Here is a 55,507-nt window from a genome sequence, read left to right as displayed (position 1 = left end):
CGAAAGAATGTCCATGGGGCGAGTCGAATTCCTCTAACTGATCGCCGCGGTGCCGTCCGATCGCCCTCGAGCGGACCACACCTCGCGCGGCTACATGCCCAGACCGGCGAGCAGCGAATCCACGTCCGACTGACCGCTGACCGAAGGACCGTTGTCGACGCCGGGCACTGCCGGGCCGAATCCACGCGACATGCCGTCGTTCACGGCAGGGGCCACGGCCTGGGTGCCGGTGCGAGACAGGCGCACCAGATCCACCAGCGCCGCTTCCAGCTCCGAGACCAGCTTCATCACGCCGCGGATGATCTGGCCCGAGAGATCCTGATAGCCCTGCGCCATCAGCACCTCGGTGAGATTGTTGCGCACCTTGTCCATGTCGCCGCGCGATGCGTCCAGGAACACATCGAGCTGCTTGATCATGGAACGAAACTCGTCGACTTGAATCTGGCGAGCGCGGAATTTGGTCCACGGTGCGGCGATATCGGCAGCGGCGCGCGACGTGCGTTCGGCGAGCGGGCCGCACTGCTCGACCAGATCCATGGTCTTGTGCGCCGCCTCGTCGGTCATCTTCAACACATGCTCCAGACGCGCGCGCGCATCCGGGACTTCTTTCTCGGCCAGATCCACCAGCCGCGAGTCGACACTGAACCGCTCCAACGCCGACTGCAGGTCACCGGTCAGTTTGCGCAACTCGGTGAACAGGGTGCGTTCGCGCCGGTGCACGAGCATGTCGAGCTCGGAGAGGAACAGTCGCTCATCGCCGGCGGCGAGCGCACCGGCAAGGGATGCAACGCTCGAACCGTACTCTGTGCGCAGCGCTTCTATACCTGAAGTCATGATGGTCAGCCCGTGGTTCGCAATCTGGCGTGCTCGCAGCGTCAGGCCGCGCGCTGTTCCAGGATCTTGTCGATTTTTTCTTTGAGCGTGACTGCGGTGAACGGCTTGATGACATAGCCGTTCACTCCGGCCTGCGCCGCTTCGATGATCTGCTCGCGCTTGGCTTCGGCGGTCAGCATCAGCACCGGCAACTTGGCCAGCTTGGCGTCGCCGCGCACGGCCTTGAGCAGGTCCAGTCCGGGCATGCCCGGCATGTTCCAGTCGGTGATCAGGAAATCGATGCCGCCGGCCTGCAGGATGGGCAGCGCGGTCTGGCCGTCGTCGGCCTCGGTCACGTTGGCGTAGCCGAGATCGTTCAACAGGTTCTTGATGATGCGACGCATGGTCGAGAAATCGTCGACCACCAGGAACTTCATATCTTTGCTCACTTCAGCCTCTCCGTTAGTCCAAGCCCGCTTCAGATCCGGCTGTCGACGCGGTCACGCCAATCCGCCAGTCGAGCCTTCAAACGCACCAGTGCCTGTCCATGCAGCTGGCAAACCCGAGATTCCGTCACCTTCAGCACTGCGCCGATCTCTTTCAGATTCAGCTCGTCGTCGTAGTACATCGACATCACCAGCCGCTCGCGCTCCGGCAGCTCCTTGATGGCGCTGGCCAGCGCCGCGCGGAAGCCTTGCTCGGTGGCGTCGACAAACGGATCGGCACCCTCGTCTTCCACCCGACCCAGCAACGATTCCTCATCGCCGCTGGAATCATCCAGACTCGTCACTCGACAGCTCGCCGCGTCCTGCGCGATGCGGTGATACTCATCCAGCGACACGCCCATCTTGTCGGCGATCTCGCTGTCGCGGGCTTCGCGGCCAAACTCCGCTTCGATCTCGCGAACCGCCGCGGCCGCCGCACGCGCCTTGCGATGAACCGAGCGCGGTGCCCAGTCGAGCTTGCGAAGCGCATCGAGCATCGCGCCACGAATGCGGATGCCCGCGTATGTTTCGAAACTCGCGCCGCGATCCGCCGTGTAGTTGGATGCGGCTTCCAGCAGGCCGAGCATCCCGGCCTGGATCAAATCGGAAACTTCCACCGAGGCCGGCAGTCGTCCCGCCAGGTGATAAGCGATCCGCTTGACCAGCTCGGCGTGACGGACGACCAGCGCGTCGGTCTTGGGCGCGGTGGCCGCTTCCTGATAGGCACGCACGCCGCTCATCGCACCACCTCCAGGCGAACCTGGGGACGGCGGATCAAGCGCTCCACGAAAAACTCGAGGTTGCCGCGCGGACCCTCCGGTACAGGCCACTTATCGGCCTTGAGCGCCAATTTCTTGAATGCGCGGGACGCCGGGCTGGCCGGGAACGCGGTCACGACGGGACGCTGTTCACGAATTGCCCGGCGCAGGTACGGGTCTTCAGGGATTTCCCCAACGTATTCCAGGGTGACATCCAGGAAGCGGCTGGTGACTTTGTGCAGCTTTTCGAACAGTCCGGCACCCTCGCCGGGCGCGCGGGCCATATTCGCGACCACTTGGAACTTGTTGACGCCGTGATTGCGGCTCAGCACCTTGGCCAGCGCGTAGGCGTCGGTCATGGAAGCAGGCTCGTCGCACACCACCAGCAGCACGTGCTGAGCCGCTTGTGTGAACTGCACCACGCTATGCGCGATGCCGGCGGACGTATCCACGATCAGCGTGTCGACCCGAGTGCTCAGGGCGCTGAACGCCTGCACCAGGCTCAGGTGACCCGCCGCCGACAAGTTGGCCAGCTCTGCAACCCCGGAGGCACCCGGCACCACCTGAATGCCGTGCGGCGATTCCAGAATGATTTCCTCCAGCGTGCGCTCGCCGTTGAGCACGTGCGCCATGGTGTAACGCGGCGACAGGCCGAGGAACACGTCGACATTGGCGAGGCCCAGATCGCCATCGAGCAGCATGACGCGGCGGCCCGTGCTCGACAGCGACGTGGCGAGATTCACCGCCACGCTGGTCTTGCCGACGCCACCTTTGCCGCCGGTGACTGCAATCACCTGCACCGGCCCGGGATTGGCGGCGCGTTGCAGTCCGATCGATTGAATTGATTCCATGGGATTCGAATTGTTGTGACTGATGACGGGTGGGTTATTCATGCGATGGCGTGCGCCACGGTGCCGAAGCGGCGCCGTAACAGGTCCTCATCCGGTGAGGCGCCCGACTTGCGAGACAACTCGACGGCACGTGCGATCAGCTGATGCGCGCGTGCCGGCGCCAGATCTTCCGGAACTCGCTGCCCTTCGCTGACATAGGTCACCGGCAGGCGCGCGCGGATCACGGTGGAGATCGCGCCGCCCAGGCTGGTCGCTTCGTCCAGCTTGGTCAGCACGCAAGTTGCAGGCTTGGCGGCACCGAAGCGCGTGACAGCTTCCTCGATCGCACCGGCCTGCGCGGACGCAGACAGGACGAGCGCCGTTTCCATGCGCTCGCTGGCGTCGGCGAGCAACGTGAGCTCTTGTTCGAGACGCGGATCGCGCGGGCTCAGCCCGGCGGTGTCGATCAACACCAGGCGTTTGTCTCGCAGCTGTTCGAGCACATCCGCAAGCTCGGCGGCGCCGTCGATCGCATAAGCCGGCACACCGAGCAGGCGGCCGAATGTTTGAATCTGTTCCTGCGCACCGATGCGGACGGAGTCGGTGGAGATCAACGCGATATCGCGCGGGCCATGAGACAGCACCCAGCGGGCAGCGAGCTTCGCGATCAACGTGGTCTTGCCCACGCCGGTAGCGCCAACCAGTGCGAGAACACCGCCGTCCATCCAACGCTCGCCCGTCGTTTCTATTTGTCTCGACAGCAGCGCCAGCGCGAGACGATTCGCTTCCTCCAGCTCGAGGCGGGTCGGCATCTGCGCCACGATGTCGGTCGCGAGATCCTGCGCGAGGCCCAGCTGCGTGAGCTGCTTGAGAAGCTCTGTCTGGATCGGAGAGCGTCGGGAGAGATCGTTCCAAGCCAGCGTCGCCAGCTGCGTTTCCAACATACGGCGCAGCGTGCGCAATTCCTCGTTCACATCGCTGTTCGCATCGATCAGATCGAGCCCCGACAGATCCACGTTACGCTCCGGCTCCGCCTCAACGGCATAACCGCGATCGGCGCGCACAGGCTCACTTTCCCCAGCATATCGACTGCGCGCGCTGGCAGACGCGAACTGCTGCGTCAACTCGGCACGTTCGCTCGTGTATTCGCGTGTGGTCTGGCTGCGATCTCTGTCGCCTGCGTTTCGCGCTGGCGCGCGCCCACCAAACAATGCTGGATCGTGCTGAGCCTGAGCTGGCGCGGTGACTTCCCTGCTCGGCCGGTCGGCGCCGTAGGTATCGACGGGTCCGCTCTGGGCCGATGCGCCAAAAGAACCGTTGCGGCCGATACCAGCCGCCAGCTGCTCGGTCGCGGCATCTTCACCGTCATAGTCGACGGCCGCGACGACTTCAACGCCGCCCGGCACGCGCCGGCTCGACAAGATCACCGCGTCAGGACCCTGCGCGTCGCGCACCTGGCGTAACGCAGTCCGCATGTCGGCCGCACGATAATGTTTGATCTTCATATCTAGTGACTACTCTCGACCGCTCGCGTCATCGCCCGACGGCGGTGACCAAGCGCACCTTGCGGTTGTCAGGAATCTCGTTCCACGCCAGCACATGCATGCTCGGCACGATCGAGCGCATGAAGCGCGCGAGTGTCTGGCGCAGCTGCGGCGGCACCAGCAGCACGGCCGGCTCGCCGGTCAGCTCCTGGCGCTGCGCGGCTTCAGCAAGCCGACGCTGCATGCGTTCTGCCAGCCCCGGCTCCAGTCCGGGCGTGGCCGCATTGCTGCCCGACAGCGAGTTGCTCAACAGCTGCTCCAACTCGGGCTCGAGCGTGATGACGGGCAATTCGGTCGACATGCCCGCGATGTCCTGGACGATCTGCCGGCCGAGTGCGACACGCACGTGCGCCTGCAACTGCACCGGGTCCTGCGTGCGAACCGCATGTTCGGCAAGCGTCTCGACGATCGTGCGCATGTTTCGAATCGGCACGCGTTCGGCGAGCAGGCCCTGCAGCGTGCGCACTACCGTGCCGAGCGGCAGCAACCGCGGCGTCAAATCCTCGACCAGCTTCGGCGCCGTCTTGGCAAGCGTGTTCAACAGGTGCTGCACTTCTTCATGGCCCAGCAGCTCGTGAGCGTGCGTCTGAATGACGTTGCTGAGATGTGTGGCGATCACAGTGCTGGCATCGACCACGGTGTATCCAAGCGTCTGCGCGTGATCGCGCATCGATGGCTCGATCCACACTGCCTCCATGCCGAATGCCGGATCGCGCGTCTCGATACCGGTCAGCCGCCCGAACACCTTGCCCGGGTTGATCGCCAGCTCGCGCTCGGGATAGATCACGCCATCGCCCACCGGCACGCCGGCCAGATTGATGCGATATGAATTCGGTGCGAGGTCCAGGTTGTCACGGATATGAACCGTCTGGACCAGGAATCCCAGATCCTGAGTGAGCTTGCGCCGCACGCCACGAATGCGTGCGAGCAAGTCGCCGCCCTGCGCCTTGTCGACGAGCGGCACCAGCCGATAACCGACCTCGAGGCCGATGATGTCCACCGGCTGCACATCATCCCAGGTCAGTTCACGAGATTCAGACGCTGGCGGCGGCGTCGCGGCAGCGGCAGCAGCGGCTTCCAACTCTTCCTGCGACGGCTGCTGCTGTGAACGTTTGTGAAGCATCCACGCAGCGCCACCGCAGATCGCGGCCATCATCAGGAACGGCAGGTTCGGCATGCCGGGAATCAGACCCATCACGGCAAGCACGCTCGCGGCGATCGTCAGTGCGCGCGGCTGGCCGAACAACTGCCTCGACAGCTCGCCGCCCATGTCCTGAGCGCTGGACACGCGAGTCACGATGATGGCGACCGCGGTCGACAGCAGCAGCGCCGGAATCTGCGCGACCAGGCCGTCGCCGATGGCTAGCAATGTATATGTGCGCGCCGCGTCGCTGAACGACATGTCGTGGGCCATCGTGCCGATGCCCAGGCCGCCCAACAGATTGATGACCAGGATCAGGATGCCGGCCGTGGCGTCGCCGCGGACGAACTTGCTGGCACCATCCATCGAGCCGTAGAAGTCGGCTTCCTGGCGGACTTCCGCCCGACGTGCCCTCGCATCTTCCTGCGTGATCAAGCCGGCGTTGAGGTCGGCGTCGATCGCCATCTGCTTGCCGGGCATGGCGTCCAAGGTGAAACGCGCCGTCACTTCCGAGATACGGCCCGAGCCCTTGGTCACCACGATGAAGTTGATGATGGTGAGAATCGCGAACACGATCACACCGACGGCGTAGTTGCCGCCGATCACGAACTCGCCGAACGAGGCGATCACCTTGCCGGCCGCGTGCCCGCCCGTGTGACCGTTGAGCAGCACCACACGAGTCGAGGCGACGTTCAACGCCAGCCGCAGCAAGGTGGCGAGCAGCAGGACCGTCGGAAAAATGGCGAACTCGAGCGGCCGCTGCACATAGAACACCACCATCACCACGATCAGCGACAGTGCGATGTTGAAGGTGAACAGCACGTCCAACGCGATCGGCGGCAACGGCAGGATCACCATCGCCAACGCCGCCAGCATTCCCACCGGCACACCAATGCCGGAGCGCATCAGCGCTTTCAGGTCGAGCTTGGCAGCGGTCGCGGTGGCCATCATCGTTGTTCGGTGCGAAATCGATCTAGTTGTATCGTCAAGGAAGCGGCGTCATGCCGTTGGCGTCGGTATTCCGGCGCACGCCCTATAGGGTGCAACTCCCGGACCACGACCGATGCACCGCGGCGGGCGTTGGTCACAGTTTGGCAAGCTGCCGTTGAGGCGAAGGCTTAGAGCGCCGATAGCCGGCGTCGCCGGCCAGAGGGAGTGTGAACTGGGTCACGCGATGGGAACTGGTAGGTCGTGCCGCGCGCGGGGATTGCGCGCGCGATGAGCGGCGGAGGATATGTTACTGATGCGCCACGACATTCCATAACACGAAAATATTTCGGAGATCCGTCACAGTCTGCGAGGGAAATTCACTGCGGTTGTCGCTTTATTGAATAGGAACGGCAACTCCGCCAGGACGGCAGAGCTGCGGTCCCAAGGAAGCGCGAGCCGTGCAGGGATCGCACGAGACGTCGAGAGTCGACAGGGAGTCGATGATCGGCGTGCTGCTGCCAGGAGATGTGCAGGCTCGCTAACCTTCCTGACCGAAGCGCAATTCGATCTCGCCGCGGATCGTGAACGACAGTCCGCGGCGAGAGGCGTTAGAGATTCGGCGATCGTGGTTATTCCTCGACCGTGACATCCGGCCGCGGCGGCGGCTGGAAGCCGGAGCGCTTGGCCACGCGCAGCTGAAAGACATAAGTGAGAACCTGAGCCACGGCCTGGTACACCGTCGAGGGAATCTCTCCGCCGATATCCACGTTCCGATACAACACGCGGGCCAGCGGCGGCGCCTCGAAGATCGGCACATTGTTCTCCGTCGCGATCTCACGAATGCGCGCGGCGACCAGATCGACGCCCTTGGCCACTACGATCGGCGCGCGCATGCGCTTCTCGTCGTAGCGCAGCGCGACCGCGAAGTGGGTCGGGTTGGTGACGACCACGTCGGCCTTCGGCACGTCCTGCATCATGCGCTGGCGTGCCATTTGCTGTTGCAGCTGGCGGATGCGCCCCTTCACTTCCGGCGAGCCTTCCGCTTCCTTGTGCTCCTCGCGGATTTCCTGACGGCTCATCTTCAACTGCTTGGCGTGCGAGTACAGCTGATAGGGCACATCGATGCCCGCGATGATCAGCAGGCCGGCAGTGATGGCGATCAATGCCTTGCCGCTCAATGTAACGGTATGCGCGATGGCCTGATCCAACGGCTCCTGCCCCAGATTGAGCAAGGTCGAGGCGTCTTTCCACAGCACCAGCACCGCGACCAGCGCGACCACCCCGAACTTCGCCAGCGCCTTGATCAGCTCCACCAGCGCACGCATCGAGAACAAGCGCTTCACGCCTTCGAGCGGATTCAACCGCTTGAACTGCGGCGCCAGGGCTTCGGTGCTGAACGCCCAGCCACCCAGCACCAGCGGCGCAAGCACGGCGGCCAGACAGATGATGCCCAGCACAGGCGCGCAGATCTTCAAGCCTTCGACCGCGGCACTGGCCAGCGCCGGTGCCATCCGAGACACATCGAGCGCTTGCTCGCGGCTGAAGGTGAAGCTCCGCTGCATCAGCAGGTAGAGCTTGCCGGCGAGATGGTCGCCCATCATGTACAAGGCTGTCGCCGCCGACATGGTCACCGCGGCCGCGCTCAAGTCCTTCGATCGGGGTATCTGACCCTTGCGCCTCGCTTCCTCGAGGCGCTTGGGAGTTGCGCTTTCTGTTTTTTCCTGGGCGTCGTTGTTCTCCGCCATGGCGGCTCACTCCCGTGCAGTGACTAGGGCGTGATGGCGAGCAGCGTGCGGATGACTCCGAACGCCGCTTCCAGGGATTGAACGAACGTGGCCAGGACGCCGGGCAGGGTCAGATACATGATCACCAGGCCGGCGAGCAGCGAGATCGGGAAACCGACCGCGAACAGATTCAACGTCGGAGCGGCACGGCTCATGACGCCGAACGCGAGATTCACCACCAGCAGCGCCGCCATGCCAGGCAGTGCGACGGCGAGCGCGCCAGCAAACAACTGGGTGCCCCACTCCACCAGGCGCCAGATCATCGCACCCTCGAGACCGGCCAGGCCCACCGGCAAGGTCGTGAAGCCTTGCACGAAAACCTCGAGCAACACCAAATGGCCATTGATGGCGAGAAACGTCAGCGTCACCAGGATCATGTAGAGCTGGCCGAGCACCGGCGTGCTCGCACCGCGCAATGGATCGACGTTGAAGGCAAAGCCCAGACCCATGGTGTTGGAGAGCAACTGCCCGCCCATCGCCAACGCATCGAAGATCAACTGCAACGCGAACGCCGTGGCGAAGCCGATGAGCAGCTGATGAATCGTCACGATGACGGAGGCGAAGGAAAACACTGCCACGTTGGCCGGCGCAGGCACGAGCGGCGCGACGATCAAGGTGATCGCCCCGGCCAGCAACAAGCGCACGCGCGCGGGCACGAAGCCGGCGCCAAAAATCGGCGCCATCATGAAGCAGGCGCCAATGCGCAGGAACGGCCACAGGTACTGCGCCAGCCAGGCTTCGAGCTGACCCGTGGTGATATTGAGCATCGAGGCGCGTCAACTAGCCGATCAAGCCTGGAATGCTCTCGAACAGCTCACGCGTGTATCCCACGATGAGCTTGAGCATCCACGGGCCGGCGATCACCAGCGTCGCCGCCATGCCCAGCAGCTTGGGAATGAACGACAGCGTCATTTCGTTGATCTGCGTGGCCGCCTGGAACACGCCGACCAGCAGACCGATCATCAATGCCGCCAGCAGCAGCGGCGCGGCCAGCAGCATGGTGATCTCCAGCGCGCGCTGGCCGATAGTCATTACGGTTTCGGGCGTCATGTGTAGAAGCTCGCTGCCAGCGTGCCCATGATCAGGCCCCAGCCATCGACCAGCACGAACAGCATCAGTTTGAAGGGCAACGAAATCAGCACCGGCGAGAGCATCATCATGCCCATCGACATGAGCACGCTGGCCACCACCAGGTCGATGATCACGAACGGAATGAAGATCAGGAAGCCGATCTGGAACGCCGACTTCAGCTCGCTGGTGGCAAACGCCGGCACCAGGATGCGCAGCGGCACGTCTTCGGGCTTGTCGTAGCCGTCTCCGCCGGAGATGCGCACGAAGGTCGCGATGTCGCCTTCTCGTGTCTGGTCGAGCATGAAGCGCTTCAACGGCTCGGCGCCGGTCGTCATGGCGGTGGTCGCGTCCATCGTGCCTTGCATGTACGGCTGCACCGCCTGAGTGTTGATCTGATCGACTACCGGGCCCATGACGAACAACGTCAAGAACAACGACAGTCCGATCAGCACCTGGTTCGGCGGCGCCTGGCCGGCGCCGAGCGCCTGGCGCAGGATGGCGAGCACGATGACGATGCGGGTGAACGACGTCATCATCAACACGATGCCCGGCAGCAGCGTCACTGCCGTCATCAGGATCAGGATCTGCAACGTCAGCGAATACTGCTGGCCACCGCCGGGTGCCGTGCTCACGGTCACCGCGGGAATGCCCTGAGCAAAAGAAATGAAAGGCACGAGCAGCAGCATGGCCGCGAACGCGCACCGCGCGAGCTTGTGGTCGCGCAGCTTGTGAAGAGCTCGCGTCACAGACCGAGGCTCCGCTTGAGAATCGACTTGAAATCGGTGGGATGCGGCGAGGTTGAGCCTTCGATGGCAGACGTGCTCATCGGATTCGGCGTTTGCGGCGCCACCGGTTCATCGAGCACATGCAGCGTGTTCACGCGACCGGGCGCCACGCCGAGCAACAGCTGTTGCTTGCCCACTTGCACGAGCACCACTCGCTCCTTGGTACCGACCGCGATATCTGTAACAACTTGCAGAGCGCCATTGCCGAAGCGGCCGAATCCACGTAGGCGACGCGTCAGCCACGCACCGGCGAAGACAATGCCGAGCACCAGCAACAGGGACAAAGTCACCTGAGTGAGGCTGCCTGCACCGACGGCGGCGGGAGCTTGCGAGGCTTCCGGTGCGGCGAACTTTTCCGCAGCGAACGCCATGGGAGCCGCGAGACACAACACCGCGATCCCGCCTGTCACGGCCAGGCCTCGAAGCGCCACGCCGCGGATGACGGACAGCATCAAATTGCGGGGCATGAGAACCTTGCCCTGACTCACTTCGATTCGACTCACTGCGACTCGACTCACTTGTCGGAGCTCACTTCAGCTTGCGGATGCGCTCGGACGGCGAGATCACGTCGGTGAGACGGATACCAAACTTTTCGTTCACCACGACCACTTCGCCGTGCGCCACCAGCGTGCCGTTGACGAACACATCGAGCGGTTCGCCGGCGGCGCGATCCAGCTCCACCACGGAGCCCTGATTGAGCTGCAGCAGGTTGCGGATCGGAATGCGCGTGCGACCCACTTCCATGGACAGCGTGACGGGCACGTCGAGGATCACGTCCAGGTTCACATCGGACGTGTTGAGGCTTGGGCCCGGATCGGCCGGTGCCGATGCGGCTTTCTCCCGCTGCTCGCGCTCCAGCAACTCGGCGAATTGCGCGGCCTGCGCCGCTTCCATCTGTTCTCTAGTCATGCTCATGGCATCAAACCTTCGCGTTCAGTAGGTCCAGCATCCGCGGACGAATACGGGAAATGCGTTCTTCGATCTGCACGGCCTGCTGGCCGTTGGAGACGCCGAAAGTGCCTTTGAAGATGGGCACGTCCTCGGCGAGGATGGTGGCGCGGCCGTTGAAGTCACAGGGCAGGATGTCGCCGGCCTTCATGTCCATCAGCTGGCGCATGGTGATCTTGGCGCGTCCCAACAGTGTGGTCAGCTCGACGTCGGCATCTTCGATCTCTTCCTTCAGCGCGCTCACCCAGCGCTCGTCGTGCTCGACGCGGTCGCTGGCCACGCCGGCATCGAGCAGCTCGCGCAGCGGCTCGATCATGGCGTACGGCATGGTGACGTGAACGTCGCCACCGCCGCCGTCCAGCTCCACGTGGAAGCTGGTGACCACGACGATTTCGGTCGGGCTGACGATGTTGGCGAAGTGCGGATTGATCTCGGAGTTGAGGTATTCGACATCGAGCCGCTGCACGTGCGACCACGCTTCCTTCAGGTCGGCGAAGATGTGTTTCAGCAGCATGTGGATGATGCGCTGCTCGGTCGCGGTGAATTCGCGGCCTTCGATCTTGGCGTAACGGCCGCTGCCGCCGAAGAAATTGTCCACCGTGGCGAACACCAGCTTGGGGTCGAGCACGACCAGGCCGGTGCCACGCAGCGGCAGGATACGCACGAGGTTGAGATTGGTCGGCACGTGCAACGAGTGCACGTACTCGCTGAACTTGAGCATCTTCACCGGAGCCACCGCCACTTCCGGCGTTCGGCGCAGCAGATTGAACAGACTGATGCGGAACAGTCGCGCGAACCGCTCGTTGATCATTTCGAGCGTGGGCATGCGCCCGCGCACGATGCGAACCTGGTTGGCGAAATCGTAGTTGCGCGCCTCGCCGGGCGCGGCGGGCGCTTCGGTCTTGACGGCGCCGCTGTCTACGCCGTGTAGCAGCGCATCGATTTCGTCTTGATTTAGAATGTCACTGCCGGACATACGCAGGTCTCTTTGGTTGGCGGCGCCCGGCTACTGCATCACGAAGCTGGTGAAGTACAGCTGTTCGACGTTCTCGGCCTTGCCGCCCTCGGCAGCGATCACGTCGGCAACTGCTTTCAGCGCTTCCTGGCGCAGCTGTTCCTTGCCCTCGCGCGAGCTCAACGTTTCGAACGTCTGCCCGCCGAGCAACATCAACAGATCATTGCGCAGCTTCGGATCGTGCTGCTTGAGCAGATCAGCGGTCGCCACGTCGCGAGTCATTACCTCGATGCTCACCTGCAGGAAGCGCATAGCGCCCTTGTTCTGGAAATTGACCACGAACGGCGGATCGAACTTGCTGTAGATGGCCGGCCGCTTGGCCGCCGGTGCGAGCTGGGCCTCTTCCTGCGCCGCGGCCTGCTTCCCGGCCAGGTAAAAAACGGCGGCGCCGCCGACAGCACTCGCCGCCAGCAGCGAACAGATCACGATCACCAGCATTTTCGATTTGGCAGGCGCCGCAGGGACGGCACCACCAGGAGCATCGGACATCGCGCATTCCTCGAACTGAACCTCGTCGCACTCGATCAAGAGCAAGCGACGTGCCACGCCCTGATGCGGATGCGCAAGTGGTTAATTCCAAAGAGAAATACGCCAAAATCGCAGTGTGAACTGCGACACATGGCCGGCGCGCGACAGAATCTTGGCGCGGGCAAATGTGACGCGCTCCACAAGCCCCGACGCGCGCGGATTCGCTTGCGTCAAAGGCTGGACGCGCAGTCGTTACCGTCGTTGCTCAGCCTTCGAGCGGATGTTTCGGCGTTTGCAACGTCAGTTGGTAGAAAACCAGGTCCAGCCAGCGACCGAACTTGAAAGCGCACTCGCGGATGGTCCCCGCGTACACGAACCCGAGCTTCTCATGCATGGCGATGCTGACGGTGTTCCCTGCGTCGATGCCGGCCACCATGACGTGCAGGTCCTGGGCGCGAGCCGCTTCGATCAGGCGCTCCATCAATGCGAGACCGAGCCCCTTGCCGCGATGATCCTGGTGAATGTAAACCGAATGCTCGACGGTGTATTTGTTCGCAGGCCGATCGCGGAACATGCCGTAGCTCGCGAAGCCCATCAGCATGCCCGCCTCGTCTACCACGCCGATGACGGGGTACCCCTTGGTTTCCTTGGCCTTGAACCAGGCGACCATGCTCTCGGGCGTGCGCTCCTCGTAGTCGTACAGGCCGGCCGACGTACGAATCTGTTCGTTGAAAATGTCGAGAATGGCTTTGCCATGCGCCTCGAGCGTGCATGTCACGAACTTCATCGACGATCTCCTCTGTTCCGTCACGCGCCGCGCGCGGCCATTCCATAGCCCAACCATGCAACCAGCAGGCCGATCACCACGCTGATCGCCACGTTCGCGAACGCCACGCCCGCGTCGCCGCGCTTGAGCAGCAACAGCGTTTCCAGGCCGAACGCCGAGAACGTGGTGAAGCCCCCGAGCAGTCCGGTGAACAGGAACAGTCGAGCCTCGGCCGAGAAGAACTCGTGTTTCACCGCCATGCCGGCCAGCAGCCCGGCAATGAAACAACCGGTCAGGTTGACCGCCAGCGTCCCGGCGGGGAAACGCCAGTTCGGGGTCTGATGCAACACCCAACCGGACAACTTGAAGCGAGCCACCGAACCGAGTGCACCGCCGAGGGCGACCAGAAGCAGCGATTGCAAAGTTCACCTCGTGAGATCCGAAGAGCAGGACTTGCTCATTGCACTACCCGGCCGCGATTCTATTCGTTTACGGGTGGCGGAGCATGACTCGCTGCATGGCCGAGGCGCTCGACGCAGATGACTTTGCGTATCGGTACGACTACACCAAGTACGTCAGCATCGGTTCTTTGACCTGATGGGGCTTCCGCCTGTCGGGAGCCGGCTCGTCCTCGCCCGGCATGCCGTCATCACGCCGCCGGATTGCCTCGATCAACGGTCTGAGCTTCGCAGGATCCAACTCCGCTGCCGCAAGTTGGGCCCAATCTGACATCGAGCGCGCGACTTCCGCGTGCATGGCCGCGTCATCGTCGTCCGAGTACAGCAATACATCAGACAAGCAATGAAGCACGCCGCGCAACTGCACCATCAGTGACCGAGCATTGCCGATCGCTTCTTCCAACGTGCGTGGCGGCACTATTGGTGGCAGACCTGTCGCGGGAAGCGCCGCTGCATCCGTTGAAGCAGTGCCGGTCTGTAGTTGAACGCGTCGTGAGCGTCGCAGCTTGGAAGTATCATCGTTCGTAGCCATTTCATCCTCCGATGTAGGGTGATGTGATGCATTGAACTCACTTGCTATTTGTCGCGTGCGTGCCGCTCGGAAAGTTGGGCGGAGGTTCCGAGGGGAGGTCGGGCGTGCCGTTGATCAAGCACGAATCCATCGTAGCGCGTCACGGCCTTGCTGTATATAACAACAGGCCGGACGTCGCATGTTCTTTTCTTTGCCTGGCGTTTGTGTTTCCGCGGGCATACGCGCGCGAACTGCGCGTGGGATTTCCCGCGGAACGTACGCGCGATCATTCAGCAGAAACGCAGCATGGGTTTGCTGCTGGCACTGCGGCCCTGGGTGTTCTCCATGTACGACGGCCTGCGCAGGAAGCGCTGAGCCGCTTACGTCTGCCGGCCGGTCACCGGCGGCTTCTCGATATCACCCTCGAACAGGCTGCGATAGACAAAGCCGGCCAGCGCCGCGCCGACAATGGGCATTACCCAGAACAACCACAGCTGACTCAGTGCCCAGTCGCCGACAAACACCGCCGGTCCGGTGCTGCGCGCCGGGTTCACTGAAGTGTTGGTCACCGGGATGCTGATGAGATGGATCAACGTGAGCGCCAGGCCGATCGCCAGGCCGGCGAAGCCGACCGGCGCACGCAGGTGCGTTGCGCCAAGGATGACGATCAAGAACATGAACGTCATGACGATCTCGCTCACCGCGCCGGACAGCATGGAATACTGGCCTGGCGAATGTTCACCGAAACCATTGGCGGCAAAACCGTCCGCGACACTGAAGCCCGGTGCGCCACTGGCAATGACGTAGAGAATGCCCGCACCAAGCACGCCGCCCACGACCTGCGCGATGATATAGGGCCCCACCTGCGCAGCCGGGAAACGCCCTCCGGCCCATAGGCCGACCGTTACGGCTGGATTGAAATGGGCGCCCGAGATCGGACCCAGCGCGTATGCGCCTGTCAGCACGGTAAGGCCGAAGGCAAGCGACACCCCCAGCAATCCGATGCCCACGTCGGGGAATGCCGCGGCCAATACCGCGCTACCGCATCCACCCAGCACCAGCCACAGCGTACCGATCAACTCCGCAGAAAGCTTCGCAAACATGAAACCTCCTAGGATCGTGGGGAGCCCTGATTCATCGCCTTTCCTGACGTCGCCCGCTGGCGGGGTGCGTCAATGATCGAAGCCAGGCCCGGCGGCGGCCGCGATTGATCAGATGTTCCTGGGTATTCGGCTCGTTGGTATTACTCGTCTCGCCGCCGCCAGCTTTGAAAACATCCCGAATGTAGTGAAATTCGGCGCAGTGCGCCACAGTAGTTGACGCTATGCCCCGCCCCGCAGGGCGGCACCGAAGTCGTCAGGCAGGCGTCAGCGGGCCTGCTCCATACTCCCCCCATAACAACGCTGGTCCGTTGCGGTATACGAATGAACCTGTTCCGCATGAACCTCTTCCCCGGGCGCCTCGTGGCTGTGGCAATAGTCACCGCTGGCCTGGGTTTTGGCGCCGCGGCCGGGGCCGAGACGCCGCGCGCCGAAGAGCTGGAGCAGCTACGGATCAACACCGCCTACATCATCGAGGCCGGCGAGTTCGAAATAGACATCGTGCCCTTCTACTTCGACTACGACGATGGCGAACACCTCGGTGTCGAAGCCGAGTTCGAATACGCGATCTCCGAGAGATTCATGGTGGAGATCGAAATTCCGTATCACCGGGTGAGTACCGATGACGGCCACCTGGACGGCACCGGCAACGTCGAAGTTGCCGGCAAGTGGCTGCTGACGGAGCAAGGCGGCTTCGCGATGGCCTTCAACCTGGGCGTGGAGCTGCCCGCCAGCGACGAGATACCGGGTGTCGCCGAGGATGCGTGGGGCGTCGAAGTAACGACGCCGATCAGCCTGCATTTCCCGGATCGGTATATGAGAGTGCACATCGAGCCGGGCGTGCAGTGGCAAGAGCACGAAGGCTTCGAGGAGCAGTTGCTGAACCTTGCGGTCGAACATCGCCCGGGGGGAGGAAACATCGCACTCCAGCTCGGCAGCAACATCGTGCGCGAGGAAGGCGAGGTGGAGGCGTACCTCGTCCCCTCCTTCGAAGTCTCCGCAACCACGGTGCCCTTCCAGTTCGGCATGGCCGTGGCTGCCGGCCTCACATCCGAGTCTGCGGACTGGGGATTGCTGCTCGATTTCGAGGTCGAGTTCTAGCGCGAGCTAAGCGTAGGTATCGAGCAGGCCGAGGCGAACCTGCGCCGCGGCCACGGTGGTCGAGCCTTCGTCGGAGGCAAAGCCGCCGGACGCGTTCCCACCCGAGGTCGATGCCTGATTCGACTGCTGGCGGGGCGGTTCTCGAGAAACATTGGCGTCCGCCAGCGACAAGCCTTGCGAAGCAAACATTTCACGCAAGCGCGGCAGCGCGTTCTCGATGGCGTTGCGAGTATCCACATGAGAAGCGCCGAACTGCACCGACGCCTTGTCGCCATCCACAGTGATCCGCACCTCCAGCGGGCCCAAATGCTCGGGCGACAGGCGCAATGATGCAGTGTGTCTACCCTGCTCCACCATCATGGTCATGCGTGAACCGATCTCATCGGCCCACTGCGCAGTGCCAACAGGAACGTGTACGGGACGCGAGTGCGCGGGCTCGGCCTGGCGCAACGGTGACGTGCTCTCGTTGGTCACTGGCACATGCGGAATTTCGAACTTGCCCTCGGCCGCGCCTTGCTCGGGCTGAATCAAATCGCTGAGCAACTGCGCTTGCGGGGCGACCGCGTCAGCTCGACTCTTTGCCACACCGGTCGCCACGTCGAGCAGCGCGGCGGTCTGTACCCCGGCCACCTCGGCTTTCACTTCGGCCGGCATCACAGGAAGAGACAGCGGCATCGCGCCAAGCAAGTCGGCGGATTCGGCGTCAGTGTCCGATTCTTCTGCATCTTGCAGCGTCGGCAAGGAAGGCGCCGTTTGCGCGCCGGTCACAGCGGGCGTGGGCACAGCGGTATTGGCGAGCTGGCCAAGCATCGACATGAAATCCACGGTGACACTGGCGGGCGCGGACGACGAAAGCGCTGCCGGCGCAGCGGCCGCGGGCGTGTTGGTGCTTGCTACTGCCATGGGAACACCTGCAAACGGAACACTGGAAGTCATGGTCTGGGAATTCGATTCAATCAGGGGCTCTGCCAATTTTGCGTTGCGCGCGCTCATCGCTTTCGCGCTGCTCGCGACGCTCGGTCACATGGCGCTCTTCGGCCTGCCAGCGCTCGACCACATGGCCCAACGCCTTGGAACGTTTCAGGGCCTCCTGCCACTTCTGACGCTCGATCTGATGGTCGTCGCGAGCGCGACTCACGAGCGCCTGCTGCTGCTTGATCGCCTCGGCGAGTTTCGCAAGGAATGCCTGGTAATCACGCAGTTCCGTCGCGCCGATACCGCGGCCGGCGCGTTGCGTGAAAGATTGCTCGTACTCGGCTTTGTAGCGTTCCAGCTCGCCGAGCTTCGCCTCGCCGTCCAACACTCGTTTCTCGAACGCGGCCACGCTCATCGCCAGGCGCTTCTGCGCCTCATCGACGATGTGCTGCACGGGTTCGAGACGCCTGGCGCGTTTCATCTAGCTCAACCGTCCCCGACCAGCGCCTGCAGGCTCGCCAGGCTGGCTTGATAGTCGACGGACTCGTGTACATCCTGCTGCAGGAACTTCTGCATGCTCGGCCAGGCCGCAATCGCTGCATCGATACGAGGATCGCTGCCTTTGTTGTAGGCACCGATGGCGATCAGATCGCGGTTCTGCTGATACGTCGACAAGGCTTGTTTGAACTGCCGTGCCATTGCCGAATGCTCTTGCGGCACGATTTCGTGCATCACGCGGCTGATGGAAGCCTCTACATCGATGGCCGGATAGTGGCCGGCTTCGGCATACCGTCGCGTCAACACGATATGGCCGTCGAGAATGGCGCGCGCCGAATCGGCGATGGGGTCCTGCTGATCGTCGCCTTCGCTGAGCACCGTGTAGAACGCGGTGATCGAGCCAGCCCCACTGTCGCCGTTGCCCGCGCGTTCGACCAGCTGCGGCAACTTTGCAAACACCGAGGGCGGATAACCTTTGGTGGCCGGTGCTTCACCGATTGCCAGGCCGATCTCACGTTGCGCCTGGGCGAAACGAGTCAGCGAGTCCATGATCAGCAGCACGTTCTTGCCCTGATCGCGGAAGTACTCGGCAATGGCAGTCGCGCGCCACGCGCCATGCAAGCGCATCAGCGGCGGATTGTCCGCAGGCGTCGCAACCACAATGGAGCGCGCGAGACCTTCCGGTCCGAGAATGCGCTCGACGAATTCTTTCACTTCGCGGCCGCGCTCGCCGATCAGACCGACCACGATGACATCGGCCGTTGTGTAACGGGCCATCATGCCCAAGAGCACGCTCTTACCCACGCCGCTGCCGGCGAACAAGCCAATGCGCTGACCGCGTCCGACCGTAAGCAAGGAATTGATGGCACGCACGCCGACGTCGAGCGGTTCCTCGATCGGCTTGCGCATCAGCGGATTGATCGGTGCGCCAATGAGCCGAATGCGATCGTCGCAATCGAGCGGCCCCAGGCCATCGAGCGCGTTACCGGCGCCGTCGATGATGCGCCCCATCAACTGCGGACCCACCGCCGCCGTACCGGCAGCAGTGCGCGGCACGACACGTGCGTTCGGCTTGAGCCCATGAATGTCGCCAGTCGGCATGAGATACAAACGGTCGCCGGCGAAACCCACGACTTCGGCTTCCACCTTGTGGCCGCCGCTGCCGAGCACATCGCAGCGATCGCCGATCGCCGCCTGGCATCCGGAGGCTTCGAGCGTCAGTCCGATCATGCGAGTCAGCACGCCTTCGACCGGCGGCGGTTCGAGACGCTCGACGACACGTGACGCGCGTTGCAGCTCTTTGGCCCAATACGCGCCGCGCTTGAGTTGCAGAACGGGCCCGCTCATGCCGGCTCCGTGCCCGATCCATCGACAGACAAATCGCCGGCAGGCTCCTCGCCACGAACGGCAGTGATGCGCTCATCGCCGAGCAATGCACTTATGACGCTGCCGATGCGCGTTTCCAAACGTGCGTCGATCTGCGCCGTCTCCGTGGTAACGCGGCAACCACCGCGGCCCATCACCGGATCTTCAGCGATGGTCCAAGCACGCTCGCCCGTGGGAGTCGCGAGTTTTTCGCGGACGACCGCAGCGTCTTCCGGATGCAAATGAACTCGCACGTCGCGAGCGGAGGCCGGCAACAGCGCCACGGTCTCGCGAATGATCGCGATTACTTGCGACGGATCGATGCGCAGCTCACGGCGCACCAGGTGACGGCCGATGGTCAACGCCAGCTGCAGCAGCTGATCTTCGACTTCGGGATCGAGCTCTTGCAGCGGCCGGGCCAGCGAGCCGATGATGGTGTCGAAGCGCTCGATGCGAGCTTGCAGCTGCTGCAGCTGCGGACGCATTTCGCGCTCGACGGCAGCCAGCCCTTGAGCACGGCCCTCGGCCAGACCCTTGGCATACGCTTCTTCGTAGGTGCGTTGCTCCAGGTCTTCCAGTTCCTGCACCGTCTTGCCGGCGCGGCGCCCCTGCACCGCGAGCCCGCTGATGCTCGGCAATTCGTAACGAGCCGGTGAGGTCATACGAACTGGTCACCCTTGCCGCCGAGCTGGACGGTGCCGGTTTCGGCCATCCTGCGCACCTGCGCCAGGATTTCCTTCTGCGCCGTTTCCACTTCGGACAAGCGCACCGGTCCGCGCGACTCCAGATCGTCCTTGAGCATTTCGGCGGCACGCTGCGACATGTTCTTGAAGATCTTGGCCTTGAGATCCTCGTCGGCGCCTTTCATGGCCAGCAGCAGCTTCTCGCTCGGGATGGCACGCAGCACTTCCTGCATGCCGCGATCGTCGATCTCGACCAGGTCGCCGAACACGAACATCAGATCCTGGATCTTGCTGCCGAGCGCATCGTCGACCTTGCGGATGTTCTCGATCAGCATGCTCTCCTGGCTGGAATCCAGGAAGTTCATGATCTGCGCCGCGGTCTTCACGCCGCCGATCACGGACGTCTTGAGCGCACCGGTCTTGCCGGCGAACTGTTTCTCGATCACCTCATCCAGCTCGTGCAACGCGGTCGGCTGAATGCCGTCGAGCGTGGCGATGCGCATGATGACGTCGGCGCGCAGCCATTCCGGAAACTGCTGCAGAATCTCCGCGGACTGATCGGAGTCCAGATACGCCAGCACGATGGAAATGATCTGCGGGTGTTCCTGGCGAATCAGCTCGGCGACGGCACGCGAGTCCATCCACTTCAGCGCTTCGAGGCCCTTGCTGGAGCGGCCGAACAGAATGCGGTCGATCACGCCGCCGGCCTTGTCCTCGCCGAGCGCGCCGATCAGCACCTTGCGCAGGTAATCGTCCACGCCGATACCCAGCGCGGTCTTTTCTTCCAGCTCGCTGGTAAAGCCCGCGAGCACGCCCTGCACTTCCTGACGCGAGATGTTCTGCAACTGCGTCATGGCGGCGCCGATACGCTGCACGTCCTTGGCGCCCATGTGCTTCATCACTTCGGTCGCCTCGGCCTCGCCGAGCGACAGCAGCAGAATGGCGGCACGCTCGGTGCCGCTGCGTTTGGTTTCCGCCTTATCCCTACTCATCGTCGCCAACCCAGGTCTTCACCAACTGCGCCACCCGCGCTGGATCCTGCGACACCAGCGCGCGAGCGGCCGCGATCTGTCCGTCATAGTCCATCGGTGCAGGCGACGAGCCATCGATTGCGGTCGCCATCGCAGCAGCCATCGGCGTGGCTTGCACCGGAGTCGGCACCGGCACCCTTTCGGGCTTCGGCGCCGTGCCGATCAAGCCGCGAATCAACGGACGCAGCACGGCCAGTACCAGCACCAGCAGCGCGATCAAACCGACCACCAGCTTCGCGATGTCACGCATCAGCGGCTGTTCCCACAACGGAATCTTGTCGATCACGATGTCTTCCGGCTTGGTCTGGCCATGGAACGAGGCATTCACCACGCTGACGCTGTCGCCACGTGCTTCGTTGTAACCGATGGCGTCCTTCACCAGCCGGGTCATGTTCTCGATCTGCTCGGGCGTGATCGGCGTTTCGCTCACGGTACCGTCTTCAGCGGTAGTGCGAATGTTGTCGACCAGCACAGCCACGGTGAGCCGCTTGAGCCGGCCCGCCGGCATCTTGGTGTAGGCCACCGTGCGATCGATCTCGTAGTTGCGAGTCGATTGCCTGGACGTGTTGTCCGGCGCGACCACTGCATTCGGGTTGGCAGCATTCGCAGCCAACTGGGCCGTTGCAGGATCGGCGGATGATCCCGGCGGCAACGCGGTACCCGGCTGCGGCGGCTGATTGGTCAGTGCGCCCGGCACGCCCAGCGGGCCCGAGCCATTGCGGCTGGTTTCTTCGGCAGTCTGCTCGCTGCGAACGATCTGGCTTTCGGGCCGGTACTGCTCGCGTGCTTCTTCAGTCGTGGACATTTCTACGTCGGCCACGACCTGGGCACGGACTCGATCGCTGCCCACGAGCGGAGCCAGCAGTTGTTGGACCCGCTGCGTGTAACGATCTTCCAACTCGCGCGCGATCTCCATTTGTTTCTCGCGCTCGGCCACTTCACTGCTGCCGTCCGGCGAGGACAGCAGGCGGCCCTGCTGATCGACGACCGTGACCTGCTGCGCTTCCAGCTCGGGAATGCTCGAGGCCACCAGGTTCACGATGGCCGTGACCTGCTCGGACTCGAGACGACGGCCGGGCTTCATCTGCAGGAACACGGACGCGCTCGGCTTGCGACGGTCGCGAACGAACGCCGATTGACGCGGCAACGCGAGGTGCACGCGTGCGCCTTCCACGGCCTGCAGATTGGTAATCGTGCGCGCCAGCTCTGTTTCGAGGGCGTGCTGATAACGAGCGCCTTCCATGAACTGGCTGACACCGAACCCCGGGTCCTTCGACATCACGGAGAATCCGCCATCGCCCTCGGGCAGGCCCTGCCCGGCAAGTTTCAGGCGAGCATCGTGCACGCGATCGGCGGGTACGGTGATGGTGCCGCTGCCTTCGAGACGATACGGAATGCCGTTGGTATCCAAAGCCTGTGCAATCTGCGCGGCGTCCTGCTGGCCGAGGTTGCCGTACAACAAGCTGTAGGTCGGCTCCTTGGACCACAGCACGATGCCCACGCCCACGGCCACCGCCGCCGCGATCCCGATCAACATCGCCAGCGGCCGCAAGCCGGGCGGAATGAGCGTCGGGGGCGGCTGTGAAGCAGACTCCTGCACAGCAGGCTGCTGCGCATTCGACGGCAACGGCAATGCTGTCGCTTCAGCGCTCATGACGAACCTCGAAGCGGTTAGCGGTCAGCGGTTGGCGGTTGGTCGGAATAAATCCGAGCGACGCCGCCGCGTGAGCGCGCTTCTGAAATCCGGCCTGCACATCACACCACATAAATACTAAACCTGCCCTCTTTCACTAACCGCTAACCGCCAACCGCTCAGATCGGCATGTTCATGATTTCCTGGTACGCGTTCACGAAGCGATTGCGCACTTCGGCGACGGCGCGAAAGGAAACACTGGCCTTCTGCATTTCCAGCATCACTTGCGGCAGCTCGACGCCGGGCACGCCCTGCTCGAACTTGGTTGCCAGATCCGCGGCGCGCGACTGCGCCTGGTTCACCGCATCCAGCCCTTGCTGCATGACATTGGCGAAGGACTGGGTCGGCGCCTGAACCGCGCTTGTTACGCCCGCCACCTGGGCGACATCGTTCTGCGGAGCACCGACACCCTTGATCTGCGACTGCATGGCGCGGATCTGGGACAGCACGGCGTCAATCTGTAATGAAGACATGAGTGCCTACCTCAAGCAGCCGGAACCACGAAGCCTGCTTCACGCAGGCGCTGCAACTTGTAACGCAGCGTACGTGGGCTGATGCCCAGGCGTTTCGCGGCGGCTTGACGATTGCCGCCATCCGAGCGCAGCGCATCCAGGATCAGATCACGCTCGGCGCTGGAGAGCGAATCGGAGAGCGCTCCGCGATCGCCTGCGTCCGCCGTGCTGTTCTTGCAAACGGCATCCGCGGCCATGGAACGCTGCGGCGAAGAAACAAACGCGTGCGCCGCCTGGCTCGCTGCGGCCAATGCCGCGGGCAGCGCCTCCAAACCTTCAATCTCCAGGTGCACGTGCTCCGGTTGAATCACGGCACCGTTGGCAAGAATCAACGCACGTTGCATGACGTTGTCGAGCTCGCGCACATTGCCGGGCCAGGGATACAGCAACAGCATGTGGGCGGCATCGGCGCTCAGCGCCGGAATGCGCTCACCGGCACGGCAACGCGCCGTCAGCAAACGCATCGCCAGCGGCAGCACGTCGTCACGACGTTCGCGCAACGGCAACGTCTGCAACGGAAACACGTTCAAGCGATAGTAGAGGTCTTCCCGAAACCGACCCGCCGCCACTTCGGCGCGCAGGTTGCGGTTCGTGGTCGCCAGCACGCGCACATCCAGCGAGATCGATGAACGGCCGCCGAGGCGCTCCACTTCACGTTCCTGCAGAACGCGCAACAGTTTCGCTTGCAGACTCAACGGCATCTCGGTCACTTCGTCCAGCAGCAGCGTGCCGCCCTGGGCCTGCTCGAACTTGCCCGCGTGACTGGTGTGCGCGCCGGTGAATGAACCCTTCTCGTAGCCGAACAGAATCGCTTCGAGCATGTTCTCGGGGATCGCCGCGCAGTTCACTGCCACGAAGGCGCGATTGGCGCGAGGCGAATGGCGATGAATGAAGCGCGCCAGCACTTCCTTGCCGGTGCCCGACTCGCCCGAAATCAGCACGGTGCAGTCGCTGCCGGCCACACGGCGCGCCAGGTCGGCCAGGCGGCGCGAGCTGTCCGCGATGGCGACCATGTCTTCCGAAGACGAGAGCAGCGAAGGCTGCTCGGCCATGGAGGCTTCAACGGCCTCCGGCTCGGGGCTCACGTCTTCGAATTCTGTTTGTGACACTGCGCTCATTCGTACGGATCTCTGTTTGCCGCTACAGAAGGAGCAAGTTCTGTTCCAGTGGCCCGGCCGGGGCAATTTGCCGCTGAATCCTGTGGAGCCGGTCACACCGGCAAGGCCTTGCCGCGGCAATCGCAACCACCCGGCACGGGGTTGCGCCGAGCGGCGCCTCATCGGTGCGATGAAGCGCGCGCCGCGCCCGTCAAAGTTCCGACGCGGCGGCCTCGTTGAGCATGTGGAACTTGCGCAGCTTTTCCACGAGCGTGGTACGGCGCAACTTGAGCAGGCGGGCCGCATGAGCGACGGTGCCGCCGGCGCGGTTCAACGCCTGTTGGATGAGATTGCGCTCGATGGTGAAAAGATGATCTCGCAGGTCGATGCCATCGGGCGGCAGTTGCACCACCGCCTCGCTCAGATCGCTTTGCGTGAGCATGGACACGACTTCCCGGTCCTCGTCCACGACCTCATCGGCATCCAGCTCCGACTCGACCGACTCTGCAGCCGACTGGGCGGGCATCGTCAGGTCGGCGCTCAGATCGAGCTCGGCCAGCAACTCGGCGGGGCGATACTTCAGCGGCAGGTCGGCCACGTCGACGGCGCGGTTCGGGCACAGGATGGACAGCCGCTCGATCAGATTGCCGAGCTCGCGCACGTTGCCGGGCCAGGGATAGTGGCTCAGCACTTTCAGCGCACGGGGAGTCAGCTCCACGCGACCGCGGCCTTCGACGACGTTGCGCTCGGAGAAGTCGCGCACCAGCATCGCCAGATCCTCGATGCGGGTTCGCAGCGCCGGCATTTCAATGGGAAACACGTTCAAACGATAGAACAGGTCCTCGCGGAACGTTCCCTTCGCGATGGATTCCTCGAGATTGCGGTGAGTGGCGGCGATGATTCGCACATTGCAGCGGATCGGCGTGTGATTGCCGACTCGCTCGAATACGCGTTCCTGCAGCACTCGGAGCAGTTTCACCTGCATCGGCAGGCTCATGTCGCCGATCTCGTCGAGGAACAGCGTGCCGCCTTCGGCGATCTCGAAGCGGCCCTTGCGAGCCGCGATGGCGCCGGTGAAGGAGCCTTTCTCGTGGCCAAACAGCTCGCTCTCCAGCAACTCCGCGGGAATGGCGCCGCAGTTGATGGCGACGAACGGGCGCTGCCGGCGGGGGCTGGCCTCGTGAACCGCCCGAGCCGCCAGCTCCTTACCGGTACCCGATTCGCCCAGGATCAGCACACTCGAGTCATGCGCGGCCACCTGGCGAATGAGCCGCGTCACATCGCGAATCGCGCTCGAGCTGCCGGTAGGCATGGCAACCTCGCCGACTTCGGCTTGTGCCGCCTGTGCAGGGATGCGCAATGCGGTGCCGAGCACCGCGGACTTGAGCGGAAATGTGAGCCGGCGCACACGCGGACCGACAGCGGCGATCAGCAGGTCCGCCACTGACGAGGATCCGTAAGCGACCACGGGGACATCGCTCAACTGCTCGCGCAAGGCGGCACCGAGTTCGTCCCAATCGCAGTCCGCCACGTCGCCCACCAGCAGTGCCGGAGGATTGCTTGGCGTTTGAATCATTGCGCGCATCAGCGCACAGTGATCGATCAGCAGCGGTTCGAGACTCAGTTCACGTAAAACTTCCGCGACTTTTTCTGCCCGCCCAGTGTCGCTGTCGTACACGACAGCTTGCTGGATGGTCAGGCTCCGGGCCTGGGTGTCGTTCAAATTCATTTTTTTATGCGCCGAGTTCTTATGTATGCCTGGGAGGCATTCTGTGCGCAGCAACGAAACGCTCTATCAGGCTATCCCTGAACGCCTCACGTGCGTGAACTGCTGCCAGAAATTTGGCGCGCTGCTCAGGGATCGGCTCAATGGATCAGGCTGTGGGCCACGAGAAAATGTGCGCTTGCGCCCACTTTTGTCGCGGCCTCGCACTGCTCGATTCGCGACGGACCTCTGGCGTGCGCAAACGCTGTGCGACTTGCATCACACTCAGCGAGCATCGGGCCCTTTGCGAACTCAACGGCAGCGGCCGCTCCTGGCGGCGATGGCAAGCTACTTCTTCGGCTGGCGTACGCCGGCGACCTGACGGCGGTGTTTGCGGAAGGCGAGCTTTTCCAGCAGGTCGGAGATGTTCTCGCCGGGCGGCACGAAGCGCACCTTGACTTTGCCGTCCGGACTCACGGAAACGATACGACCGAACAGCCGCAAGGGATCCGCGACGCAATCGCGCAGATAGATTTCGAACACGCCTTGGTTGCCCAACGGCGGATAGGGCGAGGACCCCTGGAACACGCCGCCCAATGCATTGAAGCGCACTGCTGCAGGCTTGGGTCGCGGACGGCTCGCAATCAGCAACGCGCCGACCATGTCGAGCAGCAGGTTCATCTTCATTTCCAGCCGCAGGATGTCGGCGGCGTGCGGCGCGTTCTCGTCCGGCTTTTCGATCTGGCCGTGCTCGTCGAGCGCGGACACCGCCTGCAACACGCGCAGGTTGCGATCGGCGAAGCTGCCGATCAACGCCGGATCGAGCGGCTCTGGCAGCGATCTCCACGCCACCGGCAACACGTCTTCGTAGGCGAGCTCTTCATACAGAATGACCGTGTCCAATCCTTCATACATGGCAGCTATCTGCTCTGTCGGAGCAGCTCCATCATGTTGTCCACCGCGGCTGCATCGGGCGTGTCCACCGCGGCTGCATCGGGCGTGTCCACCACGCCGCTGGCAGCCGTTCCTTGTGATTGACCGTTCGCGCTCGACAGCGGCATCAAATCGGGCGGCGCGATCTTGGCGAGCGCCGCATCGGATTCCGCCATCGCCTGCTGAAGCGCGCCGAGCCACTGACGGTCTTGCGGGGAGGCCGAGGCCGACAGGTTGTTCAACAGCTCGCGGCGCTCCTGCACCGTCTTCGGCACGTCCTGCCACTGGCCGGTCATAGCCTGCTGGACCAGCTTGTGCGTGGCTGCCAGGACGCCCTCGGCGATAGTGGAGCTCATCTGCCGCGACCCTCCGGAGCTATGGCGACCCAGGCGCCGCGGATTTCACGCAGCAACGCACCGACTTCATCCAGCAACTCCACATTGTTCTCGGTGGTGGCGAGCAGCAGGCGCCGGCACATGTAGTCGTACAGCTCGGCGAGGTTGGCGGCGATCTGTCCGCCATTGCGCAAATCGAGGCTGTTGCGCAACTCGCCGATGATGGACATGGCCCGATTGATGAGCCGAGCCTTCTCGGACGTTTCGCTACGCTGCATGCAGCCGCGGGCCATGGAGATGCGCTCCATCGCGCCGTCCAGCAGCATCAGGATGAGCCGATGCGGGTCTGAAGCCGCCACCCCACCATGAGCGGCGGCGCTCTGGTAAGCGGCGAGATTCGAAGATCTGGCGTAACCCTGCATGCTCAATGCTCCATCGATCCTTGGAGGGGGTAACGGCGCTCGCGCAGGTTACTTGAGTGCCCGAAACCACCGTGCCTGTCACCTTTCTAGTCGTTTGACCATTTCGGCAACGAATCGATCTGCTGGCCCAGGTACGCGGACGTCGCCGACAGGCTCGACAGCAGCGTATCCAGAGCCGTGAACTGCTTGAGGTAGGCCTGCCGCACCAGGTTCATGCGAACTTCGTTGTCGGCGGCCTTCTTTTCCAGGGCCCGCTTCTGGGCCTGCAGACTATCGGTGCGCGTATCGAGGGCGGCACCGTCGGCGAGACGATCGCCGATCTGGGTGTACAGCCGCGCGGCAACACCCGTTTCCTCCGTGCCGAACAAGCGGCTGACGGCATCGAAATGGTTGTCCAACGCCGCGCTCAGCTTGACCTCGTCCACTTTGAGCGTGCCGTTGGCCTGCGTAGTGATTCCGATATCGGCCAGCGTCTGCACGGCTCCGCCACCCGCTTCGCCCACGGGCGAGGACAACGTGCGACGGATCTCCGCGTCAATGCCGGTCAGCAACGAATCGCCGAGCATCGGTCCGCCCGTCTGGGTGGCGGCGTTATAGCTACCCAACGAGCTGATCACGCCGCGCAGCTGATTGTAGGCGGCGACGAACTGGTTGACCTTTTCCTTGGCAGCGGTCTTGTTGTACGTGACGTCGATGCTCACGGTCGTGCCAGGCTCCGCCTTCAGCAGATTGATCGACACGCCGTCGATCACGTTTTCCACGACGTTGGTCGGGCTGACCGTTTCGTAGCCGGCCACGCGCACGATGGCATCCTGGGCTGCGCGCAATTGCGTGTAGTTGGCCTGATTCTGGGCCGTGTACTCCAGCTGGCTCAAATCACCGCTCGCGGTCACTTGAATCGTGTTGGCCGAGCCGGTTTGGGTGGAGGTGAGCACCAGGTGCGCACCGTCAGCGGCATTGATGATGGTCGCAGTCACGCCCGGATTGTCGCTGGCCTGGTTGATGGCGTTGCGAACGTCGGCGAGCGTGTTGGCGGTGCTTTCGATATTCACACTGAAGCTGGTGGAGCCGAGCGAGATTGTGAGCTGGCCGTTACCGACCACGCTCGAGCTGCCGTCGACGAACGCCACCGAGGAGATTTGATGTGACGTCGCGAGTTGCTCCACCTCGATGTCGTAGCGTCCGGGCACGGCGGTGCTCGCCGCTGAGGCCGTAGCGATGGTGGCGTCTGTGCTGGCGGTGCTGCGGCCGCTGAAGACGGTCGTGGTTCGCAGGCCGGTCAATGCGGACTGGAACGACGACAGGGCACCGAGCAACGCGCTGGTCGCGGAAATCTGCGTCGTGATCTTGGTGTTCGCACGCGCCAGCTGAGCATCCAGCGGTGCGCGTTCGGCAGCCACCAGCTGGGACACCAGACTTTGTACGTCGATGGTGGAACCGCCTACGATGCCGGACGTCGCCATGTCACATTCCTTCTTCGTTACACGGTCTCGTCGACGAGACCGCCGGACGTCTTGCCGCCCAGATTGTGGGCCAGACGCAGCACTTCTTCGGAGGGGATCTGCCGGATGGTCTCACCGGTGTTCTTATCCTTGACGGTGACCACCGTGCGACCGCTGTCCTCATCGATCCTGAATTCCAGATACCGGTTCATGCTCTGCATGAACGTTTCCAGTTGCCGCGCCGCGTGCTGCACTTCTTCAGCGGACGGCCCGCGCGGGGCACTCGGCTGAACAATGGCAGCTGGAGCAGCCTGCGCGACTGTCTGGCCAGCCGCAGCAGTCTGGTTCGGAAACGACGGCGAGCGGAGAGGTCTTGCGACCTCCCCGCCCGCTTCGACCTGACTTGCGTCAAGCCTGCTCATCGAACATCACTCATTAGCCGCGCAGCAGCGAGAGCACGTTCTGCGGAGCCGAGTTCGCCTGCGCGACCATCGCCGTACCCGCCTGCTGCAGGATCTGGGCCTTGGTCATGGCAGCCGTTTCGGCGGCGAAGTCCGCGTCCTGAATTCGGCTGCGCGAAGCAGTCAAGTTCTCGGCCGTGGTCTGCAACGAAGCCACCACCGACTGGAAGCGGTTCTGAGTCGCACCCAGCGAAGCGCGCGCGCCGCTGATCTGGCTCAGCGCGGCGTCGATCGAGGCCAGCGCGTCACGCGCATTGCTGGCGGTCGTCACGTCGATCGCGGAGATAGCGGTGCCAGTCTGCGCAATTGCGTGAGCACCCGCCACGCCCGTGACAGCTGTGCCGCCGAAGGTGATCGACGTAACATCGTTCGGAGCAACGTAGTTGATATTGAACGTCGCGGTCGTGGTGGTCAAACCACCCAGGCCGTAGGAAGCCAGGGTAGCGTCCGTGGCGCCGCCGGCGGCGAAGTTGGCGATCGTAATGTTACGACCGTCAGCAGCCGTCAGCTCGAGGCCCGCACCCGTGTCCACCGCCGTCACGCCTGTGGCAGCCGACTGCGAGTTGATCGCAGCCACCGCGTTGGCGACGTTCGAAGCGGAGCTGGGCGAGCCGGCGATCGTGATCTGGATGCCGTTGATGGTCAGCGTCGAGTTACCAGTGCCCGTCACAGCGGCACCACCGACGGTACCCGTGGCAACCGTGGCGTTGACAGTGGCGGTCAAGCCCTGGATGCCTTCCGCGTTGATCGCATTGACCAGCACTTTCGCGTCGGTCGCGAGGCTCGCGCCGCCGGCAATGGCCACCGCACCCGAACCCGTGTCCACAGTGAAGGTGCCGGCAGCGCCGTTGGTCACCGTCTGGTTCTGCGCCGAGTAGCCGTTGAACGCACCGAGCGCGCTCGAACGGGCATTGGTGATCGCAGAGACCGTGATCTGGTCGGAAGCGGTCGCGTTGGCGCCGACCTGGAAGGTCTGGGCCTGGAACGAACCGTCGAGCAGCTTCACGCCGTTGAAGGCGGAAGCCTGGGCGACGCGGTCGATTTCCTCGGCGAGCTGCGCCACTTCGGCGTTCAACGCAGCGCGGTCGGAGGCGCTGTTGGACGCGTTGGCGGACTGCACCGCCAGCTCGCGCATACGCTGCAGGTTGTTGCCGATCTGGGCGAGGTCGCCTTCGGCCGTCTGCGCCAGAGAGATACCGTCGTTCGCGTTACGGGCAGCGACCGTGAGGCCGTTGATCTGCGAAGTCAGACGCTCGGAGATGGCGAGACCGGCGGCGTCGTCCTTGGCGCTGTTGATGCGCAGACCGGAAGACAGACGCTGCAGGGAGGTCGCCAGCTGGTTGGCGGATGTCGACAGGTTACGCTGAGCGTTCAGCGACATCACGTTCGTGTTGATGACAAGTGCCATGAAACTAACTCCTGGTGGATTACTTTGCCGGAAGACCCCTGTCTGCCGGCTTGCATCTCAGCACTTACGGCGTGATGTGCGCCGGACTGCTGTTCGAGTCATGTATCGGTGCGCCCGGAGGGAACTTAAGTGGGTGTTCCCAGATCGATGCGAACTGAGGACTCGGTCACGGACAGGTGCTTTACAGTCGCTCGATTTGGTTAAAAACCCCAGCGGGCGGCCCACCGTTTTGTGAACTAGCGCAAGTAGTTGAACAGCGACAGGTTGGAGATCTTGCTGTAGGACAGCTGCGCTGCCTGCAGGCCGACCAGTTGCTGATTGAGCCTGGTCATGGCATCGGCATAGTCCAGATCGCGCAGATCGGACAGCGTGCTCTTCAGATCGATATCCAATGCTTCTCGAGCGGAGTCGACCGAATCGATGGTGGCCAGCCGCACGCCCACTTGCGCACGGATGCCGAGGAAATGATCCGTGGCTTGATCCATCTGCTGCAGCGAGTTGCTCAACGTCGAGGTGAGCTTGGCGTTGGCCGCGGGGCTGCCGACCGGCAGGTTGAGCAGGTCGACCACTTCACCGATGGTTGCGAAGATGCTTTCACTGCGGCTGCGATTCACTGCGAACGTATCGCCCGTTTCCGGCGCACCCCTGATCGTCACGCTCACGCCATTGAATGTGATCGGGCTGCCCGATGTGTACGTACCGACCTGCAGCTCATTCGCGGGCATTGCGCCGTCGAGGATGCGGTAGTCGGTCGGACTCGTGAACTCGATGGTGTAGTCGTCCGGCACCCAGCTGGTCCGGTCCACCACCGAGCCCACGTCGATGGCGCCCGAACCGGTGTTGTTCATGTTTACTGCCGTCACGAACGTGCCATTGCCTTCGAGAATGTTCATGAACACTTCGAAGCCGTTGTGACTGTCGGCGACGCGCTGGCTCGAGGATATCTGCAACTGACGCGTGCCCTGATCGGCCACGTAGTTGACCGGCGTGCCGCTGCCGCCGGAGAACGGCTGCGTCTTGGTCGAGTAGCCCGAGAACAGGAATTCACCGTTGCCGTCCTGCCGGTTGGCGATGGCCTGCAGCTCTTCCAGGCGCGCCGCGAGCTCAGTGGCAATCGAGCGGCGGTCATTGTCGCTCAGCGTGGCGACGTTGCCAGCCTGCACCATCAGCTCGCGCACGCGGGTCATTACGTTGCTGGTATCTACGAACGCCTGCTCTTCGATGTTCAAGCGATTCTTCGCCAGGGTGCTGTTCTTGGCGAACTGCTCGGATTCGGACTGTGCGCGCTGCAGCTCCTGAATGTGCACATACGCGATGGGATCGTCGGACGGCGTTACCACCCGCAGCCCGAGTGCCACCTGGTTCTGCAGCTTCGCGAGCGCGCTCTGCTGCGTCATCATGGCGCTGATCGAGCCCATCGAAAAGCCGAGCGTGGAAATGCGCATGGTGGATTACCTGCGAGTGGCGTCGAGCACGGACTGGAAACAGGTGTCCGCGACTCGAATCATTTGCGAAATGGCCATGTACGCCTGCTGATAGCGCAGCAGGTTGGCGGCCTCCTCGTCGAGGTTCACGCCGGACACGGCTTGCATGGCGGACTGCGCTTCTTCGGCGACCACCTTCTGCGCATCGGCAGTCACTCGTGCCTGATTGGTCTTGACGCCGATGTCGCCGACGAACTGGCCGATGGCCTGCGACAGCGAGGTGGTTTGATTGTTCAATACCGGCTCGGTCATGAGGCCGGCGAGCAACAGCGCGTTGCGGTTGTCGCCCGTACCGTTGCTATTGTCGCGGACGGTGAACGTGTCGCCCGCGACCGGCGTGCCGCTGATCTGCACGCGCCAGCCATTGGCTTGAATCTCGCCATTGGCCGGCAGGGTGTACACCGTCGCGTCACCACTGATCGTATAGGTAGTGCTGCTGGTGAAGGTGATGGTCGCCGCGGTACGCAGCGCCGGATTGGTGGGATTGATCACTTCACCGGCACTGATGGCGGCATTGCCCTGATTGCCCGCGGTGGCCTGCGCAACGATCGGTGCCGCCGCCGCGACCTGGGCCGGATCGGTGACCAGCACTCGCATCGAGCTCACCGCGGCCGAGGTCGGCCTTAGCTGCAGGCTTTCGCCCACGTTGGCCGTGCCGTTGATGACGATGGACAAACCATCGACTTCGAACGGATCGCCAACAGTGCCCGTGCCGGTCATCGTCAGCGTCGTGCCGTCACTGCGGCGCATGGTCCAGCCGCCGGCAGTGTTGGTGAGCGTGTAATCGAAGTTGGTCAGCGCAGCCGCACCGGTGCGCGTGACCGTAGCGCCGACGCCGCTGGTGTTGCCGGCATGAGGGCGTACATCGACGCCACCGACGGAAAAGAAATTGCCGCCCGCATCGCCATTGAGATCCATGCCGGCGCGATGCTGCTCGTTCATCACGTCGTGCAGCGCCACGCTGATGCGGCCAATGGAATTGCGCGCCGGATCGAGCATTTCCGAACGGAAGCTGAGCAGGCCGCCGAGGCTGCCGCCGGAGATGGAGCTGGTGATATCGATGGTGCCAACGCTCGACTGCACTGCCAGCCGCTTGCGCGTCGGATCGTACGGATCGGAGGTCGCAACCACTCGCGCCGGATCGTTCCCGACCACCAGCGGCTGGCCGTTGCCGATGAACACATTCACCTGGTTGTCGTCTGTGCTGACGACGCTGACATTCACATGCTTCGACAACTCGTCCAGCAGGCGATCGCGCTGATCGAGCAGGTCGTTGGGCGACTGCTTGGTGGAGGCGGAGCCATTGGCAATCTGCTGGTTGAGCTCGGCGATGCCGCGCGCCAGCGAGCTGATCGTGTCGGCTTCGGTGGAGATCGAGGCATTGACCTGGCTGTCGAGGCTGCGCAGGCTGGCGTCGTAGCTCTTCAAGCGATCGACCAGCGTCTGAGCTTCGCTCAGCATGGTCTGGCGTGCGGCAATGGAATTGGGCGTATCCGCCACGGCTTGCAGCGAATTGACGAACTTCTGCATCGACGCGCTCAGACCGGTGGTCGAGTCGCCGAACAGGTTGCTGACGCGCGCCGCCTGTGTTGCATAGGTATTGGACTGGCTGTACGCGCTCGACGCACTGCGCGACTGAAGCGACAGGAAGTTGTCATAAGCGCGATTGACGCTCGTGACATCCACGCCGGCGCCGACCCAATTGCCGCCGAGAAACTGCGGCTGGCGCGTCAGGAAGTCGGGCAGCTGCCGGCTGTAGCCCGGAGTGTTGGCGTTGGTGATGTTATGGCTGGTGACATCCAGCGCCCGCTGAAACGCGAGCAGGCCGGAGATGCTGGTATTCAAAAGGTCTGCCATGACTTCACCGGAAAAGCGGTTGCAAGTGGCTCATCGGTCAGAACCGTCGCAGTCCGCCGCTTCCGCCGTTTGTCGGCGAGAGCGCGGCGAACTTGAGGGAATCATCCGGCGAGCCGTTGGTTAGAGCGCGAACTTCGGCGGCGACCGCGACGATCTTCTGCGCGTAGTTGGGATCGGTGGCATAGCCACCTTCCTGCAATGCCGTGGCGAAGGCGGCCACATCGCCGCCCGCGCAGCGGACATTCTCGTAACGGGGGTTGTTGCCGATCAGCCGGGCGTAGTCGTTGAAGCTGTCCGCCGGTGAACTGTAGGCGCGGAAGCGCTCCACCTTTCGCACGGCCACACCTTCTTCGAATTCCAGCGTGGGCACATTCGTGGTCGCGCCTTCCCAGCCCGAACCGGCCTTGATGCCGAACAAGTTGAAACTGCTCGACCCGCTGCCTTGCGCGGGCACTGCCCGGCCCCAGCCGGTTTCCAATGCGGCTTGCGCGACCAGCGCGCTCGGATCGACGCCCAATGCGCTGCCGGCGCGCTGCGCGTGTGGCCACATCATGCGCACGAACTCTTCCTTGGACTTTGCCAGCGGCTGATGATCGGCACTGGCCGACCCATTCTGAGTCTGCGCGGGGAACGTGGCACCGGCGCCGTCTTGAACGGCAGCCGTATCCGTGGGCCCCACCAGTCCGGACTGTGCCAGCTGGCGCACCAGCATGTCGGCGAGGCCCAGGCCCCTGCCCTTCGACAGGTGCACGGCGATCTGGTCGTCGAACATGTCTTGATAGAAATCGCCCTGCGAGCTGCCGAACATCGAGCCTTCGCTGAAAACGCGATTCGCGTCGCGCATGCTCTTCAGCATCATCTGCGTGAACAGGCTTTCGAACTGCTTTGCCGCTTCCTTGAGCGTTGCCGCGTTCTGCGACTTGGCCGCGTCGTTGCGCAGCGCGGCCAACGCGGCGAAATCGAAGGATGTATTGACGGGTGCGGTCATGTTGCCTGGTCCAGCTGTAGCACCGTCAGATGACGATCAGCTCGGCGCGCAGCGCGCCCGCTTCTTTCAGTGCTTCGAGGATGGCGACGAGGTCGCCCGGCGCGGCACCGACCTGGTTCACCGCACGCACGATCTCATCCAGATTCACGCCCGCGTTGAACACGAACATGCGAGCTTCGGGCTGCTCGACCCTGATGTCGGAGCGCGGCGTCACGACGGTCTGTCCATCGGACAACGGATTCGGCTGGCTCACGTCGTTACGCTCGGTGATCGTCACTGATAGCGAGCCGTGAGCAACGGCGGCCGGAGTTACACGCACGGCGGAACCGATAACGACAGTGCCAGTGCGGGAATTCACGATCACACGCGCCGGCGCTTCGCCAGGCTGAATCTCGATCGCTTCGAGCGTCGAGAGATACGCGATGCGCTGACTCGGATCCGTCGGCGCCTGCACGCGAACCGAGACCGCATCCATTGCACGGGCCGTGTCGGGGCCGAGCATCTGATTGATGCCGTCGGTCAAGCGGGCTGCCGTGGTGAAGTCCGGAGTGTTGAGGTTCAGGACGACGTACGGTTCGCTGGCAAAATTGTTCGGCACGGCGCGCTCCACCGTCGCACCGTTCGGCACGCGGCCGGAGCTCGGCACGTTGACGGAAATGCGCGAGCCATCCTTGCCCTGCACGCCGAAGCCGCTGACCACCAGGCTGCCCTGGCCGATCGCGTACACCTCGCCGTCGATACCGCGCAGCGGCGTCATCAACAGGCTGCCGCCGCGCAAGCTCGTTGCATTGCCAATCGAGTCGACCGTGATATCGATCGTCTGGCCTGGCTTCGAGAACGCCGGCAGATCGGCGCGCACCGTCACGGCGGCGACGTTCTTCAGCTGCGGATTTACGTTCGCCGGGATGGTCACGCCGAACTTGGCCAGCATGTTACGAATGCTTTGAATGGTGAACGGCGCCTGGCTGGTCTGATCGCCCGTGCCCTCAAGGCCGACGACCAGGCCGTAGCCCACCAGCTGGTTGCCGCGGACACCGGCCACCGACGCCAGATCTTTGACACGCTCGGCGTGCGCCGGAGCGACCATCGTCGCGGCGACCGTCAGCGCGGCAAGCATCTTCGCCAGTGAGTTTGTGAGCTTCATCACGCTATCGATCCGCCTGGTCATACTCGATCATGCTGGTGGCGCCGTGATCAGAACGGCAACCAGGGAACATTGAAGAATCGTGCCAACAGACCCGGTGTGGCGGCGTCGTTGAGCGCGCCCTTGCCGCCATACGCGATCTGCGCGTCGGCGACCTTCAAAGATGAGATGGAGTTATCGGGATCGATATCGATGGGACGCACGATGCCCTGGACGCGCACGTACTCGCGGCCCTGGTTGATTGTGATCCATTTCTGGCCCCTGACCAGAAGATTGCCGTTCGGCAGCCGCTGCGCGACGGTTACTGTGATGTCTCCCTCGAGCCGGTTGCTCTGCGCGCTGTCGCCTTCGCCATCGAAGCTCGTTGCGTTGTCGACCTGAGTGGTCAGGATGGGCGTGCCGTGGCGCGTGACCGGCCGGCCGGCGATGGTCGGTCCGGGCAGATCGATGCTGGTGGTCTTGCTGGTCGAGGTGCTGGATCTCTTCGAGGCATTGGTGCGCTCGTTGAGTCGGATCGTCAGCGTGTCCCCCACCCGACGTGCCACCGAGTTCTCGAACAGCGCGATGTCGTGACCCACCTGATAGATCGCGCCATTGGCATGCTCCTGCGTCGGCGGCGGCTCGGGCCAGGTCGCGGAGTAGTCCGGCTCCTTGGGCGGAGTCACGCAGCCGCCGAGCACGAACGCGGCGCCGACGAGCACAAACCCACGGATCATCTTCATCGCGCTCTCCGACCATTCATTAGTCATTGGTCACTATTCACTTCACAGCTGGTTCGTCAGATACGAGAGCATCTGATCCGTGGTGGAGATGGCCTTGGAGTTCATCTCGTAGGCGCGCTGGGTCTCGATCATGTTGACCAGCTCTTCCACCACGTTGACGTTGGAAGCTTCCAGCGAGCCCTGCTCGATGAAGCCCAGACCGTTCAAGCCCGGAGTGCCGATCTGCGGCGCACCGCTCGCGGCGGATTCGAGCAGCAGGTTCTCGCCTCGCGGCTGCAGGCCCGCGGGATTGATGAAGTCCACCAGCTGCAGCGTGCCGATCTGAGTCGGTTGCGAGTCGCCGGCGATCTGCGCGGTGACCACGCCGTCCTTGCCGATGGTGACGCTCTGCACGCCATCGGGAATCTGGATGCCCGGCTGCACGCGATAGCCGCTGGACGTGACCAGCTCGCCTTGCGGATTGAGCTCGAAGTCGCCGTCGCGCGTGTAGGCCATCGTGCCGTCCGGTAACAGGATCTGGAAGAAGCCGCGGCCGCTGACCGCCAGATCCAGGCTGTTGCCCGTGGTCTGCATGTTTCCTTGCGAATACTGCTTTTCGGTAGCGATGACGCGAACACCGGTGCCGAGCGACAAACCCGTCGGCGCTACCGTGTCCTGCGAGGTCGAGCCGCCGACCTGCCGCACGTTCTGATACAGCAACTCCTCGAACACTGCGCGGCTCTTCTTGTAGCCGGTCGTGTTGACGTTGGCGAGGTTGTTGGACGTGACGGACATGCGCGTCTGCTGCGCATCGAGTCCGGTTTTGGCGGCCCACAAGGCTGGGTTCATGATGGATACCTGAAGTGACTAGTGACTGATGACTGGTGAATTGTCAGATGCCGCCGCGCAGGAGCTGTGCCGAAGTGGTCGCGTTCTCTTCGGCGGTGCGCATCGCCTTCACCTGCAGATCGAAGCGGCGCGCCAGCTCGATCATGTTGACCATGGCATCCGCGGTGTTGACGTTGCTGGTCTCGAGCGAGCCGGCGACCAGCTTGACGCTGGCGTCGGCCGGCAGATCCGCACCGTTGACGGTACGAAACAAACCGTCCTCGCCACGTACCAACTCCGAATCCGGCGGATTCACCAGCTTGATGCGGCCGACCATCGCGGCGGTCTCCGCGCCCTGGCCCACGGGAATGACCGAGATCGTGCCGTCGGCGCCGATCGTCATCGACGAGCTCTGCGGCAAGCTGATCGGTCCGCCCTCGCCCATCACCGGCAGGCCGGTGCCGGTCAACAACATGCCGTTGGGATCCACACGCAGATCGCCGGCGCGCGTATACGCCTCACGGCCGTCCTTGCCCAGCACCGCGATCCAGCCTCGACCGTTGATGCCCACGTCCAGATCGCGGCCAGTAGCCATCAAGGCGCCTTGCGACGGATCCCAACCCGTCGTCGAGTTGGTTGCATACGCGCGCGACGCATATCCCGAACCGGCCACGGCACGCGTTTGAAACGCACTCATGTCGGCGCGAAAACCGGTCGTGCTCGCGTTGGCGAGGTTGTGGTTGTTCGCGGTCTGGGCGCGCAAGGTCTCCTTGGCGCCCGACATCGAGATGTAGAGGAAACGATCCATAGTGGTTAGTGGTTAGCGGTTAGTGGTTGGTAAGAATCAGCCAAATCGCTCCCGCGTCTCTGGCGCGACGCCCTCACTGCTTTCTCGGATACTGCAAACATCACTTCTCCTCCAAACCAACCACTAACTACCAACCACTAGTCACTAGCAGTTAGCGGATGTTGATGATGGTCTGGGTGATCTGGTCGGCGGTCGAGATCATCTGCGAGTTCGCCTGGAAGTTGCGCTGCGCGGTGATCATGCTGACCAGCTGCGCCGTGATGTCGACGTTCGACGCTTCCAGCGCGCCCGACTGGATCAGACCGAAACCGGAGTTGCCCGCCTGGCCGTTCAACGGCTGGCCGGAAGCAAACGTCTGCGCCCAGTTGGTGTCGCCCAGCTGCTGCAGGCCCTGCGGATTGGCGAAGTTCGCGATTGCTACCTGGCCGAGCTGCGTCGATTGGCCGTTGGTGAAGCGCGCCTGCACCACGCCGGTGGAGTCGATATCGATGCCGATCAGGCGGCCAGTGGTGAAGCCGTCCTGCGTGATCGAAGTCATCGTGAACGTATCGCCGTACTGCGTGGTGCGGCTCAGATCGAACGTGAGCTGGATGGGGGCGGCGCCGGTCGACAGGCCCGCCGCCGCATCGTAGACGGGCAGCACGAACTGGCCGTTGGCAGGCGTCGCGAGATTGCCGTTCTGGTCATAGACCAGGTGCTGCGTCCCGGCCGGGTTGCCGTCGATGGTCATGTGAAGATCCCATTCGTTGGTGGCCGTCTTCACGTAGTACATGCTGGCCGTGTGCGCGGCGCCCAGCGAGTCGTACACCGTCATCGAGCGAGCAGTGTTGTAGCTCGTCTCGTCAGCCGGATCGAACGTAGCAGTCACCGGCACGGTAGCGGCGGACGGCAGATTGAACACCGTCTCGACCTCGGTAGTGGCTTGCGGCGCGCTCTCGCTCGTCACCAGGCGCAGATCCGTCATCATGCTGGTATTGAAGCCACCGGTGGCCGACGGCGGATACACCTGCAAGCGCTGCTGCATGCTGTTCACGACGTAGCCTTCGTTGTTGGGGCGGAACGCACCGGCGCGCGTGTACGCCAGGGCGCCGCCATCGTTCAGAATGAAGAAGCCCTGGCCGCTGATCGCCAGGTCCATGCTGTTGTTGGTGGTGTTGATGTTGCCCTGGGTGAACTGCTGGGACACCGAGGCCACTTTCACGCCGTTGCCGTGCGCGTTGCGATTGACGCCGTACGGAGAGACCGCGAACAGCTCGGCGAACTCGGCGCGCGACTGCTTGAAGCCGGTCGTCGATGAGTTGGCGATGTTGTTGGCGGTGACGTTCAAGTCCTGTTGAGCCGCATTGAGACCGCTGAGCGCGATACCGAAAGACATGGAAGCTACTCCTGAAGAATCCTGTTGAAAGCGAATATTCGATCGATGACGGTTACATCACGCGACGCACGTCGGCCATGGCCACAGACCCGAGCGCCGCAGTATTCAAAGTGAGATTGGTGCCCGTGGGATCGATGCTGACGCTGGACACGCGGCCCGACATCAACACCTCGAGCGATCCGGTCTGGCCGCGCACGGTGGCGATGGCCTCGATGTCATAGTCATCCGTTTCAGCCTGCGTGCCGTCGCTGCGCAAGCCGTCCCATGTGAAGTTCTGCGTCCCCGCGGTGGTATCCAGCTGAATCTCCCGAACCACCGCGCCGGTGGAGTCGGTGATACGCAGCTGCAATGCGGTGGTGCCGGCAGGCACATCGATCTGACCGCTGACTGTGCCGCCCTGCGTGTGCTCGAAATAGTAGGCCGCAGCGAGAATGTCGCGGCCAACCATGGTCGCGCCGTTCAACGTCTGCGTCGAACGCAGCGACGCCGCCAATGTTTCCAGCGATGTCTGCATCCCCTGCACGCCGGACACGGTGCCGAAGGTGGCGAGCTGAGAAATGAACTCGGTGCCTTCCAGCGGTTTCAGCGGGTCCTGGTTCCGCAGCTGCGCCGTCATCAAGGTCAGGAACGAGTCGATGCCGAGGGTCTGGTCCTTCTTGCGCGCCTGCTCGGCGGCGGCTTGGGCCTGCGCGGCGTAGGCGGCGATGGGATCGGTAGTGCTCATTGCTCTTCAGCTCCGAATGTTCGTGCGCCGGCTTACTGGTTCGATTACTGGCCGAGCCGCAGCGTTGCCAACATCATTTCCTTGGCGGTGTTCATCACTTCGACGTTGTTCTGGTACGAACGCGACGCCGAGATCATGTCGACCATCTCTTCCACGGTGTTCACGTTGGGCGAATACACGTAGCCGTTGACGTCGGCCAGCGGATTGCCGGGCTCGTAACGCGCGTTCGGCGGAGCCTGGTTCTCGAAGATGCCTTTCACGGCGACACCCGAGCTCGCTGCGTCCTGGCCGAGGCCGGCGCGGATTGCTTCGAACAGCGGATGCTTGGCTTTGTAGACCTGATTCGGATCGCCGCTGACGCTGTCGGCGTTGGCGAGATTGCTCGCGGTGGTGTTGAGACGCACCGACTGCGCGCTCATGCCGGAGCCGGCGATGTCGAAGATCTTGAAAGATGACATGACGGGTTAACCTCGCGGTTACTGGCCGGCCATCATTGGCCGGTAATTGCGGTCATCAGGCCGCGGAACTTGCTGCTCAGGAAATGCAGAGTCGCTTGATAGCGAACCGTGTTCTCTGCGAACGCCGCCTGCTCCAATTGCGCATCCACGGTGTTGCCGTCGAGCGAGGGTGCGAGCGGCGTGCGGTATTTCAGTTCGGGCGACGGCGCGCCGTTAACGAGCTTGGGACCGATGTGAGCTGCATTGGTCGTCTGCAACTGCACGCCCGGCTTTGCATTGCCGCTGGCTTGAGCCAGCGCGCTCTTGAAGTCGATGTCGCGAGCGCGATAGCCCGGCGTGTCGGCATTCGCCAGGTTCGCCGCGAGCAGTTCGGTACGTTGCGAACGCAAGTTCAACGCTTGCGCGTGCACTCCGAGATACTTGTCGAGACCGATCGGCATGACTGCATCCGTCAGAAAACTGTCTGGGAAGGTAGTTAGCAAGGCGCGTGCCATCCGGCCGTGAGCCGCATGTTTCCTGGCGCTGTGGCTTCGTAAGAGCGCGAGCAAACAGAATTCCCGCGACGTGGTTCACGCCGAGGCGGCAACTCTTTGCCGCCTGCGGCAGAGAAGAGGCCACGGTGGCTCGCGGCGCTCGAGGTGAGGTTCCTCCTCCCGGCACCGCGCACCCGCCGGCGCTACGCTATCGCGTGCGCCGTTGCTCGTCCGTCCCTGGAGCTGCTGCCCCGACCAACATCCATGTTGGATCGAGGCTGCCGGGAGGAGGAACCTCACCCCGATCGCCGATGAAGGCTCAGTGGAGCTTTGACAGGAGCTGGAGCCGCACTCTTAATTCCCTTGCAAAACCTCTTCAGGGCCGGCCCGGCAATTTCGTCGTTTGGATGATTTGTTGCCCACGTCACAGTTCCTACGATCGGGTGGTATCGGGGCGCACGTGCTGGGGCCGTGCGTGATTCTTGGCATCCACTTTGCTTTATCTGTGGCAGCGTCAATGAGACGACTATCAGCGGCTCGTACTGTGATCAGGCTTCGCTCTTATATATGTACTCTCGTGGCTCTTGCGGCCTTGCCGTTCGCGGCACATGCGCAAGTGCAGTCGCTGGAGGCGATTCAGACGGCGGCGGAACAGTTCGTACGGTCTTCCCTGCCGGAAAAATCCGTCAAACATTATGTGACCGCCAACCAGCTCGATTTGCGCCTGCGGCTGGATCCGTGCGCGGCGCCGTTGGAGGCGTTCTCGCAGGGAACCGGAATGAACACGGGCCGCATGACCATCGGCGTGCGCTGTCCGTCCGGCAATCCCTGGACGATATATGTGCCGGTCACCATCGAGGTCGAAACGTCGGTGCTGGTACTGCGCCGGCCGCTGTCGCGGCGCTCGCGAGTCGAGCTTGCCGATGTGGAGCCGCAGGTGCGTCGAGTGCCGGGGCTCGCGACTGTCTTTATTAATGACGTGGCGAGCCTGAAGGGACACAGGCTCAAGCGCTCTTTGCCGGTCGGCACGGCGCTGACGGTAGACATGCTCCAGCCGGACGTGCTGGTTCGGCGTGGTCAGCAGGTCACGCTGATTGCAGCGAACGGTCCAGTGCAGATTCGCGCGCAGGGCGAAGCGCTCACTGAGGGCGCCGCCGATGAACGCGTGCGGGTCAGGAATGTGAGCTCGCTCAAAGTTGTCGAAGGCGTAGTGGAAAGTTCGGGGATTGTCAGGGTCGGATTATGAAACCCGGCCGATGCGCGCGGCATTTTTCTGACGTTAAGGGTTTTCCCGTGTCGCCGAACGTCGCTACGGCGCCGCGAGCGAGAGGCAAGTCTCAGAAAATACGCGTGATGGTGAGGAGTGCGTACAGAGAGCGGCTATGCGGGAGCGACTGAAGCCAGGCTGATTTGACGTATTGTCGTGCCGGATTTTCGCAGCTTGCGAGTATCCCCTAAGACACCTCTGAGGCCATGGCCGATGGGGTTGCTAAAGTTCTCAGAATCGCGGCCGTTACACCCCTCGAGCGGTGCGACGTTGTTGTCGGCCGCAACCGGAGAACTGGACGTGACGACCAAAATCACTGGCTACCAGAACACCCCTGTGCAGGTGGGCACCGATAAGTCGGTGTCGCGCACGCGCGATGGTGCCGCTAGTGCCGCCGAAGTGGCGGGCAAGCCGGCCAATCCCGTGCACATCACCGACCAGGCTCGTCAGCTGGCGGCGCTGGAACAGACAGTGAACGCGGCGCCGGTGGTGAACGAGGCGAAAGTCGCCCGGATCGCCCAGGCGATCGAGGATGGTAGTTACCAGGTGGTGCCGGAGCGCATCGCCGACAAGCTGCTGCGCATGGATCGCGATCTAGGAGCGGCGTTGGTCAAGTAGGAGTGAGGCTTCGTGGATCCGGTTGTCTGTCGCGAACATCTCGAAAAACTGATTGCGGAAGAATCGGGCACGCTCGACCAGTTGTTACAGTTGCTCGACCGCGAGCACGAAGTCCTGGTCGCCAACGACATTGAGGCGTTGGATCGCGCAGCTCAGGCGCGACAGAACTGCATCGGCACATTGCTGCGAATCGAAGACGATCGCAAGGCGCTGTGCCGGGCCTTGAACGTGCCCGCGGATGCTCAAGGTCTCGACCGCATCCTCGCCTGGTGCGATCCATCCAAACAGTTGCGACGCCGCTGGAGCGAGCTCAACGATCGCGCCCATCGCTGCCGCACAGCCAATGATCGCAATGGCGCACTGGTCACTGCGCGCATGAATCGAGTGCAAGGCATGCTGGACATCGTCACTGGCCGCGCCGGCGAGCCGAAGGTCTACGGCAAGCAGGGCGCGTTCCAGAACCAGCCGCGCACCGGTCGCGTGCTGGTGTCCGTCTGAAGAATCACCCGTTGATGTGATTGAGATCGACGGCTCTTTCGGGGGCCGGCGGTGCATCGCTGTGGGCGACCACATCGCCCAACCGCATCAGGATGCTGGCGGTCAGCGTCTTGCCCTCCTCTTCTACCATGCGCGTCACTGCCAGATTCAGCAACGCGTTCGCGATGTATTCGCGCTGCGCCGGCGGCACATTGCGCAGCGAGCTTTGAATCCGATGCATCACGGATTGCAGCTGCGCCACTTCCACACCGCGATCGTCATCGGTCATCACGCGAGTCAAACGGCGGCGGGATACGACTGCATTCATCACTTTGCTCCTCACGGCAGGAATCGCAACGCTTCGGCCGATGTTTGTTCCGGCGGCGAATGAAGGCAGCTGGCTAACGCCGCACGGAAAGCGGCACTGGCGAGCTAGAGTATCGGGGGCAGGTCTCTACTTGGTCAGGATCAACTTGTTACTGTGAGTCACGCGCAGGCGGTAATAGCCGCCGCTGTGCTCGATCAGTATTTCCCGCGCCTTGCCGAACAGCTCTTCCGAGCGCAGCAAAGGAATCGCCGGCCCTCGAGCGGGCTCGGTGGCCGGCGATTGAACCTCCGCGGGGCGGAGAGGGGTTTTCGGTTGGTGTTGCAGCATGAGTGCAAATGATAATGCTTCTCAATACCAAAGCAAGCGTCTCTTGGACCTTTTTGTTTTTGCGGTTCGCTGCAACCGGCCCGGTTAAGGCAATGCGCCCATATTTTTCAAGGCATTGCTGATGACCGTCGGGTTCTGCGCATTTGCCGAAGCGTCCTGCTCCACCAGCACATCGGCGTGCGCGAACAGCGGATGAAACAGCCCGAGCTTGTCGACGGGTCCTTTCAACGTGACCGCGCCCTGCTTCACGAAGATCCCGGACCACGCATCGCGTACCTGATCCCAGAATTGTCTGGTTCGATCGTAATAAACATCGGCCTGCGCGAAATCGGCGTCACGAATCCGCTCATATCGAGCGACACCGTACTCGCGCGCGAGGTAGGGACGCGATGGATCGATGGCACGCGCCGAGGTGAGCACGGTCTTCAGATTGTTTTCTTCCTGGACCCAACCGGTCGGCGAGATGGTGTGACGATTGGTGCCGACCAGCACCTGGTAATCGTCACGCACACTCCATTCACGACGCGGCAGCGGCCGCCAGGTTTCGCCACTCAACCAGGTGGAGAAGCTCGGGGAATGTTCCCAACGCCCGACGCTCGCGTAACGCGGCGATTCGTCGACTTGATAAACCGTTTGCAACCACGCGCCCCTGGCTGCCGCCGCAGGCAGCTTGCGACGCTGCCATTGATCGCGGCCTCGATACTCGACGACGTGGGTCGGCTGGTACTGCCAGTCCTGGCGCCAATGTTTGGTGACCATGGGCTCGCTGATCGAACCATCCTTTTGCACGATGCGCATCTCGAGGATATGCACCAGGCTGATGCTCCGGCCATCGTCGCGATCGACGTAGATCTTTTCGGTGCCCCACGATTGATAGGGCGCGTTCGGCTTGTCTTGCTTGACGAATGGCACGACTTCGAGAAAGTCGAACGTGACACGATACGTGCCCGCCATCGCGAGAATGGCGCGGCGATCGCGCTCCTGCGCCGACAAGCCCTCGGCCTGCAGATCCTGCCACGCCTTCGATGGGTCGAGATCGAGCGTTACCGGCGGGCCCTTGGTCGTGCCGCCGCGAGGTGCGGGAATGTCCTTACCCAAGGGCCAGGAGAATGTGTAACGCGACGGCGCGTCTGTCGTTTGTTGTGTGCCCGCGTACTCATCGGCATTCGCGACAGTAACGCACAACGCTGCCGCGACAGCAGCGACCCACCCTACTCTGTTCATGATGAGCTCCTGAACGCATTCAGCTCGGATCCGACGCGGTCCTGGCGTGAAGGGTCAGTGTAGCGAGCCGGGAGGCCGGCGTTAATTCGCCATTGGCACTTGGAGCATCAGCACTCGGGCAGATTGACGGCGAGGCCGCCGAGCGAAGTCTCCTTGTAGGAATCCTGCATGTCGGCGCCAGTCCGACGCATGGTCTCGATGACACGATCCAATGTGACGTGATGGGAACCATCGCCCATCAGCGCCAGGCGCGAGGCGTCGACCGCCTTGACGGCGCCCGTGGCGTTGCGCTCGATACAGGGAATCTGCACCAGGCCGCCGATGGGATCGCAGGTCAGCCCGAGGTTGTGTTCCATGCCGATCTCGGCGGCATTCTCGATCTGCTGATTCGTACCGCCGTGCGCGGCTGTCAGGCCAGCGGCAGCGATGGAACAGGCAACGCCTATTTCGCCCTGACAACCTACCTCCGCGGCCGAAATGCTCGCATTGAGTTTGTAGAGCGAGCCGATCGCGCCGGCGGTGAGCAGAAAGATATGACGACCTTCGCGCGTACCATTACAGAAACGATCGTAATAGCGCAGCACAGCTGGCACGACGCCGGCCGCGCCGTTCGTCGGCGCCGTGACGACCTTGCCGCCCGCCGCATTTTCCTCGTTGACGGCCAGCGCCCAGGCGTTGATCCAATCCATCGCGATCAAACCGTCGGCGGAGTGGGCCTGTTCGCGCTTTTCGAGCGCCGCGCGCAGCTTGGCGGCTCGACGCTTCACATTCAGGCCGCCCGGCAACACGCCCTCCTGCCGCAAACCGCGGTCGATGCACGCATTCATCGCCTCGGCGATGCGATCGAGTCCGGCGAGCACTTCTTCGCGAGCTCGTGTCGCGCACTCGTTGCGCATCATCACTTCGGCAATCGTGAGACCGTTGCTCTCGGCGACTTCGAGCAACTCAGCAGCATTGGCATACGGCAGTGGCACCGCCGTACCGGTGGTCGCGGCCCTGGGCGCTTTCGCCTCTTCTTGACTGACAACGAAGCCTCCACCTACAGAGTAGAACGTTGTCTCGTGCAGCAGCTCACCGGCAGCATCGCGGGCGAACAGCGTCAGCGCATTCGGGTGATACGGCAGGCTTTCCTTGTACTTCCAGTGGATATCGCGCTCGATGCGGAAGTCGATCTCGTGACTACCCGCGAGCTGCAACCTGCCCTGCTGACGCACCTCTTCGATGAGCCTGGCGGCCGCATCCGGATCGACCTGTGCCGGTAGCCAGCCAGCAAGGCCGGTAGTCACCGCGGTATCCGTGGCGTGTCCTTTGCCGGTCAAGGCCAGCGAGCCGTACAGATTCACGGTGACCTGCGCGACTCGCGGCAACACTCCCTGCTCCTCGAGCGACTTCGCGAAACGGCACGCGCCCGTCATCGGTCCCATGGTGTGGGAGCTCGACGGGCCAATGCCGATCTTGAACATATCGAAGACGCTGACGGTCGCTGCGCTCAAGGAACTGCCTCGATAACGGGGTGAACCCAAACGGCCGGCAAATATACGCGGTACCTGCCCGATACGGTGTAGCGGCCGCACACATTCATTCGCTGATTCAACATCGCGACCGGGATGGTGGGTCCATTCACACCCATCGATGCCTCCGGTCGAAAGACTTCATGGGGGCGTAATCCGGCTTTTCTTCGGCAGGCCCTGGCAACAACTTTACAAATGAGAATTATTCTCACTATCGGGGCAGACCTGGGGACGGCGCAGTCGCTGCAAGCGGCGGGCACGCCGGTGATGCTGACATCGGTAAGTGACATCGATGAACAGCTCCTGCGGCAGACTACGAACGCGGATGCCGCGCTATCTGACGTTCCCGGCACCGAGCTGTTGGAGGAATTGGCGATCTCCGGCCGCTATCGCCGTGACGTCTACTGTCGTCACGGCGATTGCATCATCAGATGCCCCAGCTGAGGTGGTTCGGATACGGCGCGCGCTCGCCGACGTACCTGATGCCTTTCACGCAGCGAACGATCCACCACACCGCCAACGCGAGCAGCACGACCACGCCGATGAGCACCATGGTCAGGATGCCGCCGATCACCCCGATCAGCAGGGCCATCCAGAACGTCCGGATCTGAAACTCATAGTGCGTGCGCAGCCATTCGGGCGCGTCGTCCCTGTAGACATAGGCCATGATCACGCCGATCACGGCGGTGATGCCATTGAACAGCGCCAGCAGATAGAGCACGTAAATGATGTTGGCGATCGAGGTGTTCGCCGACCCTTCCGTAACGCTTTGGTTCACCGTCTGCTCCCGTAGGGGTACTGCCGCAGATTGTGAGGCCACTCTCACCCGGGCTCAACCGCATTCGCCGGCAGTCAACCGCAGCTCGCCCGGATTATTGCCACCTGGGAATCAATTGGAGCCAACGGGCGCGACCACGAAAGACGCATCCAGGTCTTTCGCCCAGCCGAGCAGGCCACCTTCGAGGTGAGCTATGTTCTTCAATCCCGCGCGCGTAGCGATGGCCGATGCGGTCATGCTGCGCGCACCGCTGCGGCAGATGAACACGACCTGCCGGTCCGACGGCACTTCGCCAAGCCGCTGCTGAATTTCGGCGACCGGAATATTCACAGCTCCGGGCAGATGCGACACCGCAAACTCCGCTGGCGCACGAACATCGATGATGGCTGCTTGCCCGAGCAGCTCTCGCAGCTCGGCGGGAACTAGATTTCTCACCTGCGCCATCACATCGGCGCTGCATAGCTCGACGAGATCCGCGGGCTCGTGAATCGTCGGATGATCGCCGCATACCGCGCAGTCGGAACGGCGGCTGAAACGAAACTCCCCGAACCGCATGTCCAACGCGTTGTAGGTGAGGAGCCGGCCGAGCAAGGGCTCGCCGACACCGACGATCAGCTTGATGGCCTCGGTGGCCTGAAGCGTGCCCATCACGCCGGGCAACACGCCGAGCACACCCGCTTCCGCGCAGTTCGGCACCAGGCCATCGGCCGGCGGCTCCGGGAACAAGCAGCGATAGCACGGCCCGCGACCGGGCACATAAGTCATCGCCTGCCCTTCGAAGCGATGAATCGCCGCAGACACCAGCGGCTTGCCAAGGATCACGCATGCGTCGTTGGAAAGATATCGCGTAGTGAATCGATCGGTGCCATCGAGCACCACATCGTACTTGCTGAACATTTCACGCACGTTGGCCGCGCGCAGCTCGACGGGATGCGATACCAGATCGATCTCCGGATTCAGCGCCAGCAAACGTTCCCTGGCGGCATCGGCTTTGGATCGGCCGACGCTGTGCGTGTCGTACAGCACCTGCCGCTGCAAGTTGGATACGTCGACGCGATCGTTGTCGATCACACCTATCGTACCGACACCCGACGCCGCGAGATAAAGCGCCGACGGCGAGCCGAGACCGCCGGCGCCGACCAGCAGCACTTTCGCGCCCTTGAGTTTTTCCTGGCCCTGGATACCGATCTCGCGCAGCGCCAGGTGCCGGCTGTAACGTGCGAGATCCGCGGGAGACAAAGAAACCGAAGCCATCGTCGACATGCTCGTGACCATCACATCTGCGCCCACCCCTGTCAACTCGACAGGCCCGCTCGGACAATCCAGCTCGGCCGTTGGCGGCGCGGGTCCTTGCTGAACGGGGGTGTTGCTAAATAGTCGAGACAGTGTGGCATGGATTGCGCGTCAGGTCCTACGGACCGTAGCCCTTTCGGACGGGCCATTTACCGCCTTCGCGGCTTCATGCCTCATTTCCAGCACAGCAAGCTCGCCTATTAAGCCCGAGCCCAGCACATTTGGACGCGAGCTCGCATGGGGCGCAGCAGCCCGGATGGCTTTTCTCGTTGTATCCTCGAAGCAGCAATACGGTGCACGGAGATCACCGATGAATGCCACCAGCAACCCTCGTCCCGCCGCGGCATCAGCACCGCAGCGAGGACCGCGAACTGTCAGCGCGCTCGTCAACAGCTTCTCCGCCGGCCTGACACGCATCGATCCGATGCCTTACGCGATCGTTTGCATGCACATCGGCCCGTCGGTGGAAGTCACTTGCGAACGTTGCGGGAAACTGCGCCAAGGACGCGAGGTAGCGGGCGACCTGGACATCATTCCCGCCCACACGCCGGCCACCTGGGAAACCAAACAAAGCGGCACCACCCTGGTCATGCGCGTGCCCGATGAGCTGCTGCGTCGAGTAGCGATCGATCTCGACATGGACGCCGCCAACATCGAGATCGCCGATCGCTTTCAGTTGCGCGATCCATTCATCGAGCACATCGGCTGGGCGCTCAAGGCCGACCTCGATTCCGGCGGCGCCGGCGGACGTTTGTTTCGCGAAAGCCTCGGCACCGCCCTCGCCGCACGCTTGTTACAGCGGCACAGTCGGCGATCGCTGCCGATGCGCGATCCCACGGGCGGCTTGAGCGCATGGAAACTCAAGCTCGTGATCTCGCACATCGAGGACAATCTGGAAAGCGAGCTGTCCCTGGCCGAGATCGCCAAAGTCGCCGGCGTCAGCGTGTCACACCTGAAGACGCTGTTCCGCCGCTCCACAGGCGTTCCGGTGCATCAATACATTCTGCGCCGGCGCGTGGAGCGAGCGAAACTGCTGCTACAAGATGGTTCGCTATCGATCGCGCAGATCGCCTTCGCAACGGGCTTCGCCCACCAGAGCCATCTGGCCCGCCACATGCGCAAGATTCTCGGCGTCACGCCAGCCGCGGCTCGCCGCGATCTGGCGCAGGTACCGAGCCCGGCAGCGAATCCTTAGCGGCCGATCCGATCAGGCAGTCGCGTCTTCGCGCAACTGCAGCTCGACGATCATCCGTTCGCGCATGACGAACTTCTGAATCTTGCCGGTGACGGTCATCGGAAACTCGTCGACGAAACGGACGTGCTGCGGCACCTTGAAGTGCGCGATCTGGTCGCGACAGAAAGTGCGGATGGCCTCGGCGTCGCAGGACTCGCCGGCCTTGAGCTTGATCCAGGCGCAGACGATCTCGCCAAAGCGCTGATCCGGAATGCCGAAGACCTGGACATCCTGCACCTGCGGATGTCGATACAGGAACTCTTCGACTTCCCGCGGCGAGATGTTTTCACCGCCGCGAATGATCAGGTCTTTGACACGGCCAGTGATATTGCAGTAACCGTCGGCATCGATCACCGCGAGATCGCCGGTGTGCATCCAGCCCTGCTCGTCGACCGCCTGATTGGTTTTCTCGACATCGTCCCAATAGCCCATCATCACGCTGTAGCCGCGCGTGAGTAGTTCGCCACGCTCGCCACGCGGTACCACGCGACCGTCGGGGTCGACAATCTTCACTTCAAGGTGCGGATGAATCCTGCCGACCGTGGACACGCGGCGCTCGATGGAATCGTCGCTGCGGCTTTGGAAACTGACCGGGCTGGTTTCCGTCATGCCATAAGCGATCGTGACCTCGCGCATGTTCATGTCGGCGATGACACGTTTCATCACTTCGACGGGACACGGTGCGCCCGCCATCACGCCGGTGCGCAGCGAGCTCAGATCGAACTCGCGGAACTTGGGATGATCCAGCTCGGCGATGAACATCGTAGGCACGCCATACAATGCCGTGCACTTTTCGGCACTCACCGCTTCCAGCACGGCGCCCGGCTCGAATGCCTCGGAAGGGAAAACCATCGTCGCGCCATGCGTCACGCAACCGAGCACGCCCATCACCATGCCGAAGCAGTGATACAGCGGCACCGGAATACACAAGCTGTCTTCGTGCGTGAACGCCATGTGGCTGGCGACGAAGTAGCCATTGTTGACGATGTTGTGATGGGTCAGCGTGGCGCCTTTGGGCAAGCCGGTGGTGCCGCTGGTGAACTGGATGTTGATTGGATCCTCCGGCTGCAACAGACCGCGCAGCTCGTTCACGCGCTGACGTTCGACATCGGTGCCCAACGTTTCCAGCATCGAGAACGGCAAGATGCCAGGCAGGCTCGCGTCGTCGGTGAGAATCACGGAGCGCAGACTTGGCAGCCGCGCTGCCTGCAAATCGCCAACCGCGCTCCACGCCAGCTCGGGCGCAAGTTGCCGCAGCATGCCGACGTAGTCGCTGCTCTTGAAGCTCGACGCCAGGATCAACGCCTTGCAGCCGACTTTGTTGAGCGCAAACTCCAGCTCGGAGATGCGATAGGCGGGATTGACGTTGACCAGGATCAAGCCGGCCTTGGCGGTCGCGAACTGGGTCAACACCCATTCGAAGCGATTGGGCGACCAGATGCCGACGCGGTCACCGGGCTGAAGGCCGAGCTTGATCAGGCCGGCCGCGACTCGATCTGCCGCGTCGTTCAATTCGCGGTAGGTCCAGCGCAGGTTCTGATGACGAACGATCAGCGCCGGCCGCTCGCCCCAGCGTCGTGCGGCCTCTTCAAGAACGGCGCCTACGGTCTTGTACAACAACGGCACGGTACTGGTGCCGCAGACATAGCTCAGCTCCATAGTTCAACCCCCCAACTGCGAGATCGCGCTCGCGAATAACATTCTCTTTGGTCAAAAGCGGCCAAGGCCCTTTTGACGACATGTCTTCTGGTCAAAAGCGGCCGAGGCCCTTTTGACAGGATATCTTCTGGTCGAAAGCGGCCGAGGCCCTTTTGACAGGATATCTTCTGGTCGAAAGCCGCCAAGGCCCTTGCGACTCACTCGGCCGTCGATACGAACCGGGCGTGCTCGCGATCCTTGCGGACTTCATCGCCGCGAAACACCTGGCCACTCATCGCGACATAGACCCCGGCCGGCAAAGTCTGTACCGCGGCGAACGCCATGCCCAGGTTGAACATCGCGTCGCTCTCGGCGAAGCGCGCCGGCGATAGCGCGCCGGTGAACACGATGGTCTTGCCGGGCACCGCCTTCAACACCCTGGCGGATTCGGTCATGGTGTCGGTGCCATGGGTTATGACCACCCGGTCGGTGTCCAGCGCGCTGACCGTTTCGAACAGCGCCTTCCGGTCCTGGTCGGTGAGGTCCAGGCTGTCCTTGCGGAACAGCTCGACCACGCGGAACGGCCGCGTGACGTTGGCAACGTCGAGCATTTTCTTGACCATGGGCTCGCCGATCTTGTACGCGCTGAGCGCGTCGAAATAGGCCTTGTCGATGGTGCCGCCGGTGGTGATGACTACGATGGCTGGGGTCACTTTTTGCATTGGTGCAAGATACCAGCCGCGCCGATCGGACTGAAGCCGCTCATTCCCTTGCCGCCTGCTCCGGCAAAGGCCCAATGCTGGATGAGACCAGCGCGAGACCGCTGGCCTACCCGTATCGGCATCAGCGCGGCTCTACCGAGCGCAATCCGGCGCCGGTCTAAGTCCCCTTCTGATAGCCGGGTCCGCGCACGACCTGGCCGGGCTTCGCGCCGGTGTGCTCGCCGTCGCGAAGCACCTGCACACCATTGACGAAGACGTGCTGCACGCCAGTCGCGTACTGGTGCGGCTGTTGGAACGTGGCTTGATCCTTGATCCTGGCGGGATCGAACACCACGATGTCGGCGAAGCAGTTCTGCTTCAAGCAGCCGCGATCCTGCAACTTGAACGTATCGGCCGGCAGGCTGGTGAGGCGGCGAATCGCGTCCTGCAACGTCGTCACCTGCTGGTCGCGAACATAGTGGCCAAGGAACCGTGCGAACGTGCCATAGGCGCGCGGATGCGGATTGCTCAGCAGGAACGGGCCCTCAGGCGCCGGCGCCTCGGCGTCGGAATCGATGTTCACCCACGGCTGGGACAGGCCCAGCTTCACGTTCTCTTCCGACATAAGGAAATAGGCGGTGCCGACTCGCGTGTGATCCTCGATCACCAGGTCGATGGCCGCATCCTCGGGCGACACACCGCGCATCTTTGCGACTTCTGCCAGTGTCTTGCCGGTGAGCGGCTTGAGCTTCTCGGTCTTGAAGCCGATCAGCAGCACGCGGTCCGGCGAGCCAGCGGCTTGCAGCAGGCTCTCGAAGTCGGCGTTCGGATCGCGCATTTCCTGGAGCACGCGGGCCCGGATCTCGGGCTTCTTCAAACGCTCGACCCAGGCGTCGATACCGCCCTCTTGAACCCACGTCGGCATGGCGGCGTCGAGTCCGGTTGCACCGGCGGTGTAGCTGTACATGTCAGCGGTGATCTTCAGCCCGGACTTGCGCGCCGCCTCGATCTTGTCGATGGCCTGTTGCATCTTCGGCCAGTTCTTCTTGCCGGCGGCCTTCAAGTGATACACCTGCGCGGGCACGTTGGCCTCGCGGGCGATCAGCAGCAATTCGTCCAACGCTTCCAGAAAGCGATCGCCTTCGCTGCGCATGTGGGAGATGTAGGCGCCGCCAAACTCGCCGGCGGCCTTGGCCAGCGCGATCAGCTCATCGGTCTTGGCATAGGTGGCCGGAGCGTAGATCAACGAGCTCCCGACGCCCAGCGCGCCCTCGCGCATCGCCTGACGAACCAGCTCCTGCATGCGAGCCAGCTCTTCCGGCGTCGGCGCGCGGTTCTCGAAACCGACCTCGTGCTCCCGCACCGTAGTGGCACCGATGAACGAAGCGACGTTGGGCGACACGCCGCGCTTCACCAGGTAGTCCAGATATTCGCCGAGGGTGCTCCACTCGATGTCATAGCGGATGTCGGACTGCGTCTTGAGCATCTCCTCGCGAATGGTGTCGTTCACCGGCCCCATGGAGTTGCCCTCGCCGAAGATCTCCAGCGTCACGCCCTGCTTGATGTCGCTCATGGCGCGGCCGTCGTGAATCAGGGATTCGGTGGCCCAGGACAGGGTGTTGATGAATCCGGGAGCAACTGCCAGCCCCTTGGCGTCCAGTTTCTGCTTCGCCTGGTAATCGTCGAGCTTACCGACCGCGATCACGCGCCCGGCGCGCACCGCTACATCGCCCTTGATCGGATCGCCGCCGCTGCCGTCGTAGATGACGCCGTTGCGAATGATCAGGTCGACCTGTTCGGCGGCGACTACCGGTCCGGCCAGACCCAGGCACAGGATCAGCTTCGCAATGACGATGGACGTGATGCGCACGAGGATTCCCCAGTTCGAACGACGCGAGGTCTGCGACCCTAGCGTAAAAGCGTGGTAGCGCCAATTGCTTGTGGATCAATAGTCGCGTCAAGTGCTCTTCGGATGTTCGAACACCTTTTCCAGCACGCCCGCCAGCTCCTCGACCGTATCGGGCTTTAGCACCAGCTCGCGCACACCGATCTTTCTGGCGGTTTCGCGGTCCTCGGCCCGCACATACCCCGACGTGACCACCACCGGCAGATCTTCGCGAATCTCCCGGATGGCACTGGCCACGTGGAAGCCGGACATCACAGGCATGGAAAGATCGGTGACGATCACATCGAAGTCCCACGGCCGTTCCCGCAGCGTTTGCAGCGCCTGCACGGCATCGCTGAAGCCGGTGACTTGATAACC

The 55,507-nt window shown here is 63.0% G+C and carries 61 protein-coding genes (2 of these 61 only partly in view); 6 read left to right on the top strand and 55 right to left on the bottom strand.

Features of this window, described 5'->3' with window-relative positions; genetic code table 11:
• The 19 genes from VGE08_RS22130 to aqpZ form a co-directional block, all read right to left on the bottom strand.
• Positions 1-15, bottom strand: partial view of a flagellar motor protein gene (locus tag VGE08_RS22130; protein WP_331070103.1) — the beginning only. 726 nt of this gene lie to the left of the window's left edge; only the first 15 of its 741 coding nucleotides appear in the window; the start codon lies at positions 13-15; its stop codon lies beyond the left edge, outside the window.
• 75 nt (positions 16-90) lie between these two features.
• Positions 91-834 (bottom strand): protein phosphatase CheZ, encoded by a 744-nt coding sequence (locus VGE08_RS22125; protein WP_331070102.1) that lies wholly within the window; start codon positions 832-834, stop codon positions 91-93.
• Positions 835-875: 41 nt separating this feature from the next.
• Complete coding sequence (locus VGE08_RS22120) at positions 876-1,250, bottom strand: chemotaxis response regulator CheY (protein ID WP_349258773.1); 375 nt, start codon at positions 1,248-1,250, stop codon at positions 876-878.
• Positions 1,251-1,291: 41 nt separating this feature from the next.
• Positions 1,292-2,038: an RNA polymerase sigma factor FliA gene (locus VGE08_RS22115; RefSeq protein WP_331070100.1), complete on the bottom strand. Its 747-nt coding sequence runs from the start codon at positions 2,036-2,038 to the stop codon at positions 1,292-1,294.
• On the bottom strand, positions 2,035-2,907 hold the full coding sequence (locus VGE08_RS22110; RefSeq protein ID WP_331070099.1) for a MinD/ParA family protein: 873 nt from the start codon (positions 2,905-2,907) through the stop codon (positions 2,035-2,037). Before VGE08_RS22110 ends, VGE08_RS22115 begins: the two co-directional genes overlap by 4 nt.
• Positions 2,908-2,945: 38 nt before the next feature.
• Complete coding sequence (gene flhF, locus VGE08_RS22105) at positions 2,946-4,391, bottom strand: flagellar biosynthesis protein FlhF (protein ID WP_331070098.1); 1,446 nt, start codon at positions 4,389-4,391, stop codon at positions 2,946-2,948.
• A 28-nt stretch (positions 4,392-4,419) separates the two neighbouring features.
• Positions 4,420-6,519, bottom strand: coding sequence for a flagellar biosynthesis protein FlhA (flhA, locus tag VGE08_RS22100; RefSeq protein ID WP_331070097.1), 2,100 nt, complete (start codon positions 6,517-6,519; stop codon positions 4,420-4,422).
• Between the two features lie 611 nt (positions 6,520-7,130).
• On the bottom strand, positions 7,131-8,246 hold the full coding sequence (gene flhB / locus VGE08_RS22095) for a flagellar biosynthesis protein FlhB (protein WP_331070096.1): 1,116 nt from the start codon (positions 8,244-8,246) through the stop codon (positions 7,131-7,133).
• A gap of 23 nt (positions 8,247-8,269) precedes the next feature.
• Positions 8,270-9,052 (bottom strand): flagellar biosynthetic protein FliR, encoded by a 783-nt coding sequence (fliR, locus tag VGE08_RS22090; RefSeq protein ID WP_331070095.1) that lies wholly within the window; start codon positions 9,050-9,052, stop codon positions 8,270-8,272.
• A gap of 13 nt (positions 9,053-9,065) precedes the next feature.
• Positions 9,066-9,335, bottom strand: coding sequence for a flagellar biosynthesis protein FliQ (gene fliQ / locus VGE08_RS22085; protein WP_331070094.1), 270 nt, complete (start codon positions 9,333-9,335; stop codon positions 9,066-9,068).
• Positions 9,332-10,042 carry a flagellar type III secretion system pore protein FliP gene (gene fliP / locus VGE08_RS22080; RefSeq protein ID WP_349258772.1) on the bottom strand — a complete coding sequence of 237 codons (711 nt, stop codon included), beginning with the start codon at positions 10,040-10,042 and terminating at the stop codon, positions 9,332-9,334. The genes fliQ and fliP overlap by 4 nt, the downstream gene beginning before the upstream one ends.
• A 56-nt stretch (positions 10,043-10,098) precedes the next feature.
• Positions 10,099-10,644, bottom strand: a complete 546-nt coding sequence (gene fliO / locus VGE08_RS22075) for a flagellar biosynthetic protein FliO (RefSeq protein WP_331070092.1) — start codon at positions 10,642-10,644, stop codon at positions 10,099-10,101.
• Positions 10,645-10,669: 25 nt separating this feature from the next.
• Complete coding sequence (gene fliN, locus VGE08_RS22070; RefSeq protein ID WP_331070091.1) at positions 10,670-11,056, bottom strand: flagellar motor switch protein FliN; 387 nt, start codon at positions 11,054-11,056, stop codon at positions 10,670-10,672.
• Between the two features lie 4 nt (positions 11,057-11,060).
• Positions 11,061-12,065 carry a flagellar motor switch protein FliM gene (gene fliM, locus VGE08_RS22065; RefSeq protein ID WP_331070090.1) on the bottom strand — a complete coding sequence of 335 codons (1,005 nt, stop codon included), beginning with the start codon at positions 12,063-12,065 and terminating at the stop codon, positions 11,061-11,063.
• Positions 12,066-12,095: 30 nt separating this feature from the next.
• Positions 12,096-12,593: a flagellar basal body-associated FliL family protein gene (locus VGE08_RS22060; RefSeq protein WP_331070089.1), complete on the bottom strand. Its 498-nt coding sequence runs from the start codon at positions 12,591-12,593 to the stop codon at positions 12,096-12,098.
• Positions 12,594-12,837: 244 nt separating this feature from the next.
• Positions 12,838-13,359 (bottom strand): N-acetyltransferase family protein, encoded by a 522-nt coding sequence (locus VGE08_RS22055; RefSeq protein ID WP_331070088.1) that lies wholly within the window; start codon positions 13,357-13,359, stop codon positions 12,838-12,840.
• 20 nt (positions 13,360-13,379) lie between these two features.
• On the bottom strand, positions 13,380-13,760 hold the full coding sequence (gene crcB, locus VGE08_RS22050; protein ID WP_331070087.1) for a fluoride efflux transporter CrcB: 381 nt from the start codon (positions 13,758-13,760) through the stop codon (positions 13,380-13,382).
• Between the two features lie 139 nt (positions 13,761-13,899).
• The gene (locus tag VGE08_RS22045; RefSeq protein ID WP_331070086.1) at positions 13,900-14,199 is read right to left on the bottom strand and encodes a hypothetical protein; all 300 of its coding nucleotides are present in this window, start codon (positions 14,197-14,199) and stop codon (positions 13,900-13,902) included.
• Between the two features lie 488 nt (positions 14,200-14,687).
• The gene (gene aqpZ / locus VGE08_RS22040) at positions 14,688-15,410 is read right to left on the bottom strand and encodes an aquaporin Z (protein WP_331070085.1); all 723 of its coding nucleotides are present in this window, start codon (positions 15,408-15,410) and stop codon (positions 14,688-14,690) included.
• Between the two features lie 360 nt (positions 15,411-15,770).
• Here aqpZ and VGE08_RS22035 point away from each other — a divergent pair, with 360 nt between their 5' ends.
• Positions 15,771-16,508, top strand: coding sequence for a hypothetical protein (locus VGE08_RS22035; RefSeq protein WP_331070084.1), 738 nt, complete (start codon positions 15,771-15,773; stop codon positions 16,506-16,508).
• A gap of 6 nt (positions 16,509-16,514) precedes the next feature.
• On the opposite strand, the gene VGE08_RS22030 is transcribed toward VGE08_RS22035, so the two are convergent.
• The 26 genes from VGE08_RS22030 to flgB all read right to left on the bottom strand — a co-directional run bounded on the left by VGE08_RS22030 (position 16,515) and on the right by flgB (position 41,815).
• Complete coding sequence (locus tag VGE08_RS22030; RefSeq protein WP_331070083.1) at positions 16,515-17,411, bottom strand: flagellar hook-length control protein FliK; 897 nt, start codon at positions 17,409-17,411, stop codon at positions 16,515-16,517.
• A gap of 49 nt (positions 17,412-17,460) precedes the next feature.
• Positions 17,461-17,904: a flagellar export protein FliJ gene (gene fliJ, locus VGE08_RS22025; RefSeq protein WP_331070082.1), complete on the bottom strand. Its 444-nt coding sequence runs from the start codon at positions 17,902-17,904 to the stop codon at positions 17,461-17,463.
• A gap of 5 nt (positions 17,905-17,909) precedes the next feature.
• Positions 17,910-19,268 (bottom strand): flagellar protein export ATPase FliI, encoded by a 1,359-nt coding sequence (gene fliI / locus VGE08_RS22020; RefSeq protein WP_331070081.1) that lies wholly within the window; start codon positions 19,266-19,268, stop codon positions 17,910-17,912.
• Positions 19,265-19,948, bottom strand: coding sequence for a flagellar assembly protein FliH (locus VGE08_RS22015; protein WP_331070080.1), 684 nt, complete (start codon positions 19,946-19,948; stop codon positions 19,265-19,267). The genes fliI and VGE08_RS22015 overlap by 4 nt, the downstream gene beginning before the upstream one ends.
• Entirely contained in the window at positions 19,945-20,961 is a 1,017-nt protein-coding gene (gene fliG, locus VGE08_RS22010) for a flagellar motor switch protein FliG (RefSeq protein WP_331070079.1), read from the bottom strand. The genes VGE08_RS22015 and fliG overlap by 4 nt, the downstream gene beginning before the upstream one ends.
• Positions 20,954-22,654: a flagellar basal-body MS-ring/collar protein FliF gene (fliF, locus tag VGE08_RS22005; protein ID WP_331070078.1), complete on the bottom strand. Its 1,701-nt coding sequence runs from the start codon at positions 22,652-22,654 to the stop codon at positions 20,954-20,956. Before fliF ends, fliG begins: the two co-directional genes overlap by 8 nt.
• A gap of 158 nt (positions 22,655-22,812) precedes the next feature.
• On the bottom strand, positions 22,813-23,166 hold the full coding sequence (fliE, locus tag VGE08_RS22000) for a flagellar hook-basal body complex protein FliE (RefSeq protein WP_331070077.1): 354 nt from the start codon (positions 23,164-23,166) through the stop codon (positions 22,813-22,815).
• Positions 23,167-23,177: 11 nt separating this feature from the next.
• Positions 23,178-24,323 carry a sigma-54 dependent transcriptional regulator gene (locus VGE08_RS21995; protein ID WP_331070076.1) on the bottom strand — a complete coding sequence of 382 codons (1,146 nt, stop codon included), beginning with the start codon at positions 24,321-24,323 and terminating at the stop codon, positions 23,178-23,180.
• Positions 24,324-24,513: 190 nt separating this feature from the next.
• The gene (locus VGE08_RS21990) at positions 24,514-26,001 is read right to left on the bottom strand and encodes a sigma-54 dependent transcriptional regulator (RefSeq protein ID WP_349258771.1); all 1,488 of its coding nucleotides are present in this window, start codon (positions 25,999-26,001) and stop codon (positions 24,514-24,516) included.
• Between the two features lie 354 nt (positions 26,002-26,355).
• Complete coding sequence (locus VGE08_RS21985; RefSeq protein ID WP_331070074.1) at positions 26,356-26,922, bottom strand: PilZ domain-containing protein; 567 nt, start codon at positions 26,920-26,922, stop codon at positions 26,356-26,358.
• Positions 26,923-26,927: 5 nt separating this feature from the next.
• On the bottom strand, positions 26,928-27,296 hold the full coding sequence (locus VGE08_RS21980) for a hypothetical protein (protein ID WP_331070073.1): 369 nt from the start codon (positions 27,294-27,296) through the stop codon (positions 26,928-26,930).
• Complete coding sequence (gene fliS / locus VGE08_RS21975; protein WP_331070072.1) at positions 27,293-27,697, bottom strand: flagellar export chaperone FliS; 405 nt, start codon at positions 27,695-27,697, stop codon at positions 27,293-27,295. Before fliS ends, VGE08_RS21980 begins: the two co-directional genes overlap by 4 nt.
• 86 nt (positions 27,698-27,783) lie before the next feature.
• Positions 27,784-29,160 carry a flagellar filament capping protein FliD gene (fliD, locus tag VGE08_RS21970; protein ID WP_331070071.1) on the bottom strand — a complete coding sequence of 459 codons (1,377 nt, stop codon included), beginning with the start codon at positions 29,158-29,160 and terminating at the stop codon, positions 27,784-27,786.
• A 17-nt stretch (positions 29,161-29,177) separates the two neighbouring features.
• On the bottom strand, positions 29,178-29,561 hold the full coding sequence (locus VGE08_RS21965; RefSeq protein WP_331070070.1) for a flagellar protein FlaG: 384 nt from the start codon (positions 29,559-29,561) through the stop codon (positions 29,178-29,180).
• Positions 29,562-29,574: 13 nt separating this feature from the next.
• The gene (locus VGE08_RS21960; protein WP_331070069.1) at positions 29,575-31,008 is read right to left on the bottom strand and encodes a flagellin; all 1,434 of its coding nucleotides are present in this window, start codon (positions 31,006-31,008) and stop codon (positions 29,575-29,577) included.
• 236 nt (positions 31,009-31,244) lie between these two features.
• The gene (flgL, locus tag VGE08_RS21955; RefSeq protein WP_331070068.1) at positions 31,245-32,453 is read right to left on the bottom strand and encodes a flagellar hook-associated protein FlgL; all 1,209 of its coding nucleotides are present in this window, start codon (positions 32,451-32,453) and stop codon (positions 31,245-31,247) included.
• A 6-nt stretch (positions 32,454-32,459) separates the two neighbouring features.
• Positions 32,460-34,349 carry a flagellar hook-associated protein FlgK gene (flgK, locus tag VGE08_RS21950; RefSeq protein WP_331070067.1) on the bottom strand — a complete coding sequence of 630 codons (1,890 nt, stop codon included), beginning with the start codon at positions 34,347-34,349 and terminating at the stop codon, positions 32,460-32,462.
• Positions 34,350-34,386: 37 nt separating this feature from the next.
• The gene (gene flgJ, locus VGE08_RS21945; RefSeq protein ID WP_331070066.1) at positions 34,387-35,337 is read right to left on the bottom strand and encodes a flagellar assembly peptidoglycan hydrolase FlgJ; all 951 of its coding nucleotides are present in this window, start codon (positions 35,335-35,337) and stop codon (positions 34,387-34,389) included.
• Between the two features lie 25 nt (positions 35,338-35,362).
• Positions 35,363-36,481: a flagellar basal body P-ring protein FlgI gene (locus tag VGE08_RS21940; protein WP_331070065.1), complete on the bottom strand. Its 1,119-nt coding sequence runs from the start codon at positions 36,479-36,481 to the stop codon at positions 35,363-35,365.
• 50 nt (positions 36,482-36,531) lie between these two features.
• Positions 36,532-37,203 carry a flagellar basal body L-ring protein FlgH gene (gene flgH, locus VGE08_RS21935; protein ID WP_331070064.1) on the bottom strand — a complete coding sequence of 224 codons (672 nt, stop codon included), beginning with the start codon at positions 37,201-37,203 and terminating at the stop codon, positions 36,532-36,534.
• A gap of 42 nt (positions 37,204-37,245) precedes the next feature.
• Positions 37,246-38,031 carry a flagellar basal-body rod protein FlgG gene (flgG, locus tag VGE08_RS21930; RefSeq protein ID WP_331070063.1) on the bottom strand — a complete coding sequence of 262 codons (786 nt, stop codon included), beginning with the start codon at positions 38,029-38,031 and terminating at the stop codon, positions 37,246-37,248.
• Between the two features lie 43 nt (positions 38,032-38,074).
• Positions 38,075-38,818, bottom strand: coding sequence for a flagellar basal-body rod protein FlgF (flgF, locus tag VGE08_RS21925; RefSeq protein ID WP_331070062.1), 744 nt, complete (start codon positions 38,816-38,818; stop codon positions 38,075-38,077).
• A 151-nt stretch (positions 38,819-38,969) separates the two neighbouring features.
• Positions 38,970-40,193, bottom strand: coding sequence for a flagellar hook protein FlgE (gene flgE / locus VGE08_RS21920; RefSeq protein WP_331070061.1), 1,224 nt, complete (start codon positions 40,191-40,193; stop codon positions 38,970-38,972).
• A gap of 52 nt (positions 40,194-40,245) precedes the next feature.
• Positions 40,246-40,917, bottom strand: coding sequence for a flagellar hook assembly protein FlgD (locus tag VGE08_RS21915; RefSeq protein WP_331070060.1), 672 nt, complete (start codon positions 40,915-40,917; stop codon positions 40,246-40,248).
• A gap of 44 nt (positions 40,918-40,961) precedes the next feature.
• Positions 40,962-41,375 (bottom strand): flagellar basal body rod protein FlgC, encoded by a 414-nt coding sequence (flgC, locus tag VGE08_RS21910; RefSeq protein WP_331070059.1) that lies wholly within the window; start codon positions 41,373-41,375, stop codon positions 40,962-40,964.
• Between the two features lie 32 nt (positions 41,376-41,407).
• Positions 41,408-41,815 (bottom strand): flagellar basal body rod protein FlgB, encoded by a 408-nt coding sequence (gene flgB, locus VGE08_RS21905; protein WP_331070058.1) that lies wholly within the window; start codon positions 41,813-41,815, stop codon positions 41,408-41,410.
• Between the two features lie 610 nt (positions 41,816-42,425).
• On the opposite strand from flgB, the gene flgA reads away from it, so the two are divergent.
• From flgA to VGE08_RS21890, 3 genes are all read left to right on the top strand, one after another.
• Positions 42,426-43,094, top strand: a complete 669-nt coding sequence (gene flgA, locus VGE08_RS21900) for a flagellar basal body P-ring formation chaperone FlgA (protein ID WP_331070057.1) — start codon at positions 42,426-42,428, stop codon at positions 43,092-43,094.
• 321 nt (positions 43,095-43,415) lie between these two features.
• Positions 43,416-43,733, top strand: a complete 318-nt coding sequence (gene flgM / locus VGE08_RS21895; protein WP_331070056.1) for a flagellar biosynthesis anti-sigma factor FlgM — start codon at positions 43,416-43,418, stop codon at positions 43,731-43,733.
• 12 nt (positions 43,734-43,745) lie between these two features.
• A complete protein-coding gene (locus VGE08_RS21890; RefSeq protein ID WP_331070055.1) occupies positions 43,746-44,231 on the top strand; it encodes a flagellar protein FlgN in 486 nt (161 codons plus the stop codon).
• Between the two features lie 4 nt (positions 44,232-44,235).
• Here VGE08_RS21890 and VGE08_RS21885 read toward each other — a convergent pair whose 3' ends face one another.
• From VGE08_RS21885 to VGE08_RS21870, 4 genes are all read right to left on the bottom strand, one after another.
• Entirely contained in the window at positions 44,236-44,538 is a 303-nt protein-coding gene (locus VGE08_RS21885) for a hypothetical protein (RefSeq protein WP_331070054.1), read from the bottom strand.
• Between the two features lie 126 nt (positions 44,539-44,664).
• Positions 44,665-44,865 (bottom strand): hemin uptake protein HemP, encoded by a 201-nt coding sequence (gene hemP, locus VGE08_RS21880; RefSeq protein ID WP_331070053.1) that lies wholly within the window; start codon positions 44,863-44,865, stop codon positions 44,665-44,667.
• A gap of 84 nt (positions 44,866-44,949) precedes the next feature.
• A complete protein-coding gene (locus VGE08_RS21875; RefSeq protein ID WP_331070052.1) occupies positions 44,950-46,089 on the bottom strand; it encodes a DUF6607 family protein in 1,140 nt (379 codons plus the stop codon).
• A 107-nt stretch (positions 46,090-46,196) separates the two neighbouring features.
• The gene (locus tag VGE08_RS21870) at positions 46,197-47,582 is read right to left on the bottom strand and encodes an L-serine ammonia-lyase (RefSeq protein ID WP_331070051.1); all 1,386 of its coding nucleotides are present in this window, start codon (positions 47,580-47,582) and stop codon (positions 46,197-46,199) included.
• A 213-nt stretch (positions 47,583-47,795) separates the two neighbouring features.
• On the opposite strand from VGE08_RS21870, the gene VGE08_RS21865 reads away from it, so the two are divergent.
• Complete coding sequence (locus VGE08_RS21865; protein ID WP_331070050.1) at positions 47,796-48,044, top strand: hypothetical protein; 249 nt, start codon at positions 47,796-47,798, stop codon at positions 48,042-48,044.
• Here the strand turns inward: VGE08_RS21865 and VGE08_RS21860 are convergent.
• Entirely contained in the window at positions 48,028-48,378 is a 351-nt protein-coding gene (locus VGE08_RS21860; protein WP_331070049.1) for a DUF4870 family protein, read from the bottom strand. The two genes, VGE08_RS21865 and VGE08_RS21860, sit on opposite strands and share 17 nt — an antisense overlap.
• A 111-nt stretch (positions 48,379-48,489) precedes the next feature.
• The gene (moeB, locus tag VGE08_RS21855) at positions 48,490-49,641 is read right to left on the bottom strand and encodes a molybdopterin-synthase adenylyltransferase MoeB (protein ID WP_331070048.1); all 1,152 of its coding nucleotides are present in this window, start codon (positions 49,639-49,641) and stop codon (positions 48,490-48,492) included.
• A 340-nt stretch (positions 49,642-49,981) separates the two neighbouring features.
• Here moeB and VGE08_RS21850 point away from each other — a divergent pair, with 340 nt between their 5' ends.
• Entirely contained in the window at positions 49,982-50,866 is an 885-nt protein-coding gene (locus tag VGE08_RS21850) for an AraC family transcriptional regulator (protein WP_331070047.1), read from the top strand.
• Positions 50,867-50,878: 12 nt separating this feature from the next.
• On the opposite strand, the gene VGE08_RS21845 is transcribed toward VGE08_RS21850, so the two are convergent.
• The 4 genes from VGE08_RS21845 to VGE08_RS21830 all read right to left on the bottom strand — a co-directional run.
• On the bottom strand, positions 50,879-52,564 hold the full coding sequence (locus tag VGE08_RS21845; protein ID WP_331070046.1) for an AMP-binding protein: 1,686 nt from the start codon (positions 52,562-52,564) through the stop codon (positions 50,879-50,881).
• Between the two features lie 197 nt (positions 52,565-52,761).
• A complete protein-coding gene (locus tag VGE08_RS21840) occupies positions 52,762-53,265 on the bottom strand; it encodes an asparaginase domain-containing protein (protein ID WP_331070045.1) in 504 nt (167 codons plus the stop codon).
• Positions 53,266-53,422: 157 nt separating this feature from the next.
• On the bottom strand, positions 53,423-55,114 hold the full coding sequence (locus VGE08_RS21835) for an N-acyl-D-amino-acid deacylase family protein (protein ID WP_331070044.1): 1,692 nt from the start codon (positions 55,112-55,114) through the stop codon (positions 53,423-53,425).
• 87 nt (positions 55,115-55,201) lie between these two features.
• Positions 55,202-55,507 carry the 3' end of a response regulator gene (locus VGE08_RS21830; protein ID WP_331070043.1) on the bottom strand. Its footprint extends 381 nt past the window's final position, so only the last 306 of its 687 coding nucleotides appear in the window; the start codon falls outside the window, past its right edge; its stop codon occupies positions 55,202-55,204.

Origin of the sequence: Steroidobacter sp., assembly GCF_036406195.1 — a bacterium.
GTDB lineage: Bacteria > Pseudomonadota > Gammaproteobacteria > Steroidobacterales > Steroidobacteraceae > Steroidobacter.
This window is presented reverse-complemented; position numbering and strand designations above follow the sequence as displayed.

What these genes read in the sequence shown, in the direction of transcription:
- VGE08_RS21940 (WP_331070065.1), bottom strand. Translation starts at nt 36,481, where the DNA reads ATGAAGCTCACAAACTCACTGGCGAAGATGCTTGCCGCGCTGACGGTC.
- flgK (WP_331070067.1), bottom strand. Translation starts at nt 34,349, where the DNA reads ATGGCAGACCTTTTGAATACCAGCATCTCCGGCCTGCTCGCGTTTCAG.
- hemP (WP_331070053.1), bottom strand. Translation starts at nt 44,865, where the DNA reads ATGCTGCAACACCAACCGAAAACCCCTCTCCGCCCCGCGGAGGTTCAA.
- fliI (WP_331070081.1), bottom strand. Translation starts at nt 19,268, where the DNA reads ATGAGCGGGCCCGTTCTGCAACTCAAGCGCGGCGCGTATTGGGCCAAA.
- VGE08_RS22115 (WP_331070100.1), bottom strand. Translation starts at nt 2,038, where the DNA reads ATGAGCGGCGTGCGTGCCTATCAGGAAGCGGCCACCGCGCCCAAGACC.
- moeB (WP_331070048.1), bottom strand. Translation starts at nt 49,641, where the DNA reads ATGTCGACGATGGCTTCGGTTTCTTTGTCTCCCGCGGATCTCGCACGT.
- fliS (WP_331070072.1), bottom strand. Translation starts at nt 27,697, where the DNA reads ATGCAGGGTTACGCCAGATCTTCGAATCTCGCCGCTTACCAGAGCGCC.
- VGE08_RS21995 (WP_331070076.1), bottom strand. Translation starts at nt 24,323, where the DNA reads ATGAGCGCAGTGTCACAAACAGAATTCGAAGACGTGAGCCCCGAGCCG.
- VGE08_RS21865 (WP_331070050.1), top strand. Translation starts at nt 47,796, where the DNA reads ATGAGAATTATTCTCACTATCGGGGCAGACCTGGGGACGGCGCAGTCG.
- VGE08_RS22110 (WP_331070099.1), bottom strand. Translation starts at nt 2,907, where the DNA reads ATGGAATCAATTCAATCGATCGGACTGCAACGCGCCGCCAATCCCGGG.
- fliJ (WP_331070082.1), bottom strand. Translation starts at nt 17,904, where the DNA reads ATGAAACGCGCCAGGCGTCTCGAACCCGTGCAGCACATCGTCGATGAG.
- fliN (WP_331070091.1), bottom strand. Translation starts at nt 11,056, where the DNA reads ATGAGCATGACTAGAGAACAGATGGAAGCGGCGCAGGCCGCGCAATTC.
- VGE08_RS21875 (WP_331070052.1), bottom strand. Translation starts at nt 46,089, where the DNA reads ATGAACAGAGTAGGGTGGGTCGCTGCTGTCGCGGCAGCGTTGTGCGTT.
- flhA (WP_331070097.1), bottom strand. Translation starts at nt 6,519, where the DNA reads ATGGCCACCGCGACCGCTGCCAAGCTCGACCTGAAAGCGCTGATGCGC.
- flgG (WP_331070063.1), bottom strand. Translation starts at nt 38,031, where the DNA reads ATGAACCCAGCCTTGTGGGCCGCCAAAACCGGACTCGATGCGCAGCAG.
- VGE08_RS21985 (WP_331070074.1), bottom strand. Translation starts at nt 26,922, where the DNA reads ATGTATGAAGGATTGGACACGGTCATTCTGTATGAAGAGCTCGCCTAC.
- VGE08_RS21845 (WP_331070046.1), bottom strand. Translation starts at nt 52,564, where the DNA reads ATGGAGCTGAGCTATGTCTGCGGCACCAGTACCGTGCCGTTGTTGTAC.
- VGE08_RS22015 (WP_331070080.1), bottom strand. Translation starts at nt 19,948, where the DNA reads ATGACCTCACCGGCTCGTTACGAATTGCCGAGCATCAGCGGGCTCGCG.
- flgJ (WP_331070066.1), bottom strand. Translation starts at nt 35,337, where the DNA reads ATGACCGCACCCGTCAATACATCCTTCGATTTCGCCGCGTTGGCCGCG.
- fliG (WP_331070079.1), bottom strand. Translation starts at nt 20,961, where the DNA reads ATGAGTAGGGATAAGGCGGAAACCAAACGCAGCGGCACCGAGCGTGCC.
- flgB (WP_331070058.1), bottom strand. Translation starts at nt 41,815, where the DNA reads ATGCCGATCGGTCTCGACAAGTATCTCGGAGTGCACGCGCAAGCGTTG.
- flgE (WP_331070061.1), bottom strand. Translation starts at nt 40,193, where the DNA reads ATGTCTTTCGGTATCGCGCTCAGCGGTCTCAATGCGGCTCAACAGGAC.
- flgL (WP_331070068.1), bottom strand. Translation starts at nt 32,453, where the DNA reads ATGCGCATTTCCACGCTCGGCTTTTCGATGGGCTCGATCAGCGCCATG.
- VGE08_RS21915 (WP_331070060.1), bottom strand. Translation starts at nt 40,917, where the DNA reads ATGAGCACTACCGATCCCATCGCCGCCTACGCCGCGCAGGCCCAAGCC.
- VGE08_RS21980 (WP_331070073.1), bottom strand. Translation starts at nt 27,296, where the DNA reads ATGAGCTCCACTATCGCCGAGGGCGTCCTGGCAGCCACGCACAAGCTG.
- fliM (WP_331070090.1), bottom strand. Translation starts at nt 12,065, where the DNA reads ATGTCCGGCAGTGACATTCTAAATCAAGACGAAATCGATGCGCTGCTA.
- fliP (WP_349258772.1), bottom strand. Translation starts at nt 10,042, where the DNA reads ATGCTGCTGCTCGTGCCTTTCATTTCTTTTGCTCAGGGCATTCCCGCG.
- fliF (WP_331070078.1), bottom strand. Translation starts at nt 22,654, where the DNA reads ATGAGCGCTGAAGCGACAGCATTGCCGTTGCCGTCGAATGCGCAGCAG.
- fliE (WP_331070077.1), bottom strand. Translation starts at nt 23,166, where the DNA reads ATGTCTTCATTACAGATTGACGCCGTGCTGTCCCAGATCCGCGCCATG.
- VGE08_RS21960 (WP_331070069.1), bottom strand. Translation starts at nt 31,008, where the DNA reads ATGGCACTTGTCATCAACACGAACGTGATGTCGCTGAACGCTCAGCGT.
- flgC (WP_331070059.1), bottom strand. Translation starts at nt 41,375, where the DNA reads ATGTCATCTTTCAAGATCTTCGACATCGCCGGCTCCGGCATGAGCGCG.
- VGE08_RS22055 (WP_331070088.1), bottom strand. Translation starts at nt 13,359, where the DNA reads ATGAAGTTCGTGACATGCACGCTCGAGGCGCATGGCAAAGCCATTCTC.
- flgH (WP_331070064.1), bottom strand. Translation starts at nt 37,203, where the DNA reads ATGAAGATGATCCGTGGGTTTGTGCTCGTCGGCGCCGCGTTCGTGCTC.
- flgF (WP_331070062.1), bottom strand. Translation starts at nt 38,818, where the DNA reads ATGGATCGTTTCCTCTACATCTCGATGTCGGGCGCCAAGGAGACCTTG.
- VGE08_RS22030 (WP_331070083.1), bottom strand. Translation starts at nt 17,411, where the DNA reads ATGGCAGTAGCAAGCACCAACACGCCCGCGGCCGCTGCGCCGGCAGCG.
- VGE08_RS21840 (WP_331070045.1), bottom strand. Translation starts at nt 53,265, where the DNA reads ATGCAAAAAGTGACCCCAGCCATCGTAGTCATCACCACCGGCGGCACC.
- fliR (WP_331070095.1), bottom strand. Translation starts at nt 9,052, where the DNA reads ATGCTCAATATCACCACGGGTCAGCTCGAAGCCTGGCTGGCGCAGTAC.
- VGE08_RS21885 (WP_331070054.1), bottom strand. Translation starts at nt 44,538, where the DNA reads ATGAATGCAGTCGTATCCCGCCGCCGTTTGACTCGCGTGATGACCGAT.
- VGE08_RS22125 (WP_331070102.1), bottom strand. Translation starts at nt 834, where the DNA reads ATGACTTCAGGTATAGAAGCGCTGCGCACAGAGTACGGTTCGAGCGTT.
- fliD (WP_331070071.1), bottom strand. Translation starts at nt 29,160, where the DNA reads ATGGCGACGTCCGGCATCGTAGGCGGTTCCACCATCGACGTACAAAGT.
- flhB (WP_331070096.1), bottom strand. Translation starts at nt 8,246, where the DNA reads ATGGCGGAGAACAACGACGCCCAGGAAAAAACAGAAAGCGCAACTCCC.
- VGE08_RS21850 (WP_331070047.1), top strand. Translation starts at nt 49,982, where the DNA reads ATGAATGCCACCAGCAACCCTCGTCCCGCCGCGGCATCAGCACCGCAG.
- flhF (WP_331070098.1), bottom strand. Translation starts at nt 4,391, where the DNA reads ATGAAGATCAAACATTATCGTGCGGCCGACATGCGGACTGCGTTACGC.
- fliQ (WP_331070094.1), bottom strand. Translation starts at nt 9,335, where the DNA reads ATGACGCCCGAAACCGTAATGACTATCGGCCAGCGCGCGCTGGAGATC.
- aqpZ (WP_331070085.1), bottom strand. Translation starts at nt 15,410, where the DNA reads ATGTTTGCGAAGCTTTCTGCGGAGTTGATCGGTACGCTGTGGCTGGTG.
- VGE08_RS22060 (WP_331070089.1), bottom strand. Translation starts at nt 12,593, where the DNA reads ATGTCCGATGCTCCTGGTGGTGCCGTCCCTGCGGCGCCTGCCAAATCG.
- VGE08_RS22120 (WP_349258773.1), bottom strand. Translation starts at nt 1,250, where the DNA reads ATGAAGTTCCTGGTGGTCGACGATTTCTCGACCATGCGTCGCATCATC.
- VGE08_RS21965 (WP_331070070.1), bottom strand. Translation starts at nt 29,561, where the DNA reads ATGAGCAGGCTTGACGCAAGTCAGGTCGAAGCGGGCGGGGAGGTCGCA.